General features: G+C 42.4%; 64 protein-coding genes, 1 tRNA gene and 1 other annotated feature. Of the genes, 16 read left to right on the plus strand and 49 right to left on the minus strand.

Translation table 11 applies throughout. The features are described from left to right. Positions 1-265: 265 nt before the first annotated feature. From BHE18_RS08405 to cspD, 4 genes are all read right to left on the minus strand, one after another. Positions 266-1,426 carry a thiolase family protein gene (locus BHE18_RS08405; protein ID WP_071618114.1) on the minus strand — a complete coding sequence of 387 codons (1,161 nt, stop codon included), beginning with the start codon at positions 1,424-1,426 and terminating at the stop codon, positions 266-268. Positions 1,427-1,438: 12 nt separating this feature from the next. Next, positions 1,439-2,584 carry an acyl-CoA dehydrogenase family protein gene (locus BHE18_RS08410; protein ID WP_071618115.1) on the minus strand — a complete coding sequence of 382 codons (1,146 nt, stop codon included), beginning with the start codon at positions 2,582-2,584 and terminating at the stop codon, positions 1,439-1,441. Between the two features lie 72 nt (positions 2,585-2,656). Beyond that, the gene (locus BHE18_RS08415; protein WP_071618116.1) at positions 2,657-3,424 is read right to left on the minus strand and encodes a 3-hydroxyacyl-CoA dehydrogenase; all 768 of its coding nucleotides are present in this window, start codon (positions 3,422-3,424) and stop codon (positions 2,657-2,659) included. Between the two features lie 147 nt (positions 3,425-3,571). Further along, a complete protein-coding gene (gene cspD / locus BHE18_RS08420) occupies positions 3,572-3,772 on the minus strand; it encodes a cold-shock protein CspD (RefSeq protein WP_032089110.1) in 201 nt (66 codons plus the stop codon). 294 nt (positions 3,773-4,066) lie between these two features. On the opposite strand from cspD, the gene BHE18_RS23200 reads away from it, so the two are divergent. Beyond that, positions 4,067-4,243, plus strand: coding sequence for a hypothetical protein (locus BHE18_RS23200; protein WP_171910675.1), 177 nt, complete (start codon positions 4,067-4,069; stop codon positions 4,241-4,243). A 113-nt stretch (positions 4,244-4,356) separates the two neighbouring features. Here BHE18_RS23200 and BHE18_RS08425 read toward each other — a convergent pair. Next, a tRNA-Val gene (locus tag BHE18_RS08425) sits at positions 4,357-4,429 on the minus strand. Positions 4,430-4,578: 149 nt separating this feature from the next. On the opposite strand from BHE18_RS08425, the gene BHE18_RS08430 reads away from it, so the two are divergent. Then, positions 4,579-4,815, plus strand: a complete 237-nt coding sequence (locus BHE18_RS08430; RefSeq protein ID WP_071618117.1) for a hypothetical protein — start codon at positions 4,579-4,581, stop codon at positions 4,813-4,815. Positions 4,816-4,841: 26 nt separating this feature from the next. On the opposite strand, the gene BHE18_RS08435 is transcribed toward BHE18_RS08430, so the two are convergent. The 4 genes from BHE18_RS08435 to BHE18_RS08450 all read right to left on the minus strand — a co-directional run bounded on the left by BHE18_RS08435 (position 4,842) and on the right by BHE18_RS08450 (position 9,275). Continuing rightward, positions 4,842-6,827 (minus strand): TRAP transporter permease, encoded by a 1,986-nt coding sequence (locus BHE18_RS08435; protein WP_071618118.1) that lies wholly within the window; start codon positions 6,825-6,827, stop codon positions 4,842-4,844. Next, on the minus strand, positions 6,814-7,335 hold the full coding sequence (locus BHE18_RS08440; protein WP_071618119.1) for a DUF1850 domain-containing protein: 522 nt from the start codon (positions 7,333-7,335) through the stop codon (positions 6,814-6,816). The genes BHE18_RS08435 and BHE18_RS08440 overlap by 14 nt, the downstream gene beginning before the upstream one ends. Before the next feature lie 85 nt (positions 7,336-7,420). After that, positions 7,421-8,407 (minus strand): TAXI family TRAP transporter solute-binding subunit, encoded by a 987-nt coding sequence (locus tag BHE18_RS08445; RefSeq protein WP_071618120.1) that lies wholly within the window; start codon positions 8,405-8,407, stop codon positions 7,421-7,423. Between the two features lie 313 nt (positions 8,408-8,720). Then, entirely contained in the window at positions 8,721-9,275 is a 555-nt protein-coding gene (locus BHE18_RS08450; protein WP_071618121.1) for a phosphatidylglycerophosphatase A family protein, read from the minus strand. A gap of 149 nt (positions 9,276-9,424) precedes the next feature. Between BHE18_RS08450 and BHE18_RS08455 the strand changes: the two genes are divergently transcribed. The 4 genes from BHE18_RS08455 to BHE18_RS08470 all read left to right on the plus strand — a co-directional run bounded on the left by BHE18_RS08455 (position 9,425) and on the right by BHE18_RS08470 (position 12,060). Then, the gene (locus BHE18_RS08455; protein ID WP_071618122.1) at positions 9,425-10,150 is read left to right on the plus strand and encodes an alpha/beta hydrolase; all 726 of its coding nucleotides are present in this window, start codon (positions 9,425-9,427) and stop codon (positions 10,148-10,150) included. A 154-nt stretch (positions 10,151-10,304) separates the two neighbouring features. Beyond that, complete coding sequence (locus BHE18_RS08460; RefSeq protein WP_071618123.1) at positions 10,305-10,820, plus strand: YjcG family protein; 516 nt, start codon at positions 10,305-10,307, stop codon at positions 10,818-10,820. A gap of 5 nt (positions 10,821-10,825) precedes the next feature. Further along, positions 10,826-11,251 (plus strand): GNAT family N-acetyltransferase, encoded by a 426-nt coding sequence (locus tag BHE18_RS08465; protein WP_071618288.1) that lies wholly within the window; start codon positions 10,826-10,828, stop codon positions 11,249-11,251. Between the two features lie 134 nt (positions 11,252-11,385). Next, positions 11,386-12,060 (plus strand): DUF421 domain-containing protein, encoded by a 675-nt coding sequence (locus tag BHE18_RS08470; RefSeq protein WP_071618124.1) that lies wholly within the window; start codon positions 11,386-11,388, stop codon positions 12,058-12,060. Here the strand turns inward: BHE18_RS08470 and BHE18_RS08475 are convergent, their stop codons facing one another. The 10 genes from BHE18_RS08475 to BHE18_RS08520 all read right to left on the minus strand — a co-directional run bounded on the left by BHE18_RS08475 (position 12,061) and on the right by BHE18_RS08520 (position 17,695). Then, positions 12,061-12,957, minus strand: coding sequence for an MBL fold metallo-hydrolase (locus tag BHE18_RS08475; protein ID WP_071618125.1), 897 nt, complete (start codon positions 12,955-12,957; stop codon positions 12,061-12,063). Between the two features lie 67 nt (positions 12,958-13,024). Continuing rightward, positions 13,025-13,249: a hypothetical protein gene (locus BHE18_RS08480; RefSeq protein WP_141771829.1), complete on the minus strand. Its 225-nt coding sequence runs from the start codon at positions 13,247-13,249 to the stop codon at positions 13,025-13,027. Positions 13,250-13,430: 181 nt separating this feature from the next. Further along, positions 13,431-13,691 (minus strand): stage VI sporulation protein F, encoded by a 261-nt coding sequence (locus tag BHE18_RS08485; RefSeq protein ID WP_032089120.1) that lies wholly within the window; start codon positions 13,689-13,691, stop codon positions 13,431-13,433. A 122-nt stretch (positions 13,692-13,813) separates the two neighbouring features. Continuing rightward, positions 13,814-13,936: a YjcZ family sporulation protein gene (locus tag BHE18_RS08490; RefSeq protein ID WP_071618127.1), complete on the minus strand. Its 123-nt coding sequence runs from the start codon at positions 13,934-13,936 to the stop codon at positions 13,814-13,816. A gap of 72 nt (positions 13,937-14,008) precedes the next feature. Next, positions 14,009-14,707, minus strand: a complete 699-nt coding sequence (locus tag BHE18_RS08495; protein WP_071618128.1) for a DUF421 domain-containing protein — start codon at positions 14,705-14,707, stop codon at positions 14,009-14,011. A 15-nt stretch (positions 14,708-14,722) separates the two neighbouring features. Next, the gene (spoVAE, locus tag BHE18_RS08500; RefSeq protein WP_071618129.1) at positions 14,723-15,079 is read right to left on the minus strand and encodes a stage V sporulation protein AE; all 357 of its coding nucleotides are present in this window, start codon (positions 15,077-15,079) and stop codon (positions 14,723-14,725) included. Between the two features lie 18 nt (positions 15,080-15,097). Beyond that, the gene (spoVAD, locus tag BHE18_RS08505) at positions 15,098-16,114 is read right to left on the minus strand and encodes a stage V sporulation protein AD (RefSeq protein WP_071618130.1); all 1,017 of its coding nucleotides are present in this window, start codon (positions 16,112-16,114) and stop codon (positions 15,098-15,100) included. Continuing rightward, complete coding sequence (gene spoVAC, locus BHE18_RS08510) at positions 16,114-16,584, minus strand: stage V sporulation protein AC (RefSeq protein WP_071618131.1); 471 nt, start codon at positions 16,582-16,584, stop codon at positions 16,114-16,116. The genes spoVAD and spoVAC overlap by 1 nt, the downstream gene beginning before the upstream one ends. Before the next feature lie 12 nt (positions 16,585-16,596). After that, positions 16,597-17,064, minus strand: coding sequence for a sporulation protein (locus BHE18_RS08515; protein ID WP_071618132.1), 468 nt, complete (start codon positions 17,062-17,064; stop codon positions 16,597-16,599). A 271-nt stretch (positions 17,065-17,335) separates the two neighbouring features. After that, positions 17,336-17,695 carry a DUF1360 domain-containing protein gene (locus BHE18_RS08520; protein WP_071618133.1) on the minus strand — a complete coding sequence of 120 codons (360 nt, stop codon included), beginning with the start codon at positions 17,693-17,695 and terminating at the stop codon, positions 17,336-17,338. A gap of 136 nt (positions 17,696-17,831) precedes the next feature. Here BHE18_RS08520 and BHE18_RS08525 point away from each other — a divergent pair, with 136 nt between their 5' ends. Next, positions 17,832-18,314, plus strand: coding sequence for a CotY/CotZ family spore coat protein (locus BHE18_RS08525; protein ID WP_064565108.1), 483 nt, complete (start codon positions 17,832-17,834; stop codon positions 18,312-18,314). 54 nt (positions 18,315-18,368) lie between these two features. Here BHE18_RS08525 and BHE18_RS08530 read toward each other — a convergent pair whose 3' ends face one another. From BHE18_RS08530 to mgtE, 5 genes are all read right to left on the minus strand, one after another. Further along, positions 18,369-18,887, minus strand: a complete 519-nt coding sequence (locus BHE18_RS08530; protein WP_071618134.1) for a CotO family spore coat protein — start codon at positions 18,885-18,887, stop codon at positions 18,369-18,371. 428 nt (positions 18,888-19,315) lie between these two features. Then, positions 19,316-20,092: an enoyl-ACP reductase FabI gene (fabI, locus tag BHE18_RS08535; protein WP_071618135.1), complete on the minus strand. Its 777-nt coding sequence runs from the start codon at positions 20,090-20,092 to the stop codon at positions 19,316-19,318. A gap of 74 nt (positions 20,093-20,166) precedes the next feature. Next, positions 20,167-20,658: a DinB family protein gene (locus BHE18_RS08540; RefSeq protein WP_071618136.1), complete on the minus strand. Its 492-nt coding sequence runs from the start codon at positions 20,656-20,658 to the stop codon at positions 20,167-20,169. Between the two features lie 118 nt (positions 20,659-20,776). Next, a complete protein-coding gene (locus tag BHE18_RS08545; protein WP_071618137.1) occupies positions 20,777-22,639 on the minus strand; it encodes a monovalent cation:proton antiporter family protein in 1,863 nt (620 codons plus the stop codon). A gap of 21 nt (positions 22,640-22,660) precedes the next feature. After that, complete coding sequence (gene mgtE, locus BHE18_RS08550; RefSeq protein ID WP_071618138.1) at positions 22,661-24,058, minus strand: magnesium transporter; 1,398 nt, start codon at positions 24,056-24,058, stop codon at positions 22,661-22,663. Positions 24,059-24,284: 226 nt separating this feature from the next. On the opposite strand from mgtE, the gene prpE reads away from it, so the two are divergent. Further along, positions 24,285-25,025: a bis(5'-nucleosyl)-tetraphosphatase PrpE gene (gene prpE, locus BHE18_RS08555; protein WP_071618139.1), complete on the plus strand. Its 741-nt coding sequence runs from the start codon at positions 24,285-24,287 to the stop codon at positions 25,023-25,025. Between the two features lie 23 nt (positions 25,026-25,048). Here prpE and BHE18_RS08560 read toward each other — a convergent pair whose 3' ends face one another. The 4 genes from BHE18_RS08560 to BHE18_RS08575 are packed head-to-tail and all read right to left on the minus strand — an operon-like array spanning position 25,049 to position 27,866. Continuing rightward, on the minus strand, positions 25,049-25,993 hold the full coding sequence (locus BHE18_RS08560) for an RluA family pseudouridine synthase (protein WP_235860265.1): 945 nt from the start codon (positions 25,991-25,993) through the stop codon (positions 25,049-25,051). After that, positions 25,968-26,795, minus strand: a complete 828-nt coding sequence (locus tag BHE18_RS08565; protein WP_268876303.1) for an NAD kinase — start codon at positions 26,793-26,795, stop codon at positions 25,968-25,970. The genes BHE18_RS08560 and BHE18_RS08565 overlap by 26 nt, the downstream gene beginning before the upstream one ends. Continuing rightward, positions 26,785-27,450 (minus strand): GTP pyrophosphokinase, encoded by a 666-nt coding sequence (locus tag BHE18_RS08570; protein WP_071618140.1) that lies wholly within the window; start codon positions 27,448-27,450, stop codon positions 26,785-26,787. Before BHE18_RS08570 ends, BHE18_RS08565 begins: the two co-directional genes overlap by 11 nt. A gap of 44 nt (positions 27,451-27,494) precedes the next feature. Next, positions 27,495-27,866, minus strand: coding sequence for a hypothetical protein (locus BHE18_RS08575; protein WP_071618290.1), 372 nt, complete (start codon positions 27,864-27,866; stop codon positions 27,495-27,497). A 127-nt stretch (positions 27,867-27,993) separates the two neighbouring features. Here BHE18_RS08575 and BHE18_RS08580 point away from each other — a divergent pair, with 127 nt between their 5' ends. The 5 genes from BHE18_RS08580 to BHE18_RS08605 all read left to right on the plus strand — a co-directional run bounded on the left by BHE18_RS08580 (position 27,994) and on the right by BHE18_RS08605 (position 31,195). Beyond that, positions 27,994-28,578, plus strand: a complete 585-nt coding sequence (locus BHE18_RS08580) for a CYTH domain-containing protein (protein ID WP_171910676.1) — start codon at positions 27,994-27,996, stop codon at positions 28,576-28,578. A gap of 63 nt (positions 28,579-28,641) precedes the next feature. Continuing rightward, positions 28,642-29,280 carry a lytic transglycosylase domain-containing protein gene (locus BHE18_RS08585; RefSeq protein WP_071618142.1) on the plus strand — a complete coding sequence of 213 codons (639 nt, stop codon included), beginning with the start codon at positions 28,642-28,644 and terminating at the stop codon, positions 29,278-29,280. Positions 29,281-29,486: 206 nt separating this feature from the next. After that, positions 29,487-29,888, plus strand: a complete 402-nt coding sequence (locus BHE18_RS08590; protein ID WP_071618143.1) for a globin domain-containing protein — start codon at positions 29,487-29,489, stop codon at positions 29,886-29,888. Continuing rightward, the gene (locus tag BHE18_RS08595) at positions 29,881-30,747 is read left to right on the plus strand and encodes a ClpXP adapter SpxH family protein (RefSeq protein WP_071618144.1); all 867 of its coding nucleotides are present in this window, start codon (positions 29,881-29,883) and stop codon (positions 30,745-30,747) included. Before BHE18_RS08590 ends, BHE18_RS08595 begins: the two co-directional genes overlap by 8 nt. Before the next feature lie 265 nt (positions 30,748-31,012). Further along, on the plus strand, positions 31,013-31,195 hold the full coding sequence (locus BHE18_RS08605; protein ID WP_071618146.1) for a hypothetical protein: 183 nt from the start codon (positions 31,013-31,015) through the stop codon (positions 31,193-31,195). Between the two features lie 40 nt (positions 31,196-31,235). On the opposite strand, the gene pepF is transcribed toward BHE18_RS08605, so the two are convergent. From pepF to BHE18_RS08665, 12 genes are all read right to left on the minus strand, one after another. Then, positions 31,236-33,059 carry an oligoendopeptidase F gene (gene pepF, locus BHE18_RS08610; protein ID WP_071618147.1) on the minus strand — a complete coding sequence of 608 codons (1,824 nt, stop codon included), beginning with the start codon at positions 33,057-33,059 and terminating at the stop codon, positions 31,236-31,238. Positions 33,060-33,146: 87 nt separating this feature from the next. Next, complete coding sequence (locus BHE18_RS08615) at positions 33,147-34,334, minus strand: competence protein CoiA (protein ID WP_071618148.1); 1,188 nt, start codon at positions 34,332-34,334, stop codon at positions 33,147-33,149. Positions 34,335-34,421: 87 nt separating this feature from the next. After that, on the minus strand, positions 34,422-35,927 hold the full coding sequence (gene cls, locus BHE18_RS08620) for a cardiolipin synthase (protein ID WP_071618149.1): 1,506 nt from the start codon (positions 35,925-35,927) through the stop codon (positions 34,422-34,424). 152 nt (positions 35,928-36,079) lie between these two features. After that, positions 36,080-36,751, minus strand: coding sequence for an adaptor protein MecA (gene mecA / locus BHE18_RS08625; protein ID WP_071618150.1), 672 nt, complete (start codon positions 36,749-36,751; stop codon positions 36,080-36,082). Positions 36,752-37,175: 424 nt separating this feature from the next. Then, positions 37,176-37,571: a transcriptional regulator SpxA gene (spxA, locus tag BHE18_RS08630; RefSeq protein WP_032089161.1), complete on the minus strand. Its 396-nt coding sequence runs from the start codon at positions 37,569-37,571 to the stop codon at positions 37,176-37,178. 346 nt (positions 37,572-37,917) lie between these two features. Continuing rightward, positions 37,918-38,490: a GNAT family N-acetyltransferase gene (locus BHE18_RS08635; RefSeq protein ID WP_071618151.1), complete on the minus strand. Its 573-nt coding sequence runs from the start codon at positions 38,488-38,490 to the stop codon at positions 37,918-37,920. Between the two features lie 293 nt (positions 38,491-38,783). Beyond that, positions 38,784-39,989, minus strand: coding sequence for a putative glycoside hydrolase (locus BHE18_RS08640; RefSeq protein WP_071618152.1), 1,206 nt, complete (start codon positions 39,987-39,989; stop codon positions 38,784-38,786). Positions 39,990-40,281: 292 nt separating this feature from the next. Next, on the minus strand, positions 40,282-41,217 hold the full coding sequence (locus BHE18_RS08645; protein WP_071618153.1) for an ABC transporter ATP-binding protein: 936 nt from the start codon (positions 41,215-41,217) through the stop codon (positions 40,282-40,284). Beyond that, the gene (locus BHE18_RS08650) at positions 41,217-42,290 is read right to left on the minus strand and encodes an ABC transporter ATP-binding protein (RefSeq protein ID WP_071618154.1); all 1,074 of its coding nucleotides are present in this window, start codon (positions 42,288-42,290) and stop codon (positions 41,217-41,219) included. The genes BHE18_RS08645 and BHE18_RS08650 overlap by 1 nt, the downstream gene beginning before the upstream one ends. 18 nt (positions 42,291-42,308) lie before the next feature. Beyond that, positions 42,309-43,334 carry an oligopeptide ABC transporter permease gene (gene opp3C / locus BHE18_RS08655; protein WP_071618155.1) on the minus strand — a complete coding sequence of 342 codons (1,026 nt, stop codon included), beginning with the start codon at positions 43,332-43,334 and terminating at the stop codon, positions 42,309-42,311. Further along, entirely contained in the window at positions 43,334-44,263 is a 930-nt protein-coding gene (gene opp3b, locus BHE18_RS08660; RefSeq protein ID WP_071618156.1) for an oligopeptide ABC transporter permease, read from the minus strand. The genes opp3C and opp3b overlap by 1 nt, the downstream gene beginning before the upstream one ends. Before the next feature lie 171 nt (positions 44,264-44,434). Next, positions 44,435-46,087, minus strand: coding sequence for a peptide ABC transporter substrate-binding protein (locus tag BHE18_RS08665; RefSeq protein WP_071618157.1), 1,653 nt, complete (start codon positions 46,085-46,087; stop codon positions 44,435-44,437). Between the two features lie 509 nt (positions 46,088-46,596). Here BHE18_RS08665 and BHE18_RS08670 point away from each other — a divergent pair. After that, positions 46,597-46,980, plus strand: a complete 384-nt coding sequence (locus tag BHE18_RS08670; protein WP_083573668.1) for a DUF3899 domain-containing protein — start codon at positions 46,597-46,599, stop codon at positions 46,978-46,980. 39 nt (positions 46,981-47,019) lie between these two features. Beyond that, positions 47,020-47,265 (plus strand) — a binding site (T-box leader). 51 nt (positions 47,266-47,316) lie between these two features. Beyond that, on the plus strand, positions 47,317-48,315 hold the full coding sequence (gene trpS, locus BHE18_RS08675; RefSeq protein ID WP_071618159.1) for a tryptophan--tRNA ligase: 999 nt from the start codon (positions 47,317-47,319) through the stop codon (positions 48,313-48,315). A 268-nt stretch (positions 48,316-48,583) separates the two neighbouring features. Here trpS and BHE18_RS08685 read toward each other — a convergent pair whose 3' ends face one another. The 9 genes from BHE18_RS08685 to BHE18_RS08725 form a co-directional block, all read right to left on the minus strand. Then, positions 48,584-49,333 carry a YjbA family protein gene (locus BHE18_RS08685; RefSeq protein WP_071618161.1) on the minus strand — a complete coding sequence of 250 codons (750 nt, stop codon included), beginning with the start codon at positions 49,331-49,333 and terminating at the stop codon, positions 48,584-48,586. Positions 49,334-49,416: 83 nt separating this feature from the next. Beyond that, positions 49,417-49,638, minus strand: coding sequence for a hypothetical protein (locus BHE18_RS08690; RefSeq protein ID WP_071618162.1), 222 nt, complete (start codon positions 49,636-49,638; stop codon positions 49,417-49,419). Between the two features lie 101 nt (positions 49,639-49,739). After that, positions 49,740-50,522 (minus strand): DUF2268 domain-containing protein, encoded by a 783-nt coding sequence (locus BHE18_RS08695; protein WP_171910677.1) that lies wholly within the window; start codon positions 50,520-50,522, stop codon positions 49,740-49,742. A gap of 120 nt (positions 50,523-50,642) precedes the next feature. After that, a complete protein-coding gene (fabF, locus tag BHE18_RS08700) occupies positions 50,643-51,884 on the minus strand; it encodes a beta-ketoacyl-ACP synthase II (RefSeq protein ID WP_071618163.1) in 1,242 nt (413 codons plus the stop codon). 47 nt (positions 51,885-51,931) lie between these two features. Beyond that, positions 51,932-52,864 (minus strand): beta-ketoacyl-ACP synthase III, encoded by a 933-nt coding sequence (locus BHE18_RS08705; protein ID WP_071618164.1) that lies wholly within the window; start codon positions 52,862-52,864, stop codon positions 51,932-51,934. Between the two features lie 391 nt (positions 52,865-53,255). After that, the gene (locus BHE18_RS08710) at positions 53,256-53,444 is read right to left on the minus strand and encodes a ComZ family protein (RefSeq protein ID WP_071618165.1); all 189 of its coding nucleotides are present in this window, start codon (positions 53,442-53,444) and stop codon (positions 53,256-53,258) included. After that, positions 53,441-54,412, minus strand: coding sequence for a BMP family ABC transporter substrate-binding protein (locus tag BHE18_RS08715; RefSeq protein ID WP_071618166.1), 972 nt, complete (start codon positions 54,410-54,412; stop codon positions 53,441-53,443). The genes BHE18_RS08710 and BHE18_RS08715 overlap by 4 nt, the downstream gene beginning before the upstream one ends. Before the next feature lie 127 nt (positions 54,413-54,539). Beyond that, complete coding sequence (locus tag BHE18_RS08720) at positions 54,540-55,265, minus strand: hypothetical protein (RefSeq protein ID WP_071618167.1); 726 nt, start codon at positions 55,263-55,265, stop codon at positions 54,540-54,542. A gap of 21 nt (positions 55,266-55,286) precedes the next feature. After that, positions 55,287-56,030 (minus strand): hypothetical protein, encoded by a 744-nt coding sequence (locus tag BHE18_RS08725; RefSeq protein WP_071618168.1) that lies wholly within the window; start codon positions 56,028-56,030, stop codon positions 55,287-55,289. A gap of 246 nt (positions 56,031-56,276) precedes the next feature. Here BHE18_RS08725 and BHE18_RS08730 point away from each other — a divergent pair, with 246 nt between their 5' ends. Beyond that, positions 56,277-56,462 (plus strand): YjzD family protein, encoded by a 186-nt coding sequence (locus BHE18_RS08730; RefSeq protein WP_071618169.1) that lies wholly within the window; start codon positions 56,277-56,279, stop codon positions 56,460-56,462. The last annotated feature ends 65 nt before the right edge of the window (positions 56,463-56,527 follow it).

A 56,527-nucleotide genomic window follows, 5' to 3' on the forward strand; every position in this document is an offset into this window, starting at 1 on the left:
CCTTTCCTTGCTAAAAAAACTTTTTTCAACGTAACTATTATAATACGAAATAAATTTTCATGCTAAAATTTAATGAAAAAACTTTTCATAACGCTGATTTTTTTTAGATAATCTCATTCTTTCCATGTGAATAATTCTCCATTCAAATAAGAAGGCCAGCTTTCCGCAAAATAGGAAAAGCTGCGGCGGTTCGCTCCTAGCCGCCGCAGCTGGACAATAAAAAAAGCGGACCAAAGGATCAGTCCACTTTTGATTAGAAAGTTATTTAATTGGGCTGGTCAATTCGTTCAATAATGGTGGCATTGGCCATTCCGTGCCCTTCGCACATTGTCTGCAGGCCAAAGCGCCCACCTGTCCTTTCGAGCTCATGCATCAGTGTGACCATGATGCGCGCACCACTTGCGCCAAGTGGATGACCCAGGGCAATCGCACCGCCATTCGGGTTCAGTTTCGATGGGTCGGCTTTCAACTCTTTCAACCAGGCAAGGGCGACAGGTGCGAAAGCTTCATTCACTTCAAATACATCAATATCGCTTAAAGATAATCCTGATTTATCCAATGCTTTCTTTGTAGCCGGTATGGGTCCGGTCAACATTAAAGTGGGATCAGAGCCCGTGACAACACGGGTGTGGAGTTTGAATCTGGCACTCAACCCAAGTTCAGCTGCTTTTTCTTTACTCATAAGCAGGAGTGCTGCCGCTCCATCGCTTATTTGACTCGAGTTGCCTGCATGGATGATCCCGTCTCCTTTAAATGCAGGTTTCAATGTTGAGAGGATATCAACAGTAGTCCCCTGCCTCGGCCCTTCATCTTTATGAAAATAGAACATGTCTCCTTCGTCGCTTAGCACTTCAATGGGCATGATTTCATCATTAAAACGATTTTCCATCTGGGCTTTTATCGCTTTTTGATGACTTTCAAATGCAAACTCGTCCAGGTCCTTGCGGTTGAATCCATATTTTTCTGCTATTCGTTCTGCGGATAATCCCTGGTGGATGATTTCATGCTGTTGTTTTAATTTTTCACTGAAACCCGCTTTTCCATAGTTGGATGCAATGGGCACCCTCGACATATTTTCCACACCTCCTGCAATGACGATATCCATATCCCCGGAGAGGATCGCCTGTGCAGCAAAGTGTACAGCCTGCTGTCCCGACCCGCATTGACGGTCGATGGTTGTCCCCGGCACTTCGATGGGAAACCCGGCTATCAAGGCGGCAACTCTTGCGATATCACCAGCCTGCTCTCCTGATTGGGTGACACATCCGAGAATGACATCATCTACATATTTTGGTTCAATGCCGGATTTTTTCATTAACCCTTTAAGGATTTCACCTGCAAGATCATCTGGCCTCATATTCTTTAGTGCACCGTTTCTCCTTCCGACAGCCGACCTGATCCCCTCAACAATAACTGCTTCCCTCATAAACATCCTCCTTTAAAGGCCTAAATTCTTCGCAATGATCACCTTCATGATTTCATTTGTTCCTGCATAAATACTTGCAACCGGAACATCCCTGTACCTTCTTGCAATTTCATACTCTTCCATATATCCGTATCCCCCGTGAAGCTGCATACATTCCGCTGCAACCCTCCTGGACATTTCGGTAAGTTTTAATTTAGCCATGGAAACTTTAGTGTCCACGTTATTCCCTCTCATATGTTCTGCAATCAGCCCGTCCAGAAAAGCCCTTCCCATTTCGATATCGGCAGCCATATCCGCCATTTTGAATTGGATATGCTGGAATTGACTGATTGACTTGCCAAATGCCTGCCTGCTTTTTATATAGTCCATGGTAAGGGCAAACATATGCTCAGACGAAACCTGAGCAGCAATGGCCACTACAAGACGCTCCTGCTGCAGCTTCTTCATAAGATAACGGAACCCTTTCCCTTCTTCACCGATAAGATTATGTTTTGGCACCCGGCAGTCTTCAAAAATCAATTCAGCAGTATCCTGACAGTGAAGCCCGACTTTCCCAAGTTTCCTCCCCCTTGAAAACCCTTCCGTACCACTCTCCACTGCCAGAAGGCTGATTCCTTTATAAGGAGGGACTGCCTCGGTATCTGTTTTACATGCAACGATAACCAGGTCTGATTGAATCCCGTTTGTAATAAATGTTTTTTGACCGTTTACAATATAATGATCACCTTTCAGACGGGCTGTCGTCTTGATTCCTGCCAAATCAGATCCCGTACCAGGTTCAGTCATCGCGATAGCAGTTATCATATCACCATTTGTACATCGGGGAAGCCAGCGCTTCTTTTGTGCTGAAGTTCCATACTCGCTTATATACGGGACAACTATATCATTGTGCAGTCCAATCCCGATCAAACCGGAGCCGACCCGCTCCAATTCTTCGTTGATGATGACAGAGAAGCCCCAATCCACACCGCTTCCTCCGTATTCTTCTCCTGCGTCAGGACATAAAAACCCGTAATTCCCCATCTTCTTCCAAAAAGATTTCGGGACAATTCCGTCCTTTTCCCATTGTTCGTAATGAGGATAAGCTTCTTTTTGCAAAAATTTACGGAGGGATGTTCTGAATATCTCGTGATCTTCTGTCAAATATGGGTGATTCACATTTATCTCCCCTTTTAACTGCGTTTGAATATATAAAATGAATGACTAACCATTCATTTAAAGAAAGGATGGTTATTTCGGCTGCATGCGAATCGCCCCGTCCAGTCTGATTGTCTCCCCATTCAGCATCGGATTCTCCACGATTGCTTCAACAAGTTGTGCGTATTCTGAAGGGTATCCGAGCCTTGCAGGAAACGGGACCGATGTTCCCAATGTATTACGTGCCTGTTCAGGCAGGGAGTCGAACATCGGTGTGTGGAATAGGCCCGGGGCGATCGTCATCACCCTTATCCCATCACTTGCCAGCTCTCTTGCAATCGGAAGCGTCATTCCTGCTACACCTGCCTTGGATGCACTGTAAGCTGCCTGGCCGATTTGTCCATCAAATGCCGCAACCGAGGCCGTATTTATAATGACTCCCCTCTCTCCAAACTCATTCCCTTTATTTCCCTTCATCTTTAGAGCAGTCAAACGAAGGACATTGAATGTGCCGATTAAATTCACTTCAATCACTTTGGAGAACTGCCCAAGTGAATGAACACCCTTACTTCCGACTACTTTTGAAGGCGGGGCGATCCCCGCACAGTTTACAACCAAATTGATGCTTCCAAAAGAATCGACTGCATGTTGAAGGGCCCAGGCAACTTCTTCTTCACTGGTCACATCCGTTTTTTGAAAAACCACGCTCCCGGCCAATTCCTCTTGCAGTTTCATCCCCTTCCCTTCATCCAGGTCAAGAATAAAAGCTTTTCCCCCTTTTTTAACGATACTCCTTACAGTCGCTTCCCCCAACCCGGAAGCACCCCCTGATATCACCGCTAAGCAATCTTTTGTCTTCATTAAACCATCTCCCGTTATTTGTTTTCCATTTCTATTTTATCTTTGAATGAATTAAAAAGAAATAATTTTAAGAAGATTCAGTTTATTATTTCCGATAAAAAAACAGACCCATCAAAAGATGAGTCTGTTTTAGAAGTTTAAAATCAATTATTTCTTAACAACGTTAGCTGCTTGTGGTCCACGAGCACCTTGTTCGATGTCGAAAGAAACTTCTTGACCTTCGTCAAGTGATTTGAAACCTTCACCTTGGATCGCTGAGAAGTGTACGAATACATCGTCTCCACCTTCTACTTCGATGAATCCAAAACCTTTTTCTGCGTTAAACCATTTTACTTTACCATTTTCCATGAAAAATGCCTCCTAATGTGCTTAGCACACAATGTATTACTATTCTTGCGATATCAGGTGAAAAATCAAATCTTGTTCTTCCCTCGTATACCGGACAAAAATAATTCTTCTATAGAATAACAGGATTCTAAGAAATAAGCAAGTAAACATGAGCCCAGTTTATAAAGTCAGACGACTTACTATTGAAGAATACCCTGACTGTTTTGAACTTTCAATGTTTAAATATCATTACTGCTTTCAGCAATACTTGAAATTTTATATGGTATAATAAAGATAGTTGAAAGGAAGTGTCATATGAAATCCACTAAAAGTTTGTTTCCTAATGGATCTCTGGCTACGATTAAAGAAACCGGGGAAACGGTCACCATCTTGAAATCACAATATGTTAAAAATATGAAACGTTATTCGTATATTGTCAAAGAACATCCAGGCACCTTCTTCTTTGAAGAGGAATTGACCAGGGGAGAATAACAGTCTGAAGCTGCAGATCCATTTGTACTGCAGCTTTTTTATTTACGCATAATATGTTCTGAGCAGCAAAAAAGCCGCCGTCCAGTTAAATGGGACGGCGGCTTTTATTGTGATGACCTGTGAGGGACTTGAACCCCCGACCCCCACCCTGTCAAGGTGATGCTCTCCCAGCTGAGCTAACAGATCGATTTAAACTACATTTATTATTATAGCGCGAATTAAAGGAATGTCAATATATTCTTATGGATATTTTGTCGAAAAATTTATAGACTATATGTATATAAGAACGAACGTTCGCATATACTGTTTATACACCGACAGAAAGGAAGGTCAGGATGAACAAACTTCTTATCCGTTCTCTCACCGAACAGTCACCGGTTGAAATCATCTATATGGCTGACCCTGATAAAACCACAAAAAGAAAAGTCATTATTAAAAAAGTGAATGTGGATTCTGTGACTGCTTATTGCTTCCTTCGAAAACAGCTTCGTACTTTCCGGATCGATTGCATTCTTGCTGCTTATCCGCTAATGAAACACAACGATCGTTTTTTTTCGTCAAAAAGAGGATGACCGATATGGTCACCCTCTTTTTACATTTATACAGTTGCTTGTTTAGGGCGTTTGTCTTCCCTTTTAATGAAGAATTGTACAGCCAGTAATAAACCGAATGAAACCAATCCGATGATATCCGACATTCCTTCCGGGTAAATCAGCATAAGTCCCGATGCAACCAGGAGGAATCGTTCAATTACATACAACCTGCGGTACCAATAACCGATCATCCCGGCACCGATTGCAATCATTCCTGTCACTGCGGTAAATACAACCCATAATAATTGAGGTATGGTCGTATCGATCATAAGCAGTTCAGGTGAGAGCACGAACATATACGGTATGATGAATGCCGCTATGGCCAGTTTTGCGGAATTGACACCCGTCCGTATCGGTTCGCCGCCTGAAACCCCGGCTGCCGCGAATGCAGCAAGTGCAACCGGAGGAGTGATATCCGCTATGATACCGAAATAGAAAACAAATAAATGAGCCGAAAGCTCCGGTGCACCCAGTAAGATAATGGCGGGTGCGGCAATGGTGGATGTAATGACATAGTTAGCAGTGGTCGGTGATCCCATTCCCAGTACAATCGATGCAATCATCGTAAAGAACAAGGTCAACAGGAGTTTTCCCTGGGCAGAACTCGTTAAGTCAGCAGCGAGGTCAACCAGCCCGTTGGCAAGTGTCAATCCCAGTCCTGTCTTAGTTACCACTCCGACAATGATACCCGCAGCCGCCGTAGCCACAGCAACAGAAAGAGCGGTGCGTGCACCATCGACCAGCGCATCGACTGCATCCATGAATCCGATTCTTGTTTCTTTACGGATCGCACTGATTGCGACAGTCGCCACGATTGACCAGAGTGCGGCCCTCATTACGCTCATTCCGCTAACAAGAAGGATGATGACTGTCAATATAGGAAGAAGCAGATAAATCTTCTTCAAGACTTCTTTTTTATCCGGCATTTCTTCATCCGATAGTCCGCGCAAGCCAAGTCGTTTGGCTTCAAAATGCGTCATGATCCAAATACCGGTAAAATACAATACAGCTGGAATGGCAGCCGCTTTGGCTATATCCCAATAGGAGATCCCTCCGATGAATTCGACCATCAGAAAGGCAGCGGCACCCATGATAGGCGGCATGAGCTGCCCGCCTGTCGAAGCGGCTGCTTCCACTCCTCCGGCAAACTCTTTTCGGTATCCAAGTTTTTTCATCATTGGAATTGTAAAAGAACCTGAAGTGACAACATTCGCTACAGAACTTCCGCTGATCGTACCTTGCAGGGCACTCGAGAAGATGGCAACCTTTGCCGGCCCCCCCGTGCGCTTACCTGCAATGGCAACAGCCAGATCATTGAAATATTGGCCAACACCTGTCTTCACAAGAAACGCCCCGAATAACAGGAACAGGAATATGAATGTAGCCGAAACGTATAACGGCGTACCAAGTATCCCTTCTGAAGTGAAGAACATCGTTTTAACGATGTCATCCCAATCATAGCCCCGATGAGCAAGGAAGCCCGGCATCTGTCTTCCGTAATACATATAAAGCAGGAAGACTGAAGAGATAATCGTGATCGGCAGTCCTACTGCACGTCTTGTTGCTTCCAACACCAACAGGATGGCTGCAAGTCCAACGTAAAAATCCAGACTGGTCATAAGCCCTACACGGCTTACGATATCATCCTGCATGATCGGCCAATAAGCACCGATACAAATGGAAATGGCAGCCAATACGACGTCATACCATGCCAGCTTATTTAATTTCAAGTTCTTTTTCCTTGCAGGGAAAAGAAGGAATACAAGAGATAAGGCAAAACCTAAATGAATCGACAGCAATAACTGTCTCGGGATGAATTGGAATATGGATGCTGTCAATTGAAATAATGAGAATGCTAAGAGACCAAAAAATATGATCCATTTAAACAGGCCGGATTCCAATTTCCTTGTAGAAGATTCCGGATCGTATTTTTCTAATAATTCTTGTTGTTGTTCTGCAGTAAGAGACTCAAATTTTTTATCTTTTTCCAACAACAATCACTCCTTTCCATTGGCTGAACAGCGATACTTTTTTAAAATGCATCCTAACGATGGATCCCTCTTTGAAGTACTCTTTCAATGGATATACTTCACCGTCATAGACAAGCCGGTGATTAGCCACCACTTGTCCGATCTGTATGTCGATGAACGGGAATTCTCTGTCCATATTCGAAATGGCATACCTGCCATCTTCCGTTCTGGTGAATACTTCCCGGCCTTCTGCGTCAGAAGGCATTCCGATCGCTGTGTCTTCGTATAACAGTTTTGTTTGACGTATTTTATTTGCAGGTGTTTGGCGATAGATTTCCTCTACCTCTGACAGGTGGATGGAATGGGTATAGAGGATTGAAAATGATTTATCTTTACTGATCGAGAAATAAGCGGGTTTGTCTTCGTACTCCCTCGGTTCTATCACCAGGAATGTTTGTAAAGGAAGAAAAATGAATGATGTGAGAATAAGAAAAAGGAGAGCGGCCACTGACAGGTATTTCTTTTTCATCGCTTATCCCCCTTTCCATTTCTTCAAAACAAAAGAATAGACCGTGATAAGCGGCCTATCCTTTGTTCATCCCGGGGTGAAACTATTATTCTTCTGAAATACCTTTTTCATCAAAATATTTCTTTGCACCCGGATGCAATTCGATACCCATACCCTTTAATCCATTCTCAGCTTTGATCAGCTTACCTTTTGCATGGGTGATCTGGTCTGTATTTTCAAAGATTGCTTTTGTTACATCATAAATGACATCTTCAGAGATATCCGCATTAGTTACAAGCATCGCGCTTACAGCAACGGTCGTGATTGCTTCATCCACTTTACTATACGTACCGGCAGGGATTTCATCCTCGGCATAGTATGGATATTTCTCGATAAGTTCTGCAATCTTGGCTGACTCAACAGGAACGATGGAAATATCTTCAGTCGCTGCAAGTCCTTCCACCGCTCCGGTCGGAGTACCTGAAGTAATGAATGCCGCGTCGATTGTTCCATCCTGGATCCCCGTAGTAGAATCATCGAAAGACAGGTTGCGGGCTTCAAGGTCTTCAAGTTTCATACCGTGGATTTCAAGGATCTGTTCTGCGTTCAAAAGTGTACCTGAACCTGCTTCACCTACTGAAACGACTTTCCCTTTAAGGTCTTCCACTGATTTGATGCCGGATTTCTTAGTTGTTACGATTTGGATCGTTTCAGGATATAAAGTGGCGATACCGCGTGCATTCTCTACTTTATTATCAGAGAACATTTGCGTACCTTCTGAAGCATATGAAGCTATATCTGTCTGTGTAAAAGCGATTTCAGTTTTACCATCTTTAATTGAAGCCATGTTCTCGGCAGATGCACCAGAAGTGGATGCCGAAGCTTTAATTCCGGTTTCATCTTCAATGATCTTTGCGAAGGTACCTCCAAGCGGATAGTATGTACCTCCAGTTCCACCTGTAGCGATTCCGATGAAATCTACTTTTTCATCACCATCGGAACTTCCGCCGCCAGCTCCGCCTCCGCATGCCGCAAGTACGGCAGACAGAATAAGAAGCAAGGCAGTGCTTAAGAATAAACTGCGTTTTTTCATAATCTGTACCCCCTATTAAATTTTCTACTTTCCCGTAATCAATTGTATCACAAACTGTAACATTCTTGTCAAACAGGATACATAAACTTATAATTTTTTTCATAAAAAAACTATCCATCACCCATCAACCCTCCGCAACATCAGATTTACCGCTATATTTCATCGTGTTGCAGAGTTGTAAAATGCATGAGAAATGTATAAAGCGTTTCCAAAATACCTGCTGGATATTCACCGGAAACAGATAATTGTCCACGTAAAAAAGACTGAAGGACGTCAATGACCCTTCAGTCAAACTGTTATACATCAGTTTTTCTTATCCGATTAATTCTTCATCCTCAAATTGCTTTTTATCTTCGCTTGAAATGTTTTCTTCCTTGTCCCGAAGACTGTGCGCGATCCGTGAAGAAGCGTTCGCTGCGATGCTCGCGATGATATCATCAAGGAAGGTATGAACACCCTTCCCGTTTTTCGTATCCAGCTTGCGAATGATCCCGATCTTATTCTTATCTAAATGGCCGAAGGTCGTCACGGCAATGCTTCCATAGCCCAGTGCGGCACCGAGCGCTATTGTCTCATCCACCCCGAACAGCCCTTCGTCGGTTTCGACGATTGATTGGAGGGGCTCTGAGAGCATCTTCTTTTCTGCAAGCTGATCCAATTCCACGCCAACTAAGATGGCATGCTGAATTTCCCTTTTTAAAAGTACTTTTTTCACGCTGTCTATACAATCTTCCATTTCCAATTCAGAATGGTATGGGAACTGCATTTCAAAAACGATTTCAGCAATATCCTCTATTAACACTCCCCTGTCTTGAAGTTTCTGGAGTGCTGCCTGGGTGACTTCTTTTGAATGTATCGGTTTTTGCATTTTATGTACCCCTTTCTAACTTTTCTTCCATAGTGGAATTATAACACTTTTTAGAATTTTCTCTCCCTGATCTGCTTGAAGGATTTACATGTAAGATTGTGATACAATCTTTTTGTAAACGTTATCGAAGAGAATCAGGAGGGTTATGTATGACTGTAAACAGAGGTACCGTGAACGAATTGAACCTCTTCAGTAAAGAGCTGAATGAGGAGATAAAGATGCTGGTGTATCTCCCTGCGACTTTTTCTCCCCTTTATAAATATTCTATATTGATTGCGCAGGACGGCAAGGACTATTTCCAGCTCGGCAGGATCCCCCGTCTGGCAGATGATTTTTTGAATAATAAAGAGATAGAAAACATGATCATCGTAGGCGTACCATATAAAGATGTAGAAGACAGAAGAAGAAAGTATCACCCTCACGGAGAAGAAAACGATGCTTATATCCGTTTCCTGGCCCATGAACTTGTCCCTTATCTTGATGAGCATTATCCGACTTATCATATGGGAATGGGACGTGCCCTTATCGGTGATTCATTAGGGGCAACCGTCTCACTGATGACAGCCTTAAAATATCCCAATACCTTTGGAAAGGTTATTCTTCAATCACCGCTCGTAAATGAAAAAGTACTGAATGAAGTTGAAAACTTTGCCCACCCCCATCTTTTAAATATCTACCATGTAATAGGAACCAAAGAAACTGAAGTAAAAACAACCGATGGTAAAGTAAAAGACTTCCTTACGCCAAACCGCCAGCTCCATGAACTGTTCAACGAAAAGAAATTCACCACTTTCTATGAAGAATTCGAAGGTGACCATACGTGGAAACACTGGCAGCCGGACCTGAAAAGGGCCCTTCCCATGATGTTTGGGTGAAATGCTGTTACAGACACCATGAAAGTGAATTCTCCCACACAGTGGGAGAAGTTCCCTTTCGTTCGCCCTATATTAAATTTTTGAAAAATTTGCTATACTATATTTATACTAATTGTTTTTACAAGTAACAGTATATAGAGGAGGTTTGAAGACAATGAACTATGGTGTTGTCATTTTCCCATCAAAAAAGCTTCAGGATTTAGCAAATTCTTATCGTAAACGATACGATCCTCATTACGCTTTGATTCCACCGCATTTGACCCTGAAAAATGTGTTCTCTGCTGATGATGATCAAATAAAAGAAATCGCCGATAAATTAAGGAACGTCGCAAAGAAATATGACCCCTTTAACTTAAAGGTTTATAAGGTCAGCTCATTCCAGCCTGTGAACAATGTCATTTATTTCAAAGTGGACCCTACCCCAGAATTAGAAGGGCTTCACCATGATATGCATAAACAGGACGTATTGGACGATGAGCCTGAATTCGCTTTTGTTCCGCATATCACGATTGCACAGAAACTTTCAAACGATGAACATTCCGATATTTATGGTTCACTGAGCATGCTGGGTGTGGATCACGAAGAAACGGTAGACCGTTTTCATCTCCTCTATCAGCTTGAGAACGGTTCATGGACAGTTTATGAAACATTCCGCCTTGGAAAGGACTAATGCAGTTGAACGTAGAAATCGCTCAATCGGAATCACAGCTTGAAGATGTTTTCAGTGTAAGAAAAACCGTGTTTGTGCAGGAACAGAATGTTCCTTTGGAAGAAGAAATCGATGAACATGAAAATCAATCGACCCACTTCATTTTGTATGACGGGGGCAGTCCGGCGGGGGCAGGAAGATTCCGTCTGCTGGACGGAATCGGAAAGGTTGAACGTATCTGTGTGTTGAAAAGCCTGCGCGGTAAAGGGGCAGGCAGGGATATCATGCAGGCCATTGAACATTACGCTTCTGGGTGCTCCATTTCCAAACTTAAACTCAATGCGCAGACCTATGCGATCCCTTTTTATGAAGGCCTGGGTTATAAGGTTGTCTCTGAGGAATTCATGGATGCAGGGATCCCTCACAGGACGATGGTTAAAACCATATCTTAATCAGTCAGTACAAACCAAAAGATCAATCACCCATCACCAAGGGAGATTGATCTTTTTTTGTCGAAATACATATAACAGGCGTATAAACGTATATGTACTGGCCGATAATGTAGAAATATATGGGGAGGGATACTATGGAGTACATGTCAATAGTCGTAGAGCTCGTCGTCGGCTATTTCGCCCTTTTGTTTTTAACGAAAATATTAGGGAAAACTCAAATCACCCAAATTTCTGCCTTTGACTTTATCTCTGCATTGATATTGGGCGAATTGGTAGGGAATTCCCTTTATGATAACGAAGTGAGTGTCTGGCAGATCCTTGCGGCGATTTTCATCTGGGGATTTTTAATTTTCGCCACGGAATTCATTACGCAAAAATCCAGAAGGTTCCGTCATGTTCTGGAAGGTACGCCCGCGATTGTCATAAATAAAGGAAAAATAGATTTCAACGTATTAAAGAAGAATCACCTCGATTTGAATCAGCTGCAGCATTTACTGAGGGCAAAAGATATTTTTTCTGTCAGGGAATGTGAGTATGCGCTATTGGAAACAAATGGAACATTAAGCGTCCTTAAAAAACCTTTGTTCGAAAATGTACAGCGGTCAGACTTGAATATCCAGCCCACTCAAGTAAGTCTCCCGCTCTCATTGATCATTGACGGGGAGATTGTCTATGATAATTTAAAAATAGTGCACCAGCAGGAAGATTGGCTGATGCACGAAATAAATAAAAAAGGTTTCCAATCACACAAGGAGGTCCTCTATGCAGAATGGAAAGAAGGAGAGGATTTACTGGTCCAGGGATATTAGTCAAGAAACTGAAACCCTCGGTTCATTATCCCTGATATAGAACCTTATTGCCCCTATACGTTCCAGGTGTGTTAAATAAGCGGTCACAGAGGTACGGAACAAAAGCCACTGACCCAGATTCTTCGCGTCAATCGTATGTAAGGTCAGAAATTCTTTGGTCAGGCTCTCCAAGGACTCACCGTCCTCTTTATTTTCAATCAATTGAAAAAGAGCATGAATCCTTTCTTCATGGACTTTTTGATTCTGTCGGATGGTTTCGCTGAAGTCTTCTTCATATCGTCCATGCCCCGGTATCGCTCCTTTACACTTTATGTGAAGGAGTTTTTCCAATGTGGAAAGAGTCTGGTCTGCATCGATAATAAACGGAATCACATGTTTTTCGAGGGCTTCAGTACCAAAATAACCGTCCGCTGCGTATAGTATATCCTCAATCAGCAAGCCTTTCTGGGCATAGGAGTGGCCGGGCATATCCAGGGCCTCGATGACAAAAGGTCCGATTTCATTCTCCCCGGTTTCAATGTGGAAATCTACTTTGACTGGAGGGCCTTCGAGAAATTTATTCCTTAATTCATTAATGGGATTGGCGCCATTGAATAGATAGATCGGTTCAAGAAGCGGGTTTTCAATGATGGCTGATTCCATGGGAGGGCTGTATAGAGGTATCCCGGTTTCTTTCTTTAAATATGCTGCACCTCCGAAATGATCTGTATGGGCGTGCGTGACGATACAGTAATCCAGCGGAAGTTCTTGTAGTTTCAGCAATCTCAAGACCTTCTTTGCTGCAGACTCATCCAGCCCTGCATCAATAAGAAGACCCTTCCCATCCTTCTGACAATACCCTATGTTCACTGCTCCTGTAAATGCGTAGCAATACTCGTTAAACTGTTGAAGCTTCAATTCCTTCATTCCTTTCAGTACAATGCTGCAAGGCTCGTACTGTTCGTGACTGCAGCGGTCCTTTACTCTATACGTATTCGTTAAAGTAAGTGCCTTTTCCTGTTGCTTTTGCCAATAACTCTTGAGGGATAATTTTTTTATGAGGTTGTCTTATGAGGGATGGTACGCCTTTTCCCTGGTCACCACTCAGCCCGGTGTGAATTTCATCACGTCCGGTTTCTTCGGGATTATTTTTTAATGCCTTTGCAGGCTGAACGGGAAAGAATCGAAAAGGATGTTTATTCACTTTCATTTCCCTTTCCTGATATTGTTTATATTGATAATGTGGAATTGGGGCGATATAGCCCATTTTCATGACCTCCTTATTATGGTTTTACCCGGTTACAGCTTTTTTAATCCGGCTCAAAAATAAAAGAGAATTAACATAAAGTACGTGTCTTCACGTTCTTTTATGTCCATTCTCTTTTAAAAATTTACTTCTTCCCTTTGTTGAGCATATTGGATATAGTCCCAAAATCGAGCTGCTTTCCGTCATTAACGATTGACTTGACAATCTTATCTTCCATTTCTTTATTAACTGGTTTGTTGGCAATTTTCGAAACCCTTTTGATTACTTTCCTGACTGTCGCTTCATCCTTGAAATTTGCATTTTGCAGTGAGTTTGCAAGCTCCAGGACTTCGTTCATATTCACGCCTGTCTTCTGCTCGAGATTTTTAAAGAAATTGTTGTTCATGAGTAAACCGCCTCCTTTTTAACTATAAGCATCATATGTATAAAAATGGAGAGCGTGAGTATTCCAAGAAAAAAAGACAGGATCCCTCTCAAAGAGGATTCTGCCTTTATTCTGCTTCATGATTAGCAGAAGCTAGCTCCGACGATGATCAACAAGATAAATAAGACGACGATCAATACAAAAGTAGAACCATAGCCTCCGCCATATCCGCAGCCACCATAACCATATCCATATCCGTAAGGCATTCAGCTTCACCTCACTTTACCTTTAGTCACTTATAACATATGTAAGTGAGGGATATTCCGTATGGGCTTTTTTCAATTTTGTTGTGTGTTTGTCCAATTAAACAGATCCAGGGTCAAATTCCCTTCACTGTCCGCCTGGGCGAGGAATACTGCCTCAAAATCAAGCTTCCTTTTCAAAAGTTCCTTTAACAGCCATGGCTTATCAAATCCAACCGCCTTCAGTGCCGCTTCATCAATTTTCCCATCAATAATGACGGCCTGCGGAGGTGTAGCCCTCTGAAAAACAGCCAGCATATCTTCTTTTACCAGAGGCTGTTTTTCTTTTTTAAGCATCACGCTTAGATCTCCATTTGTATCCAGCGTGGCAAATTCGACATCAGCAGCCCTGAAGACATCTTTTTTCCGCAATTGTTCAAGCAGTTCATCTACGGAGTATTTTTCTTTTCGCAGTGCTTTTTCATCGATTTGTCCATCTTTAATGAAAACAGAGGGCTTACCTTCTGCAAATCTCCTGAATCTGCTGCTCTTAAGAGAGATAAAAGAAAACAAAAGCGGGAATGAAAACCATAGCAGGATACTCATTAGGCCTTCACTGAGCGGGAGGCCAAGATCCATTGAAAGGGTTCCTGCAATGCTTCCGACGGTGATACCTGTTATATACTCGAAAAATGACAATTTGGACAGTTGCTTTTTCCCAAGAAGCTTTGTAATAAAGAACAGCGAAAGAAGGATAAATGAACTTCTTGCTGCAACTTCTAAATATTCCGGCATCTCATACACCCCCTGCTATCCCTTCGGTTTAAAAAGGAGAGCCCCAATGAAACCAAATACAATCGCTGCGGAAATGCCTGAGCTTGTCACTTCAAACATCCCGGTCAATACGCCTACCAGTCCATGCTCCTGTGATTCTTGCATGGCACCGTTCACTAGTGCATTTCCGAAACTCGTTATCGGGATTGTTGCACCTGCACCAGCAAAATCAATCAGCGGTTCATATAATCCAAAACCCGAAAGAATGGCCCCTGCTACCACGAGCAGGCTCAATGTATGAGCCGGCGTCAATTTTGCCACATCAAACAACAGCTGTCCGATGACGCAGATGATTCCTCCAATAACAAACGACCAAAAGAACATGGCTATCATGATTACTACCTCCCTATCCTATAAAAATTCAATGGAAACGGCATGTGCAATACAAGGGATCGTTTCTCCCTGCTGGAAGGTGAGGGGCGACAGCAGAGCGCCTGTTGCTACTACCAAGATCTTCTTATACGTACCTTTTCTCATTTCGTTCAACAGATGCCCGTAAAGGACAGTGGCTGAACACCCAGGTCCGCTTGCCCCCGATTGAACCGGCTGGTCTTCTCCATAAATGAGGAGTCCGCAATCCTTATACTGCTGATCTGTCAAAGTATATCCGTTTTCCTTCATCAGCTCCATCGCCGTCTGTCTTCCAATGGCTGCAAGATCTCCGGTTACGATCAGATCGTAATAAGAAGGGTCTCTTCCCAGATCCTGAAAATGACCGGTCATTGTATCTGCTGCTGCAGGTGCCATTGCTCCTCCCATGTTGAAGGGATCCGATAACCCAAGGTCGATGACTTTCCCGATTGTAGCGGCAGTCACACGCGGCGCTGGAGATGTGACAGCAGCACCATTGCCGACTACTGCATATCCAGCTCCTGTTACCGTCCATTGTGCAGTCGGGGGCTTTTGCCCTCCGTACTCAGTCGGATAGCGGAATTGCTTTTCAGTTGCAGAATTATGACTTGAGGCACCGGTCACTACTTTTTCAGCCCCTTGATGATTGACCAGAAATGCAGCAAGTGCCAGCCCTTCCATTGAAGTCGAACATGCTCCGAACAGTCCGAAATAAGGAAATGAAAATGTACGTGCCGCAAAGCTTGATGGAGTGATCTGGTTGATCAGGTCACCGGTCAGGAAAAATTGAATCTCATCCTTTTGCAGTTTTTGTTTGTCCAGCGCAATTTGCACTGCATCCTCGATAAGCGTTCGATTTGCTTTTTCGTATGAGTCTTGCCCCATCCATGTATCATCAAAAAAACGGTCAAAGTCATCAGACAGTTTACCCTTTTTTTCAAATGGTCCTCCCACGACGCCTGTTGATAAAATGGCAGGCTGCTTCTCGAAGACCCACGACCTTCCTCCTTTAAGCATCAAATCAACCCCCACAGGATTAATATTGTCTTGATCAGCGCCACAACGAATGCGGCAAAAACACCGAAGACTATGACGGAACCTGCCAGCTTAAAGATGTTCCCGCCCACACCAAGGACATAGCCTTCTGTTTTATGTTCAATTGCGGCTGATATGACTGCATTGCCAAATCCCGTTACAGGCACTGCGCTCCCTGCACCTCCGAATTGTCCAAGGTGGTCGTAGATGCCGAATCCAGTCAGGAGCATGGCGAAAAAGACCATAGTAGCGACTGTCGGATTCCCGGCAGTCTGCTCAGTGAAATTAAAGAAATATATATAGAAATAACTTACTGCCTGCCCGACCAGGCAAATGGCTCCGCCTACAAAAAATGCTTTTATCACATTTTTCAACAGCGGCCTTTTTGTTTCATATTGTTTTTCAATTTTTTCATATTTCTGCTGTTCGGGGGTTTTGGGTGTCTTTCCCACAGAGAATCCCTCCTACGTCTTTTCCTTCTGAAGCTGGATGATGTCTTTGAATTCTTTTTCAGCTTCTTTCTTGGAAATCGTTTTCTGCTGTATTTTTTCTTTTAAGCGGACCGTTTCCAGAAAGATTTTGTAATCGCTCGATAAAATGAAGTCTTCACCGGGATGCTTATCTTCAAGTAATTTTTCCATATCCTTTTCTATTTTTTTCATCTTAAAGCGCTGCAGATGCTTTACCTTATATACAACCAGTGTTTGTTCCTTACTTTGAATTACGGCTACATCATAGAGTTCCTTCTTCTCAGCCAATTCCTTTTTAATCGCATGGCCGAAGCTTTCCGTTTCGGGATGATCAACCAGTTCAACAGGCTCAGGGTCGGTTGTCTTTAAGAGAGCGATTTTACTTTCCTCTCCATCCTCTTTGTTGGAGCAGCCTGCAATCATTAAGAGGCTGATGATTCCTGCCAGTAAATAATTTTTCATACACGATCCCTCTTTTTTGTTTATCATCATTCTTTATTTTTTTCTTAAAGTCTGATTTTATGTCAAAAAAAAAAGACTGCTCTTAATGAGCAATCTATTTTTTCTTTGATTTCGAACCACAGCCGCAGCCGCCTTTTTTCTTTTTATTTGTTGCAGTATTTGTTGATTTAATCACATTATCTATAGAGGTTTTTTTCAATTTCATTGCCTCCTTTTGCATATGGATGATTCATTATATGTAAAAGAAAGCGTGCTTGTTTCCACTAATTACCTACACTGATTCTCTATTCCAGTACTGTACGGCAGCTTCAATGATCGCTGCCACACCGGCAACAGCGAGAAAAGTGGTGAGTGGACCGAATATGACTGGAAACAGCAGGTATCCGCCGTATAAGAACAGGCTTACCCAGATTCCTGTGCACCAATAACAGGATAGCAGTTGACCAATAAAGCCTTTAAAACCAGTCGTCTTGGGTATGAGATAGATTTCTTCCACTCCGTCCTCCACTTCTTTTACTTCATCAAAAAAGGGAGCTCTCATCCGTTCTGTTATTTTATCGAAGACAATCAGATGCGTCATCCGAAAGATGGCAAAACCAAGGGCCAACAGCTGTACCAATGTTAAATCCATTTAAGACCGCCCTTTCTATGATTGTAAATATATACAAGCCCAAATTTTTAAAAGAGGGCAGATGTCCGTTACCTAATTGCCTACGCGACAATATGTTAGTAATGTAAATGAAATTTATTTTAAGGAGGAACTTTATATGGGTTGCGGAAGAGATAGAGATTTTGGTAAAAAAGATCTCGGCTGTGTATGTCAAGCTGTGCGCGCTATCAAGGACATTCAAGATGCTGGTGACGAATGCAACGAATGCCGTAATGACTGTTTCCTTGAGCCACTGGGAACAATGGTCAGCCCTGCTAACCGTGTAAATACACGTATCTTCAAGCTGTATCTGAAGAACGGAGACACATTCAAAGCACACATCAAAGGAAAGCCTTGGAAGTCACCATTTTTCCGGGTGAAGGACATCTTCGATAATTGCTGTGCTACATTGCAAGTAGTGAAGCCAGAGCACCATCACCACGGTGGATCAGGCGGAGGCGGCAGAGGCGACGATCTTGAAGATGCAGATACAATGATGAGCGAATGGGAATTAACAGGCGACTGTATCACAGTTGACCTTGATTGCTTCTGTGCGATTCAATGCATCAAAGACGTATATGTCGACTTATGCGAAGACTGATAAGACAGAGTGACGCAAGTAAAAGCCAGCCGGGGAATTCCCGCCTGGCTTCTTTTAATGCAAGCCGATCATCTTGATGGATTTCAGCGAGTCCCTTGCTACAGATACTTCATCACCTTGGAACGTTTTTAGTCTGATCTCGGACTCAGTCTTAGTGATGAGCACCCCTTTATAGGTATCGTTACCTGTACTGAATTCACATGGAAATGGTACTTTACCGTTGATGCTCGCAGTAATGTATTCAAGTTTTTCATCCAGGTTCAACTCCTTGAATGGCGGCAGCCTCCTGAAAGCTTGCATCGGAGGCTTGGAGTCCTCCCTGGCAGCCTCATGGGCGAGACTGGTTTCTATTTCAATTTCAGATACTTCGGATACAGGGGGTGAAGTTGATACACCAGAATCAATTTTGTGACTGTCGGTTTTGTTTTCGATCGGTCTTGCAGGATTGGCTTCTTTTTTCTCTTTCCGTTTAGACGAACGATAGACCACTTGCATGTTCCCTTTGACTTCCTGCAGCTTTGGCTGCTGAATGTATAACAGTGGTTCTTTATTCGATGACTTATCTTTTTTCATGAAGTACACCTCCAATTCTTCTCCACTTTTATATGTATGCAAATGGTGCATGTCAGTTTCATTTTAAGGATAAAAAACCGGCGGGAACCACTTGGAAGAGGAGTTAAATAGGTGGTGATGGGGGTTGGATGGATTAATCCCGGATTATCCCGGCTGGCCTAAGCAGCTTTTCATACGGGATTGAAGGAATCTTTCGTTTCGGAACATTAATCTTCGAATTAATGCCGGTAATCCTTGAATTTCCGCCATTAATCTTTCAATTTCCCCCTTTAATCTTTCGATCCTAAGGATAATTCAGTCATACGGGAAAATATGGTGACACCCCGCACTTCATCAATATACTCAAAATCCAGGTAACAATAAGACACTTTTCTAGATAAAAAATCCCGCCGGCACTAATGCCGGCGGGATTAATTGTTGAATAAAGATTACCCAAGGATATGGTAGCCGGAATCGACATGGAGGTTTTCTCCGGTGATTCCCCTTGAAAGGTCGCTGAACAGGAATACAGCTGTATCTCCTACTTCTTCCTGTGTTGTATTGCGTCGCAGCGGTGCACGCTCTTCGATTTCTTTAAGGATCGAGTTGAAATCCCCCACTCCTTTAGCGGAAAGGGTGCGGATAGGGCCTGCAGAAATGGCATTTACACGGATGCCGTGCTTGCCCAGGTCACTGGCAAGGTATTTAACACTTGCTTCAAGTGACGCCTTTGCTACACCCATGACATTATAGTTCTGCATTACGCGTTCTCCGCCCAGATACGTCATGGACACAATGCTTCCGCCTTCAGTCATTAAATCCTTCGCTGCCTTTGCCACGGCAGTGAGTGAGTAAGAACTGATATTATGTGCGAGAAGGAAACCGTCTCTTGTCGTATTCATATAGTCCCCGGCAAGCTCTTCTTTATTTGCAAATGCGATGCAGTGCGCAAGGCCGTGAATCACTCCCACTTCTTCCTTTATCGAAGAGAAGCATTTGTCGATGTCTTCATCACTCGTTACATCACATGGGAAGAAAAGAGACTCTTCTCCGCCTTCCAATGTTCCTGCAAGATCTTTTACCCCTTTTTCAAAACGTTCTCCAGCATATGTAAATACCAATCGTGCACCTGATTGATGAAGTGAACGCGCAATCCCCCAGGCGATACTTCTTTTATTGGCAACCCCCATAACAACATATGTTTTGCCTGCTAATGAAAGAGTCATATTAATCCTCCTATTATTACAAGTTATTAGTACCTGATACTAATTCTACATGAAACAACAAAAAAAGAAAAGGTTCATTTCAATGATATCTTTCTTTTGGTCTCTTCAATTTGATGGATATGACGCTCTTCGTGCCTTCCGAGAAGCTCAAGCACCTGCCATACCGGCATGATGCCAAATCGATGATGAACCATTGTCTTCCCGGAAAGAGTGTCTTCTGTATGCCCCTCCATGAATTGGTCAGTCAACCTTCTTGATGTTTGCAGGGCTGTCAATAACTGTTCCCTTGTTTGAGGTTCTTCCGGCGGATCGATCGGTGCCTTGAGTTTTTTATTTTTATCATCAAATACACTTAAATCCACCTCTTCCCCTCCCGTTACCTTCCCGCTTTCTGCAGCTTCGAGCGCGAGTTTTAAAAAGCGTGCCTCAGCACCCGCCAAATGAAGGATAATTTGGGCAACGCTCCACTCATCCTGTGCCGGTTTTTCGTTCAGCTCTTCGAATGTCAAAGCCTCGAAACTTCCTTCAAGCTTCTCTCTAATGTCTTTTACGTTCGTTTCCCACATTTCTGACCATCTCCTTCTCATTCTGCATATGTAACTTATTAGGTATTCACTATCGAAAATCCTTTTTTCAAGAAAAAGTAAAGGCCCTCCGGTGTCACCGGAGAGCCTTTTTTATAGACTAACAATACTCACAGAATTCTAGTTCGCGTTTTAGTTCATCTACATATTCTTTAGAGCCGGTAACGATCAACCGGTCATTCATATGAAGTTCTGTATCACCGTGAGGGACAATCGAATCTTTGCCCCTGAAAATACGTACAAAAATGACATCCCCCGTAAACGGGAATTTCCTTAATGTCATCCCTTCAAACTGGCTGTTGAGCATCTTGATTTCATAAAGTGACATTTCCTGGTTCGTAAGGATATTCATCACCGATGGAGATTCAATCATTGCTCTTAACAACGCTTTTGTTGAAAGGAATACGGAGTAAACCTCAATTCCCTGTTCCTTGAGTGATTCATGCAGATCAGGGCTTTCGACACGAACGATGACCCGCTCCACACCTCTTTCTTTTGCTGCGACGGAAAGAGTGGCATTCGCTTCTTCATCTCCTGTTGATATCACAAGGATATCAGCTTCAAATATGCCAAGATCATCCAGGGTATCAAGTTCATAATCTTTAATTTCATTGATAGTGAATAATGAATCTGCAATATTCTTATCCGATTTATCCTGAACTGTGTGGTAAAGCGTCGAATCGTAAAGGGACGATTGAAGCTCCCTTGAAGCAGGCAATGTCATTTGATTCGCTCCAAGGAACACGACGCTCAATTTCTTTTCAGCTGCACTTTCCCGCGGGAAGAGCTTCTTAAAGACAATCGGAGTAATGATACAGGCAATGACGGCCACAAGGATCAATGTCCCGCTCATTTGAGGTGTAATGATTTCCATCCTCTCAGCAATCTTAGCTGCGGCAATCACCAGTGAAAGGGTAGACGTCAGCAGAAAGGCAGATGCAAGAGTCGTCTTTGTATCGTACCATCTTTTCAGGAGGTACACCGGAAGAAGCTTTGAGATTAAGAAAGCCAGCAGGAGCAGCGGAATCAGCAGCAGCATTTTTTTATCGCTGAGCATTGATTGAAGATCGAGTTCCACACCAACCATAACGAAAAAGATCGGTATGAGAAAACCATAACCGAAGGAATCCAGTTTCTGGACCATTTCCTGGTTTGGAGCCAATAGTGATACCAATACCCCGGCAAGGAACGCTCCCAGGATATTTTCTGCACCGACGGTTTCAGACACCGCGACAAGCAGAATGATCAGTGTGAAAACTGCCCGTGTCCCGATCTGAACCGTACCGGTGGACAGGCTTTTGATGAAATTGTTGTTTTTCATGCGCTTGCCCAGCAGGTATAGAACGACCCCTACACCGAATAGTACAAGCAGCAGCCACATGCTGCCGTGTCCTTCACCGTATAGGGAAACAAATACTGCAAGAAGGATCATGGTAACAAGGTCAGCAATGACGGCGATCAATAAGATGATCTGACCGATGGCCGTCTTCGAAATCTGTGCTTCCTTGAGAGTCGGGACAACCACTCCCAAAGAAATGGTCGATATGATCAATGTCATAAGGAAAGCATTTTCTATCAGTCCAAAAAGGACGAATAAATAGGACAATCCCAGAGACACAAAGAATATTCCAATGAATATAATGGTTGCCACCATCAGCCGGTTCGGCTCTTCCTTACCGCTCGGAAGGATTTCTTTCTTGGCTTTACTATTCGAGAATGCCTTAAAATCAATTTCCAATCCGCTTAAGAACATCAAAAAGATGAAGCCGAACGTGGATAAGGTTTCAAGCCACATATCCTGATGAACCAGGTCGAATCCGCTTTTCCCGATCACTAGTCCCATGATGATCTCGGCAATGACCACAGGGATAAAATTCAGTTTAAAACGATGCAGCAGTATCGGCGTCAAAAAGGCGACAATGATCACAATCACCAGTGACGTTACAGAAGCATGCTGTTCCATGATACTCTCCCCCTTTTCTTTCTATATAAGATAATTTAAAAATAGCGTAGCAAGCCCCAAATAGATCAGGGTGCTGATGATATCGTTGATTGTCGTGATGAATGGGCCCGAGGCTACGGCGGGGTCGACTTTCAATTTATGCATGAATAGTGGTACAAGCGTGCCTGCCAATGTAGCAACAAATAAAGAAATGAAGACTGAAACCCCGACAAGCATACCGAGGAATAAAGTACCTTTCCACACATAAACAATGAGACTGGCAACGATTCCGCATGTCGTTCCGGTTATGAGACCTGTGCCTGCTTCGCGAATGACAAGGGAAACCTTGCTTTCTTTCTCCAAATCACCTGTTGCAATCCCGCGTACTGCAACCGCCAGTGCCTGAGTCCCTGTATTTCCTGCCATCCCTGCTATAAGCGGGATGAAAACGGCCAGAATGGCAACTTTATCGAGCGTTGCTTCGAATCGGCCGATGAGGTTTGCTGTGATCATGCCGAGAAATAATAACGCGATCAGCCAGGGCAGACGTTTCTTAGCCGCATTGAAAGGATTTCTGTCAATGGAATCCAAGTCGGCGATACCAGCAAGTTTTGAATAGTCATCAGATGCCTCTTCTTCCATGACATCCATGATATCATCGACTGTTATGATCCCGAGGAGATGATGCTGGAAGTCCACGACCGGCAAGGCAAGGAAGTCATAGTCCTTCATTTGTCTTGCAACGGCCTCCTGGTCCTCGCTCACCCCCACTGCCATGACCCTTTCACTCATGATTTCAGAGATCATGACGTCATCATGACTGATGATAAGATCCCTCAGTGAGATGACCCCAACGAGCTTCTTATCATCGTCAACCACATAAATATAATAAATGGTTTCTGCATTCGGGGCTTCGTTCTTAAGGATATACATGGCAGATCTGACCGTCTGATTTTGTGATATGGCCACAAACTCGGTCGTCATGATACTCCCTGCAGTGTATTCTTCATAATGAAGGAGTTCTTTGATTTCTTTGGCAGATTCGTCGTCCATGATGGTAAGATAGCTTACCACCTGTTCTTTATCAAGTTCATTCAATACGTCGACTGCGTCATCGGCATACATGTTAGATAACATTTCTGCTGCATATGACGGGTTCATTTCTGCAAGTAACTCCTGATAATCTTCTTCATCTATATCCAGGCTTTCGAATAGTTCAGCCATTTCTTCCGGAGAGAGATAATGGTAAAGCCTGGTCCTCAGTTCGTCTTCTACTTTAGAAAAGAATTTTGCCTGATCATAGGAGTGTAACTGTGTAAATTCAGACCTGAACAAATCTAAATCTTCCTGCCTGAGGGCTCTAATGAGAAGCTCTTCATCATACATTTCTTTATCCTGCTTTTCTTTTTCGTTGTTATGTTCTTTGACCGCTTCTTCCATTAAGGCTCACCCTCCTCTTTATGTTAATCTCATATAGTCGTAATAATACTAGCAAATCTTCTTGAAATTGTCTTGCATGAACAGGAGTATTGGCTTTGGTAAAATTGCCAAATGTCCTCTTAATGAATAATTACACCCGATTTTTCAAACACTGAACCATTAATATGTCATAAAACGAATGAAATGAAAAGAAAAAAGTTTCCCGTTAACAGAAGGAAGTGACAATATGAAAATTGATGTCATCGGTGATGTGCACGGATGTTTTGACGAATTTTACAGGCTGACTGAAAAACTCGGCTATGATTGGGACTCCGGTCTCCCCCGCCACCCGGAAGGACGAAAACTTGCCTTTGCCGGGGATTTGACCGACCGCGGCCCCCACTCTCTGAAAATGATCACGGTCGCGGCTTCCCTTCACCGTGAAAAAGAAGCATACTATGTCCCGGGGAATCATTGCAATAAACTTTACAGATATTTTCAGGGTAACAATGTGAAGATCCTCCACGGTCTTGAAACGACAACGGCAGAATTAAGCGCCCTCACAGAACAAGAAAGAATGGAGTACAGGAACTCATTCATAGAGTTATACGAATCTTCCCCCTTGTATGAGGTCCTGGATGAAGGAAAATTGATCATAGCTCATGCCGGGATAAAGGAAGAATATATAGGAAGGAACGACAAACGTGTAAAAACATTCGTCTTATACGGTGACATAACCGGCGAAGTGAACGAGGACGGTACTCCGGTAAGAAGGGATTGGGCAATGGAATACAAAGGCAGGGCATGGATCATCTATGGACATACCCCAGTTATGAAACCAAGAAAGATAAATAATACGGTGAATATCGATACAGGGGCTGTATTCGGAGGGGAATTGACGGCATTCAGATACCCTGAAATGGAAATAGCAAGCGTGCCGTCAATGATGCCATTTGTAAAAGATAAATTCAGGACCTTTCCAGGATAAACTGCAACAATCCCCTGTGCCGGTTAACACAGGGGATTGTTCATTTCTTCAGTGGCCAAAACTGACAAAGCTTCTCTGAAATCATTTGCAAGCGGGCTGACAAATTCCATCTCTTCCTCTTTCATAGGATGAAAAAACGAAAGGGATTTACAATGAAGCGCCTGGCGCTTTATGCGTTTTACATCTCCTCCATACAAATCGTCCCCAAGGAGAGGGTGGCCGATGGATGCCATATGCACGCGTATCTGATGCGTTCTTCCAGTGAAGGGCTTCACGGACAGATGGACAGCTCCGGGATATTGTTTAAGAACCTGATAACCGGTCTTGGCATATTGACCGTCATGCCGGACTTCCCTTTCGATAATACTCGTTTCTTTCCGTCCGATCGGCTTATCGATGACTCCTTGTGTACTGGTCATCACCCCTTCAGCAAGTGCTTCATAGGTCCTCTTCACTTTTCTTTCCTGATGATGCAGGGAGAACAGATGATGTACATGCCGATGTTTGGCCACAAGTACCAGGCCGGATGTATCACGGTCCAGCCGGGTTACGATATGAACCGCAGATGCCAGGTTAAGTTTTTTGTAATAACCGGAAATCCCGTTCGCAAGACTTCCCGTTGGATGATCTTTTGCAGGAATTGAGTACATCCCCCATGGTTTATCCACCACGAGGATATCACGGTCTTCATAAATGATTTCGAGCGGTATGGACTGGGGAATTAATTTCCGGCTCCCTGTTTCAGGAGGAAAATCAAGTTTGATCTTGTCGCCCTCAATTAATGGATGACGGACATTTACTTCCCTTTCATTCACTGAAATCGACCCGCCTTCGAATTTGACCGATGTAAGGGTCCGTTTGGAAATGTTTTGATCCACAAGAAATTCCCGAAGTAGTTTCCCTTCATAAAGAGATGGGACGCTCCATTCGATAGAGTACACTTTACTCATCTGCCACGAATGAATCATGCACCCTCTTCCAGAATGGGAATGGCCGGAAGCGGGCAAATCGGATTTTCTCATCTGCAACACGGTATTGGATCGATTTAACATCTTTATGAAGAAGGGATAGATGGTCGATCGTCACCAGAAAGTCAGGACCGTTGACAGGCTTCAGCATACACGTATGATGGGCCGGAAGGATAAGCGGCGAACCGATCGTACGGAAAACCCGGTTATTGATCGATGCCATTTCTGCAAACTGGATCGCAGGCAGGGAAGGATGGATGATGGCGCCCCCCAGTGCTTTATTGTAAGCAGTGCTTCCTGATGGCGTGGATAAACATAATCCATCCCCTCTGAAGCGTTCAAAATGCTGTCCCCTGATTTCAACATCCATGACGAGAGTGCCTTCCACACTTTTTACTGTAGATTCATTCAAAGCCAAATAACGTGTCTCTTTACCCCCGTGCTGATAACGGATGATCGTTTCCAGAAGGGGATATTCGATCACTTGATAAGGAGTTTTAGCAATAGCTATGACCAGTTTTTCGATTTCTTCAGGCACCCAGTCTGCATAAAATCCAAGATGACCTGTATGTACCCCTACGAAGGCGGTTTTATCAAGCCTTGAACGATAGCGGTGAAAGGCATAAAGCAATGTCCCGTCCCCGCCTACCGAAATGACGATATCCGGCTGATCCTCGTCATATGTCAAATTGAAATCCTGTAAATAGGTTCTCATTTTATGCATCAGCGTATTGGACTTGGAATCTCCCTTTGATGTAATGGCAAACTTCATTTTATTGCCCCCCTTCGTCTCATTGTTTATGAATTCTTTTATCAGTCGAGCCGCTTCCCCTTTTATCTTTTTCCATCTTGTTGGTGAATATGGCCTGTGCCTCCTGGATTTCTTCGCGGATCAAGCTCATTTCTTCGTCAAGTCGAAAAGCTGCTTCTGCCGCACGCTGAAGGCGCATCTGGATCCTTTCCGGAAACTGGCCGCTGTACTTATAATTCAAAGAATGCTCAATCGTCGCCCAAAAATTCATGGAAAGTGTCCGGATTTGAATTTCGACAAGGATGTTTTTTTCTCCCCGGATCGTCTGCACCGGATAATCCACGACGACATGATAAGACCTGTAGCCGCTGGGCTTTTTATTCGTCACATAATCCCTTTCTTCAATCACTTTGAAATCCCTGCGTGCGCGGAGGCGCTCCACCACCGTATGAATATCTTCAACAAACTGACACATCATCCGGAGACCGGCGATATCCTGCATCTCTGTTTCGATATCGGATAATGCAATTCTTTTTTGATTGGCCTTATCCAATATACTGGCGATCGGCTTGACCCTGCCAGTAACAAATTCAATCGGAGAATGGGTCTGCTGAAATTCATATTCGCCCCGCATCCCCTTAAGTTTCACTTTAAGTTCTTCCACTGCTTGCTTGTAGGGAGCTAAAAATTCTTCCCAATGATTCATTGCCTCACCTCACCTGAAACATTCCATGATTTTTCTGAACGGAATCAATCGATGAAAGCAGTTTCGACCTTCTTAACCATTTCGTCACCGTAATTCCCGTTTCCTTCTATATTACTGATTAAATAGTCAAGCTCTTCGTGAAAACCTTCCAATTCAAACGATTCTTCCTTGCTTTTTACAATGACGCGGGACTTTTCTTCCAATGCTTTTTTCAGTTGTCCCCAAATTGACTCATCCAGGTATAAATAAACAAACTCTTCTTCATTTTCTGCAAGATAAACGAAAGCGAATCTTTCAGAATCAGCAATGATCTGACCGGCCGGTTTGATCCCTTTGATCAAATCATCCTGTTCGGTATGTAAGTGTAAAACACCATCTTCAAATTTTGATTCATTAAATTCAATGATTTTTCTCATGGTTATTTCATCCTTCCTTAAAACAATCAGTTTTATTTTATCATAAGAGAGGATATTCATCTAAACATTGAAGTTCCTTCCCCGAAAAGGGATAATAAAAATACTAAGTAATGAAAGGATGCTCCATTTGGCACAAGAGATTGAGATCGAATTTAAGAACCTCCTGACAAAAGAAGAATACATGCAGTTGATACAGCAGTTCTCAATAAAAGACACAGCGTTCAGCGTGCAGGAAAATCACTACTTTGATACACCCGGCTTTCATCTGAAGGAAAAGCAGTCTGCCTTGAGGGTCCGTCAAAAGGATGGCAGCTTCACCCTGACGCTAAAGACTCCTATTACCGATGGTTTGCTGGAAACGAATCAAAGACTTTCTTCCGGACAAGCTGAAGAGCTTTTAAAACACGATATTTTCCCGGACGGAGAAGTGAAAGATTTTCTCTTGAACCTGGGGGCGTCTGTATCTTCGCTCCATCACTTCGGTTCATTAACGACAAAAAGGGCTGAATTGGAATATCGGGGCGGTCTGCTCGTCTTTGATGAAAGTTCGTATTTTGACAAAGTCGACTACGAACTCGAGTATGAAGTAAAGGATTTCAAAGAGGGAGAAAAAATCTTCTTTGATTTCTTAAAGGAACAAGGGATACCAATAAGGGAAACGGAAAATAAAATCAAACGTTTTTACAGGGAAAAAGTAAGGCAGGAATCTTAAAACAACTCGATTTACTTCCGATATTAAAGAAAACACCTCTAAATGAGACAGGAGCAGTTAGAAATGAATGTTCAACAAATCAAAACGATGATCGAACTGCAGGCAATGAATAAATTGGGGTCGGTTTCCTCGTTAGGCACTGCAGGACAGAGTAATCAATTATTTCAACAGCTATTCACCCGGGCTTTAAACAGCCAGGGAAATATGCAGGCGTCCGGAGATACACTCGGTGCTGTAAAAAGCCTGTTTGAAACACATCCCGCATTTACAGTTTCCCGACCGCCAGTTTCGCTTTCCGGACTTAATAAAAACGATTACAAGACGAACCCATCAATAGATGATATTATCACGAAAGCCGCCGATAAGTTCCAGCTTCCGAAAAAGCTGATTCAAGCCGTCATTCAGCAGGAGTCAGGTTTCAATCCGGATGCTGTGAGTCCTGCCGGGGCTTCAGGTTTGATGCAGCTGATGCCTTCTACCGCCCGCGGCCTTGGTGTGACAAATATTTTTGATCCCGGGGAGAATGTTTTTGCAGGTACAAAATATTTAAGACAGATGCTTGATAAATATAACGGAGACATCAATTTAGCGCTTGCAGCATATAACGCCGGTCCGGGGAACGTCGATAAATACAATGGTATCCCTCCTTTCAGGGAAACGAACGCTTATGTGAAGAAAGTGACCGCTGCTTATTATGCCTGAATAAATTAGATGGAAGACCTGCTGAAGACAGCAGGCTTTTTTATTTGCCTGTCATTCTGTCGTGCCTGCTTTCAAGCCAGGATAGCCTGAAACATTCTGGCAACACTAACTTTACAGATTCTAGCGCCATCAAGCCGATTTGTTTGAGATATACATGAATGCTTGCTAGAATAAACTTACATTCTAAGTAAAAAGGAGTCCTTCTTATGGTCGAGAAACCGAAAATGCCTTATAACTTAATCGGCGAAAAGAAACTCTCCATGCTCGTTGATGCATTTTATAGTAGAGTGTCCAGGCATGATTTGCTTGCACCTATTTTCCCGGAAGATCTAACAGAGACGGCCCGTAAGCAAAAACAATTCCTGACCCAATATTTAGGCGGCCCCCCTCTTTATACTGAAGAACATGGACATCCAATGCTGCGTGCAAGGCATCTCCCTTTTCCGATTACGGAAGAGAGAGCGAAAGCATGGCTTGGCTGTATGAATGACGCAATGGATGAAGTGGAACTAGAGGGCCCGGTGCGTGAGGACTTTTTCCATAGACTTGTCCTGACTGCACATCATATGGTCAATACGGAAAAACCGGAGAGAACCAGCATTGACTAGTTTACATCATTCAAGTCCTCTCAATTCTTGTGGAGCAGAAAAGAAACCACTGGAAATATATATGTTTGTTGATCCTTTGTGTCCGGAATGCTGGGCATTAGAGCCCATTTTGAAGAAGCTCAGGATTGAATACGGCCAATACTTTCGTATCCGTTATATATTAAGCGGTCAGCTTTCATCGTTAAATATCGCGACAAAGCGGAAGCAGGAAGACCTTGCCCAGCAATGGGAGAAAACGGCCAGTCGTTCAGGGATGTCATGCGATGGAAGTTTATGGCTTGATAATCCGATCGATTCACCATATATCGCTTCTTTCGCAATAAAGGCAGCGGAATTGCAGGGAAAACATTCTGGTATACGTTTTTTACGCTTCCTGCAGGAGCGGCTGTTTCTGCAGAAACAGGATATTTCAAATTTCAATGTACTTAAGGAATGTGCTGAGGAAGCAAAGCTCGATCTCAATGAATTCATGAATGATATTCACTCTTACTCGGCCTCAAAGGCGTTTAAGTGCGACGTGAAGATCACGACTGAAATGGAAGTGGATGAAATCCCTACCCTTGTCTTTTTTAATGAAAATATTGAGGATGAAGGGTTGAAAGTTACAGGATTATATTCGTATGAAGTTTACGTTCATATCATTGAAGAGATGCTCACAATCAAACCAGAGAAAAAACCTTTGCCGACTCTGGATGAATTCATGAAACACTACCGTTTTGTAGCATCCAAAGAAATTGCCGTTGTATATGATTTGTCCATTGAAGAAGTGGAAAAACAAATGAAGAAGTGGATCTTGCAGCAGAAAGTGAAAAGGATCCCCGCCAAGTACGGGACATTTTGGAGATATATTGCTGATTAATTATTTTAGTATAGTAAAACAGGAAAAACCGATGTTGTTTCCAACATCGGTTTTTCTATACGAACAAAGGGGATGGGAGAAATTTTTCACGGTCAAACAAAGGGGGTATATGTTTGCTTGTGATCAACTTCACACTGATAATATATCATGTATGAACTTGTATTGGCAAGTTGTTTGTATGGTATTTCACAATATTGTCAAAATCCATGAATGAACTTCTTCAGCCTGTCATATAGTGGTATAAACCCTCGAAGGAGGCACAATCATGAAGCCCAGCCTGAAATTTGTGATTTTGATCGTACTGATCATTTTCAGCTTTATCATTCATATTCTCGGGTTGATGAACCTGATCCCGCTTCTTATAACAGCCCCCATACTTTTCCTGTCACTGTTGATATTTTTTTATTCCCTTGGGAACAGGAAGCGATTCAGGGGATTCAAGTCATAAAAAGGGGAGGAGCCAAAACAGGCATCCTCCCTATTCTTATTTATTGAAGCTTCTCCAGTAATTCTTCCATTTCATTCAGTTTTTCTTCAAAAACTTTACATGCTTCCTCGACCGGTTTGGAGGTCGTCATATCGACTCCCGCCTTTTTCAATACTTCAATCGGATAATCAGAGCTTCCCGCTTTAAGGAATTCGATATACCTTTCAACGGCTGTGTCACCCTCTTCAAGGATCTGCTTGCTTAATGCCGTGGCTGCTGAGAATCCAGTAGCATATTGATATACATAATAGTTGTAATAGAAATGAGGGATGCGCGCCCACTCAAGACCGATTTCCTCATCGATGGAGATCTCTTCTCCAAAGTATTTCTTATTGAGTGCGTAATATTCTTTTGTAAGGAAATCAGAAGTCAAAGCTTCCCCTTCCTGTGCTTTCTTATGGATCAAGTGCTCGAATTCTGCAAACATCGTTTGACGGAACACAGTGCCCCTGAACCCTTCCAAATAATGATTTAGTAAATATAAGCGTTTCTTTTCATCATCTATCGTGTTTAATAGATAGTCATTCAGTAATGCTTCATTGCATGTTGATGCAACTTCAGCCACGAAGATTGAATAATGTCCGTACGTATATGGCTGTGAAGATCTTGTGTAATAACTATGCACGCTGTGTCCGAATTCATGTGCCAAAGTGAATAAATTGTTAACATTGTCCTGCCAGTTCATAAGGATATAAGGGTTGGTCCCATATGCTCCCGAAGAGTATGCCCCGCTTCTTTTTCCTTTGTTTTCTACAACATCCACCCAGCGGTTATCAAATCCGTCTTTCAGGACGGCAGCATAATCTTCACCCAGCGGTTCGAGTCCTTTAAGAATCATATCTTTCGCTTCTTCATATCCGATTTCCATTTTCACTTCTTTTACCAGCGGAGTATAGAGATCATACATATGCACTTCATCAAGTCCGAGCACTTTCTTACGCAGTTTCACATAACGCTGCAGCAGATGAAGGTTCTTGTTCACTGTATCTACCAGGTTATCGTACACCTGCTCCGGGATATTGTTGTTCGATAACGCAGCGTGCCGTGCAGAGTCATAGTTTCTGACACTTGCCACAAAGTTATCCTTCTTTACAGCACCGCTGAGTGTCGAAGCAAACGTATTTTCAAATTTACCGTACGTTTCATATACCTTTTTGAATGCTTCTTCACGCACTCGTCTGTCACTGCTTTCCAGGAAACGAATAAAGCGACCGTGGGTGATATCCACTTCTTCTCCATCTTCATCCTTTATGCTCGGGAATTCCAAGTCTGCATTATTCAGCATCCCGAACGTGTTGCTTGCTGCACTGAAAACTTCCGAGGCTTGGGCCATCAGGGCTTCCTCTTCAGCTGATAATACATGCGGACGCTGAAGATTAATTTCTTCCAGTGCGTGCTTATATTTTTTTAGTTCTTCCTTTTCATCAAGGAATCCTTTAAGCTTTTTTTCATCAATTGAAAGGATTTCAGGCACAAGATATGCAAACTTGCTTCCCAATTGGGTATATAAGCTTTTTGCTCGGTCATCAAGCCCCTGATAATGTGAATTCGTGGTATCCTGGTCATAGCGCATGTGAGAATATGTATAGACCCTTCCCATTCTTTCCATGATTTCATCTTGGAAACTCAAAGCATTATAGAGTTGTTCAGCATTTTTGCTCAACATTCCTTTGTATTCCTCGGCTTTACCCATCATTCCTTTGATTTCTTTATATTCATTCTCCCAGGCTTCATCACTTTCAAATATATCCTCAAGCCTCCATGTCAAGGATTCCTCAACTTGATCTCTGGCTGGCAGACTTTTTGTTACTGTGTCATTTGACATATTCATCCTCCATTCTGAATCTACAGACTATTCCTTATAGTAACATTCTCTCTTAAGCACGATATTCCTGCAAGAAAACAAGCTTGTTTAGTCCTTTTTTAATATATGCTTCAGTTTAGGAAAAAAATCACGGCTGTGCTGTTGAAATTCGTTGAAGGTTTTTGGACAGGTCCATTTAGCTGTCAATATATAGCCTCTTCCCTTCCTTTTTTGTATGATATCTAATTTTTCTAATAAGCTCATATAATCATCGATTAATATTTTTATGCTGCTCCCCGTCGGATTAATCGGGAAATTCCTTGTTTCAATACTCCCTTTTCCCAGCCTTCTCATGAAGGCCGCATAGATCATCTCCTTAGTGAAAAAGGGTGATTTTTTGATTACATCATTCCAGATGAAGTATTGCCACTGAATTGAGTTGGATTTGATCAGGGTCATTTGAGGAAGAACCGGCAAGCCGATATACAGGGGTAAATAAAGAAATATATCTCCTTCTCCATACACTTCTGACAAAAACGGATCACGTCTGGCAGAACTGAAGCGTATCTTGTTATTCATCCATTTCCCCCTGTAATGATTCCAGTTCTTTAGAATGCGTGACTCCGCCGGATCCGGCGGCAAAATGGTTAGCGGGATAGTGAATTTTTCAAGAGGGATTTTGATTTCTTTCGAGAAGTAAAATGAATTTGTGCTTACAGGTGTGAGATGTGGAAAGAGCGTGAAAGATTTCTTTGAAGGATCAAAATGGAGCAGGAAAAAATGGAATTCCTCTGAAAAGCGGATAAATCCCTGCTGGAAACTTGTTAATTTAAGAGGGATGCCTGAAGGAAGGGGCTGGGTCAAAATCCATAAGGGATGTATATTCTCTCTTCTATAACCTTCTGTCCTTTCCTTTATTTCCGAAAGCGGGATCGTACTGCATTGTATCTCGATTGCGACCCGCTTTCCCTGCACAGTAATGAGTAGATCTGGAATCTGCTGCAGCTCTTTTATATAATATTCAAGCTTTACATCCCGAAATACTTCTGACAGTCTGTCATATAAAAGGGCTTTGCTCCATATATGGGCAGGGGTTTCCTTCTTTGCTGCGATTAAGCATGAAAGTTTGGACGTGTGAGCAAAATGCGGGATTTTTATATTGCCGATCTTGAGGATCAAGGGGGATGAGCAGTGAGGGCAGGTAAAGCTTTTTGAACCTTTCTTTAAAGCAAGCAGTTCTTCTTTTGTATGAAGTATTGTCGTAAAATGACGATGATCCATTAAAGCTGTTAACATAAAACACCTCCTCTTATGTAATTCGACACGACCCTGGAAATTCCTTCTAAAAAAAAGCCCAAGGATATAATTTCCCTTGGGCTTTCATTATAATAATGGTGACATCAAACGGGATGTGGATTCTAAGATACGATATCCCATATGCCTTTTCTGAAATTCGTCGTGTGAAAGCTCGAAGGAATGATCAAGATCATTCAAGTATTCGTCCACAAGCGACTGGGTACTCTTCGTTTTATACAGGAAGGCATTTACCTCGAAATTCAAATGAAAACTCCTCATATCCATATTCGAAGTGCCGATAGAAGCCAACTCATTGTCGACAATGACTATTTTGCTGTGCATGAATCCCTTTTGATATTCATATATCCTCACGCCTGCCTCCAATAGTTCAGGGAAATATGACCGGGAGGCATGAAATACAATCCGCTTATCAGGTTTATGCGGTACAAGCAGCCTGACATCCACCCCGCTCAACGCGGCAATTTTTAAAGCTGAGAAGATATCTTCATCCGGGATGAAATAAGGAGATGCAACCCATACACTTTCCTGTGCGGAAGTGATCATTGAAAAAAAGATGTTTTTCAGCACACTCAGTTCATTATCCGGACCTCCTGCTATCATCTGCACCCCGCCATCATTGATTTCACTGACGGGATCGGGACTAAGATAACCCGGCGTAAGGAAGTCATCATTCGTCATATAATACCAATCCTGAAGGAAAATAAGCTGAAGTGTGCGGACTGCCTCTCCCCTGACAAACAGGTGGGTATCCCTCCAGAATCCAAAGCTTGGGTTTTTACCCAGGTATTCATCTCCTATATTCAGACCCCCGACAAATCCGATGCTTCCATCAATAACAATGATTTTACGATGATTACGGAAATTGAATTTATTATTTAGGAATGGAATCTTCACTGGGCCGAAAGGGACAACTTCAATCCCGGCATTTTTTAATTCCCTGATATACTGATTTGATAATTGCCATGCCCCGACAGCATCGTAAAGAAACCTGACTTTCACCCCGTCCCGGGCACGTTCGATCAACACATCTTTTATCTGGTTTCCAATGTCATCATGGCGGACGATATAATACTCCATATGAATATGATGCTTTGCTGTTTTAAGCCAGCGCAATATTTCACCGAAGGTTTCCTGCCCATTTGTCAATACTTTCGTTTCACTCGAAAAGGAGATGGCACTGTTGCCGATTCGCTGGGCGAGCTGAACATGCTTCTCCTGATAGAACCCGAACATCTCCGGGTTCATATCCTTTGGCCCCGGTTCGTACTTGTTGTAGGTTTCTTTATCTAATATGTGCTTTTTTTTGTACATTTTCTCTTTCCGGTAATTCCTTCCGAATAAAAGGTAGAAGATAAAACCCAGAAAAGGAAAAGCACCAAGGACTACAAGCCAAGTAAGTGTCTGGGTAGGATGACGATTTTCAATAAATATCAGAAAGCCTATGATGATTACTGAAAAAGTAAACACCAAGCTTACGTATTTAATCATCCCTTCAAAGTATTGATCTAAAAAGTAAAAATAACTGAGAATGACCGCTGCGATAAATATGAGTACCTTCACCGTATTCTTCATTTGTTACACCTTCCCGTGAACTCGAAATAAACAATTAAAGCCTATGTAGTTTATCAATGTTCTCTTGTTTTAATAAATACTCAATAATCTTGGTGAGTTCTCTGACTCGTAATAAAAAAATACCGATTTCAGGATGAAACCGGTATTTGAGCTTATGAAAAGTATGCACTTAATTTTTCGAATACATTTTGGTCGACGACAATTTTTCCATATTCCTCAAGCCGGTGAACGGTCATTCTTGACTCATCTGCGTACTCAAGCAAGATGCTCAACATATCATCGATCTCTTCTTCTGAGAAGTGCTCCTCTGAAAACTTAACATAAAGATAGTAGTTATTCTCAAAAGCCAGCAACTTCGTATCCAGATGGTCTACCGGCATTTCCTTTAATCTCTGGGATAATGAAATGGCATCTTCAAAGTCGCTGAATTTCAGGGTGAAATCCAGTGCAACTTCAGTATCCTCATCCTGGTCCTGTTTGATTTGGAAATGCTGATCAAGCAGTTCCTCGATCCGTTCATCGACAGGAAGCTCCTTTAATTTATCTTCAGGGATCGGCAATTCAAACCGCTGGCCATCCTTGGAAACCTGCGCCCTTGTCACGAGGACTTCAAGTCCTTTGTCCAGTGCCTGGACTTGAATCCATAGTGGACCCTCGATACCGAAATCTTCTTCTTGATGGACTTCATCCATCATTTCCCAGAATAACTCTTCACTTCTTTCGCGGTTATACCAGATTTCTTCGCGATCAAAGCCTCTATCCTCTATATCCCCGTATGAAATATAGAATTTAACTGTATTTTCATTAATGCGTTCGATTTCCATTTAACACCTCTCCCTTCTTGCATATAATTAGTGAAGGGACTACACCCCATGGGCTGTTATAGCCCGACTGTCTGACTGGCACGCCAGACTGTTGGTGAAGACAGAAGATACATTTAAGTTAGTTTGTACCTTGTACTTCTATTTTATGTTATCTGTACGTAAAATGGAATTAAAATAGCACCCATTTTTCACATTGACAGATTGAACTAAATCATGTGTTTTTGACATTTTAGCTAATGTTTGCAGAAAATTCAAGTGATAATACTTATTACTAAGGTATGTCACCGCTAAGCATTTCCGTGCAAAAATTATGGGAAAAATAAAGAGACTAACCCGCAAGGAAACAAAACGTCCTTTAAGGGTCAGCCCCTTTTAATTGTATATTCCCGCAGTCTGGAAAAGATGCGGGAATGTGAATGATTGATTAGTTAACCATTCTTTGAGCTTCAAGAAGTTGAAATGTGCGAACCTTTCTGGGAAGGAAGCGTCTGATTTCATCTTCATTGTATCCAACCTGCAAACGCTTTTCATCCAGGATGATCGGACGTCTAAGTAATCCAGGATTCTTTTGGATGAGCTCAAACAATTCTTGCAGCGGTAATGTTTCTAAATCAACGTTAAGCTTCTGAAAAGTCTTGGAACGTGTAGAAATAATTTCATCTGTACCATCCTCGGTCATGCGGAGGATTTCCTTGATTTCATCGATGCTTAGAGGCTCAGAGAAAACATTGCGCTCTGTATATGGTATCTCGTGCTCTTCTAACCAAGCTTTTGCCTTGCGACAAGATGTACAACTAGGTGAAGTGAATAATGTAACCACGTCATTCACACTCCCTTAAATAGTTTATAGTAGTGTATGATATAGAGTATTTTATTTAAACAACAGCGTTATTTAAAATTAGTTTAAATAAGAAATCTCTATTATGTATTATACATGAATTGCAGGTGGTTGAACATACTTTTAATAAATTTGTCAAACTTCTTACACATTCGTTTAACATAAGCTATATATTCTGTTTCTGCTTAATATTTACCCGCTTTTTTATGGGTATAAACATCCTTTTTACAGCTTACTATTTTCATTTAGAAAACCTTATTGCGAATCGCAATAAGGTTTTCTAAATGATATTTTGTTTCCGAAATCACCGCTTTTGATTTCCGGGGTTTTATAAATCTTTCAATAAGTCTTCTTCTCGGTCTTCGTCGCGCTTAAGGACTTCATCAACCGGCTGATAGGAAGCGCCGTAAAATTTTTCATCCTTGTACGTATGAATCAGTTCGTACGTTTTTTTCATGGAATCAAAAATTAATTCCTCTGACTCTTCATTGGGTGCCCAATATAAAATTTCCATTGCGTTGACTTCGTTTGTAGCGAGTGATTTCCTGGCATAGCCGATGCTGACTGCATGCTCGAACCCTTCCCGCTTGTAAAATTTTAACCGTTTTTCTGTATCTGTGTCTTCGTAGTCTACAGGCTCTACCTCAAGGATGATCGGTTTATTCTTTTTCTTCAGCTTTTCAAGAAGCTTATGGCCAAGCCCCTGACCGCGGGCATCCTTAGAAACAAAGAGATAATCGATAAAGATGAATTCTTCCAGTTCAGCATACATCAATACGTGATGCTTTCCCTCATCTTTATGATAGATATCGCTTCGTTCCTTCAGCAATGTTTCAAGATGTTCTTTTGATTTCATTTCCTCGACAGGGAAATATTGATTTAGCTTTTCATACCAGTGCATGGACCTACTCCTTTAAATGAATTTTTCCGACTAACGGGATAAAACTATTTTTCTCATAATTGAATGGATTATGTCAGTTGTTAGCCTTTTCTGTGGATTTAATTTAATTACGGTTTTGCAGGATAGTATTCCTGCCATGGGGGAGATGTGGTGTAAAGCGGTTAATGTTACCATTTTAATCATAACAATCTCAGCAGGATTGTCAAATGAAAGCCATTCATCATTAAAAGATGACGCTTAAATATTACTCATCAAAAAAGGCTTACTCACAACTTTAGTGAGTAAGCCTTTTCTTAAGGAGTATAATCGACACCTTCTGTATATGAGTTCCCTGCATCCCATAGGAGGAATTCGTTAATTCCCTGGTCGTTCAGTGCTTTGATTTGATCCTCTATTTCAGCTTTGCCGTAAGGTTTATAATTTCCGCTGCCCAACCATGAAGCTGTGAAATCTTGAAGCCATGGTCTTGAGATCGGAGGATTTTTGAGTTCACCCAATTTTTTATTTTCTAGTTTCGCATACTCAGTAACAAGCTCATAAGGCTGCAGATCCGGCTTTGCAATTCCGAAGTACGGAGTCCAGTGACTCGGATAGATCATAGAAGAAATAACATCTACATTTTCCGAGATTTTAGAGAAGTTCTGCCCGATACCCGGTGCCTCCGGGAGAGTGGCTGTATAACCGAAGATATCGACGGATACTTTTACTCCATACGGTTTTAACTTTTCCTTGGCATATGCCACAAAATCCGTAACGGCCTGCACACGTTTCTGGACATTGTCCTTTTCTTTATCCGTATATTCTCCGGTACTATACTGTAGTTCCTTATCCCTCTTCTCAAATCCTTCCGGGAAACGAACATAGTCAAACTGGATTTCCTGGAATCCCATTTTCGCCGCTTCGATTGCGATACCTACGTTATAATCCCACACTTCTTTAAGGAATGGATTGACGAACGATTCCCCGCGTCCATTCTTCCACACACTGCCACCATCTTTATAGGACAGCTCCGGTTTTTTATTGGCAAGAACTGAATCTTTAAATACAACAACTCGGGCAATCGGATAAATTTGTTTTTCTTCCATATTATCAAGCAGCGATATAGGATCCTTGATATACGGCTGGCCAATATCAGCAAATGCGGAAGACGCTTCCGGTTCATATGTAAGGTTTCCATTGTCATCCTTTATATCGATTACCATCGCATTTAAATCCGTTGAATCGACCAGGTCAGTCAACTTATTGAACCGCTCCCCTCCGGCGGAATGTCCCGTGACATATACTCCCCTGATGGCGTCAGGATATTTAAATGAATAACCGGAATCATACACAAATCTTGGAGCTGCAGCAGGAATTTCCTTTTTGCTCAGCGTCATAGTTCTTTTTTCATGGCTGCTTTTAACCGGACTATCTTTAGATTCGGCACTTACTGATTGAATTGGCAATACACACATTGTGAATAAACAAAAAGATGCCGCCAGCTTACTCCATTTCAACATTAACCTCTCCTCTTTAAAAATAACTATCTACTAAAAATTGTAATACCTGTTACTATTTTAACAAGGAAATTACTTCAAGGAAACGGGAATATACACCTAAAACGTTTGAATTTCCGAGGAAATCAGTGTGACTGAGTTCATTAACAATATATTCGCCTGATAAGGGCTTCTCAGAAAAAAATTTCTTATTAAAAGAATATATGTATTTTCATTTTAAAAAGAAGAAGTTTATCCTTCCGCGTATGTGGAATAAAAGAAAAAAGCCCCCTTGTTCAAGGGAGCTTCAAAGGTATCACGCTTTATACTGAGCTTTATATTGCGCAAATTCTTTTTCAGAGCAGTATACAAAGTGCCCAGGCGCAACCTCGCGCATTTCAAGCTGATCTTCTTCCGTATAGTTATGAACTGCAGGATCGTATTCTTTCCTTCTGCGAGTGCGCTCATATTCTGGATCAGGAAGTGGAATCGCAGATAGTAAAGATTGTGTATAAGGGTGAAGCGGGTTCTTATACAAGGCATCGCTTGGTGCCAGCTCTACTAATTTACCAAAATACATTACCCCGATACGGTCACTGATGTATTTTACCATGGAAAGGTCATGGGCGATGAATAGATATGTCAACCCTTTTTCTTTTTGCAGCTGCTGCATCAAGTTTACGACCTGTGCCTGGATCGATACGTCAAGCGCAGAAATCGGCTCATCGGCGATGATGAAATCAGGATCTACTGCAAGGGCACGTGCAATACCGATACGCTGTCTTTGTCCGCCTGAGAACTCGTGCGGATAACGGCCTGCGTGCTCCTTATTCAAACCGACTGTCTCAAGGAGTTCATGGACTTTTCTAAGGCGTTCTTCTTTAGAGGAAGCAAGTCCGTGAATATCGATTCCTTCTGCGATGATGTCGGCAACCTTCATACGAGGATTTAATGATGCATAAGGATCCTGGAATATCATCTGCATTTTTCGGTTGAATTTTTTTAATTGTGAACGATTCTTCTTACCATGTACATCGTCGCCTTCAAACAAAACCTGACCGTCAGTTGCATCGTAAAGACGGATAATCGTACGCCCGGTTGTCGATTTACCACATCCAGACTCCCCAACGAGACCAAGTGTTTCACCTTTATAAATGTCGAAAGAAATATCATCAACCGCTTTTACCATATTCGGTTTCCCAGGGTTGAAATATTGTTTAAGGTTTTTGATTTCTAGTAATTTTTCTGCCATTATGAACGGACCTCCTCAACTAGTACCGGCTTAGCGTAGTTAGACGGCATTTTTCGATGTCTTAGTTTTACGACTTCAGGAGGCTCAACGTTCGGAGCACTTGGATGCATTAACCATGATTTAACCATATGTGTATCGGACACTTTGTAATATGGCGGTTCCTGTTCGAAATCGATTTTCATTGCGTATTCGCTTCTCAAAGCGAAGGCATCCCCTTTTGGAGGATTCAGCAGATCAGGAGGCGTACCTGGTATCGCCACCAACTCCTGTTCTCCTTCTGTGTCAGTCGTAGGCATGGAGCCAATCAGTCCCCAAGTGTACGGATGACGCGGATCATAGAAAATTTCATCTACTGTACCCGATTCTACGATTTGCCCACCGTACATGACGGCAACACGGTCGGCGACATTTGCAACAACGCCGAGGTCATGGGTGATGAAAATGATTGATGTCTCGATTTTAGTCTGCAGATCTTTCATCAGCTCAAGGATTTGAGCCTGGATAGTAACATCCAGTGCAGTTGTCGGTTCATCAGCAATCAGGATTTTAGGGTTACAGGCGAGTGCGATGGCGATTACGACACGCTGGCGCTGCCCACCCGAGAATTGATGCGGGTATTGTTTAATACGTGTTTCCGGATTAGGAAGCCCTACCAGCTTCAACAATTCGACTGCACGTTTTTTCGCATCATTCTTACTCATATTCTGGTGCTTCACAAGCGGCTCCATGATTTGCTTACCGATTGTCATCGTAGGATTGAGTGAAGTCATCGGATCTTGGAAAATCATTGAAATATCCTTGCCGCGAATTTTTTCCATTTGCGTTTCAGGAAGCTTTGCAAGATCCTTCCCTTCAAACGTGATGCTTCCATCTTTAATAAACCCTGGCGGATTTGGAATCAATCTCATAAGGGCCTTTGTGGTTACGGACTTACCGGAACCCGATTCCCCCACTATTGCAAGTGTTTCACCTTTATCTAAATGAAAATCAACACCGCGGACGGCTTTGACTTCTCCTCCATGCGTATTGAAGGAGACATGTAAGTTGTTTACTTCCAGTATTCTTTTTGACATTGTTCTATCTCCCTTCCATTACTTACGCATTTTCGGATCAAGTGCATCTCGAAGTCCGTCTGCCATCAAGTTAAAACTCAAGATGATCAATGAAATGACTACCGACGGGACAAACATCATATAAGGAAACGATTGAATGGATCTGTAACCATCATTTACCAGAGATCCAAGAGAAGCTCTAGGCGGTGAGATACCCAATCCGATAAAGCTTAAGAATGCTTCTGTATAAATTGCAGCGGGTACAGTAAACATCGTCGTTATGATTACTGGACCCATAACGTTAGGCAGTAAATGTTTAAAGATCAGTCGGTTGCTGCTCGCCCCAAGGGTACGGGAAGCAAGAACGAACTCCTGATTCTTCAATTGCAGTACCTGACCACGTACGATACGTGCCATACCGGTCCATCCGGTTATGACCATCGCCATCGTAATCGAGAATATCCCCGGTTCAAAAATCAGTATGAAGAGGATTACTACAATCAAGTTCGGTATACCTACCAGTACCTCAATGATACGCTGCATGATGTCGTCGACTTTTCCGCCATAATAAGCAGAAATACCCCCATATGAAATCCCGATGAGGAAATCAATGATCGCTGCTAAAATACCGATGTAAAGGGAAATCCTCGTTCCGCTCCAAGTCCTGGTCCAAAGGTCCCGTCCCAAGTCATCTGTACCGAACCAGTAATTTTCTTTAACTTGTCTTGACTCATATACATCAAACCCGTCAGCATCCTTACCGTCAAACGGAAGCCAACCGATACCTGAAAGCGCTTCAATTTTAGGGGGAAGCTTTGCATGTCGGATATTTTGATCGCTGAATTTATGATCATTCATACCTGGGCCAAATATTGCGAAGAAGATAATCACGGCCGTGATAAAGATACCGATAAGTGCACCCTTACTCTTACGCAGTCTAATCCATGAATCCTGCCAGAAATTCAGACTTGGTCTTTCTATTTTTTCGGCTTCATCTCCGCTAGCTTTTTTTTGCTGGAAGAGATCTGGACTAAGTTGTTCTAATTCTTTTTTGTTTGGTAACATTATTTCTTCCCTCCAGCCAAGCGAATACGCGGATCAATGATTCCATACAGGATATCGACCAGGAAAATTACCGCAATGAATAATACACTAAAGAATAGGGTAATCCCCATGATAACCGTGTAATCGTTAGTATTGATAGATAGTACGAACTGTTCACCCAATCCAGGGACAGCAAAAATACGTTCTACAACAAGAGAACCTGTCATGACGGCAACTGTCATTGGTCCTAAGATCGTAACGATAGGGATCATCGCATTTCGAACAGCATGCTTAACTACTGTTCCGACTTTTGAAATCCCTTTTGCTTTTGCAAGTAAGATATAATCAGAGTTTAATATCTCAAGCATTTCAGTACGCATAAAACGTGCAATCGTTGCCACAACACCCACAGTCAATGCCAAAGTCGGCAATATAGTATGCTTGTATTCTCCCCAAAGTGCTACTGGAAGCCACTCAAGCTTTACTCCAATGTAATACTGTAATAATGCAGCAAATACGAAGGATGGGATGGATATCCCTAAAACAGCGAGAATCGTAGAACCATAGTCCAGCCATGTGTTATGCCTGATGGCTGCAATAATTCCTACTAAAATACCTAAAAATGTTCCCAATACCATAGCTTGGAATCCTAGAAGTGCGGAAGGTCCAATACGGTCTCCAATAATCTGTGTAACCGGGCGGTTGTCGTATTGGAATGATAATCCTAAATCACCTTGAGCGAGTCCAGTCATATAGTTTACGTACTGGACAGGCAGCGGGTCATTCAGACCGTATTTATCCAAAATGATTTGTTGTTGTTCCGGAGACAGCCTTTCTTGATTTTGCAGTGGAGATCCAGGCAGGAGCTTCATCAGAAAGAAAGTAGCGGTAGCAATGATAAGCAAAGTGATGATCATATAAACGAGTCGTTGAATTGTATATCTGACCATTCTTTAGCCCCCCTTTTTGTCTATTTTTTCAATACATAATATATTATATAGTTATTCGACAAATTTTCAATCTATTTTTACTTTTTAGATTTTTTTCGACAATCAGTGGAAAAGGAGAGCGTATGCCCATGCATACACTCTCCCTTTTAAGGTTTGTCATTGAGCTATTGATTACTCAACTGAAGCCCACTTGTAAGAGTTATCAGCACCAAATGAATGGCGAAGGATACCTTTAACATATGGACGCTCTAGGTAAGAAGTACCGTTTTGGTACATCGGGCTGATCGCTTGCTCTTCGAAAAGAATCTTTTCTGCGTCGATCATAGCCTGCCAGCGAGCTTCAAGGTCACTTGCAAGTTCACCCTTAGCTTTTTCAACTAGCTCATCATATTTTTCGTTAGAGAAAGCCATTTGGTTATGAGCTCCATCTGTAACGAACATGTCGATGAATGTCATCGGATCTGGATAGTCAGGACCCCATCCAGCGAATGAGAAGTCATAGTTACCTTTTGATTCCAAATCAAGCTTCTGCTTGAATGGCTGTGCTTTGATTTTAACTGTCATACCTTCAAGGTTTGTTTCAAGTTGTTCTTTAATGAACTCACCGATTTTCTTAGAGCTTTCAGAATCATAGTTTAATAGTTCCAGCTCAACTGAATCTTTACCAAGCTCTTCTTTTGCCTTAGCCCAGTATTCTTTTGCTTTCTCAACATCATAACCGCCGAAATCACCGACAGTTTCACGGTACTCAGCACCATCAGGACCAGAAACGAAGTCTTTTGGTACTAGGTAGTAAGCAGGGATTGAACCGTTGTTCATAAGAACATCAACCATACCTTGCTTGTCATATGCAGCATCGATTGCTTTACGGGCATTTACGTTAGCCAACACTTCGTTCTTCTGGTTCAGACGAAGGAAGTATACAGCAGTATCCGCGCGTGTTTTGAAGTTTTTGTCATCTTTGTACTTATCAACGAATTCAGCTGAAAGACCAGTTACGTCAGCTTTTTCAGTTTCATAAAGGTTAACTGCAGTTGCAGTATCTTTAACGATGTTGAAGTTAACTTCTTTCAACTTCACAGTATCTTTATCCCAGTAGTTATCATTCTTGGATAATTTGAAGCTTTGTTCGTGCTTCCACTCAGAAAGTGTGAAAGGACCATTGTATAATGCTTTATCCGCTTCAAGACCATATTGATCGCCTTGTTCTTCAACGAATTTTTGGTTTTGAGGATAGAAAGTTGCGAATGAAAGTAATGCTTCGAAGTAAGGTACAGGACCTTCTAGCTGTACTTCCAACGTTTTATCATCAACAGCTTTAACACCTAATTCTTCAACCGGCACATCACCAGCGTTCACTTTAGCAGCGTTTTTGATATCGTACATGATGTACGCATACTCTGCACCAGTGTCAGGGTTTAAAGCTTTTTGCCAAGCGTAAACGAAGTCGTTAGCCGTAACAGGCTCTCCGTTTGACCATTTAGCATCACGGAGCTTGAATGTGTAAGTTAACCCGTCTTCACTCTTCTCCATGTTTTCAGCCATACCAGGCTTTGCTTCGTCGTTCTCACCTAAACGGTAAAGACCTTCGAATACGTTGTTCATTACGTTGAATGAAACAGAGTCAGTTGCCAGTGTAGAGTCCATTGATGGGATCTCAGAACTCTCGATTAGGTTAAGAACTTGTTCCTTACCTTCAGCAGGCTTGTCGCCGCCTTTGTCGCCTGATCCTTCGCCTTCAGCACCTTCATTGCCGCCACAAGCAGCTAAGAAAGTACTTAGAGCCAGAAGAAGAACCAGCAAGAATGAAAACTTTTTCTTCATCTTGAAATTGACCTCCTCGTAAATCTCATATTTATTTATCTTCTAATTTTCAGAAGATTTGTTACTTATTATACATGATAGAGATATTTTTGCAATATTAATTTAACAGTTTTTTTGCAAAATTATCATATTAGTAGGTCATATGTTAGTTAAACGTTGATATATATAGGTTTACCTCGTCATTTTTAGGGTGTTTGTCCTATTACAATTGTTACAATAAACCGTTTTCATGTATCTTCCAAATATTTCTTCAGATGTACGTACTGAATAGATTAAAAGTTTCAACTATTATATTTATAAGTTAAACTGTTTCTTTATTACATAAGTGTAATCTGAATGATTAATAGTAGTTATTGAATTCATTCTAAGAATTTTTTGAGTATACACTGTCGTGAGATGATTGTTTATTAACGGAATACATAAACCGGGAGAATGCATATATATGAATCCAATTGAAATCATATCTGTGCTTCATGTATACTTTCTATAAAAAAGAATAAAGGAGTATTATGAAACGTATAGTTAGTATTTATTTGTGTGCAGGGATTATCTTGCTGGCTTCCCTTATGATTTCACTCGCTAATGGAGATCCGTATATGCTCTCCATATTAAACAGCCTGTTTATTACGGGAATGATTTATTTGATATTCGGGGGCTTCTTATATATATTCCAGAAAGGTTTTTTCAACGGGATTGTATATTCACTTAAAAGATTCCGGAGAAGCACCGCCCAGGGCAAGTACGTCTCTCAATTTGATGATCTGGATGATACCAAGGAAGCGCATGAAGAACTTTCAGTGATCAGGTCCTATCGGGTAACACGATCCCTTCTGGTCATCGGGGGTCTTCTCCTTATTATTTCCCTGGCGTTATCCTATCTCCTGTATACTTGAATTGAAAGAACGGTTTCACTATAATAGTGGTATCAATATATTTCGGCGTTGATGAAGAAGAGTACCTATCAAATGATTCAAAGAGAGCTTGTGGCCGGTGTGAACAAGTAATCATTTTTTAGCGAATGGACTTTTGAGCCTTATTTGTGAAATGCATTTGCAGATTAGCGAATAACGGGCTTGCCCCACGTTACAGGGGTTTCATGCAAGCTGCATGGACTAAGCTGACTCATCATGATGAGTACTTAGGGTGGCACCGCGGATATAATCCCATTCGTCCCTATATTAAAAGGACGAGTGGGTTTTTATTTTGTTTAAATATAGGAGGAAAAAGAAATGCAGACAATTTTCAGCGGAATTCAGCCGAGCGGAACGATTACGCTTGGTAACTATATCGGGGCGATGAAGCAGTTCACCGAATTACAGAATGAATATAACTGCTACTTCTGCGTCGTCGATCAGCATGCCATTACAGTACAGCAGGACAAAGCGGAGCTTCGCAAAAATATCAAAAGCCTTGCCGCCCTTTATATCGCATGCGGAATCGATCCGGAGAAATCCACATTATTCATTCAATCGGAAGTACCTGCCCACGCGCAGGCGGGATGGATCCTTCAGTGTGTGACGTATATTGGTGAACTTGAGCGAATGACACAGTTCAAGGATAAATCTCATGGAAAGGAAGCCGTCTCTGCCGGCCTCTTGACCTACCCGCCTTTAATGGCGGCAGATATCCTGCTGTATGGAACGGACCTGGTGCCGGTCGGTGAAGATCAAAAACAACATCTTGAACTGACGCGTAATCTGGCAGAGCGCTTCAATAACAAATACAATGACATTTTCACTATCCCTGAGGTGCGGATCCCGAAAGTCGGTGCCCGCGTCATGTCGCTTCAGGACCCGTTAAAGAAAATGAGTAAATCTGACCCAAATCAAAAATCCTTCATCACGCTGCTTGATGATCCAAAGCAAATCGAGAAAAAAATCAAAAGTGCGGTGACGGATTCAGACGGTATCGTTAAGTACGACAAAGAGAACAAACCAGGTGTTTCAAACCTGCTGTCCATTTATTCCATCCTGGAGGGCACTTCTATAGAAGAACTGGAGCACAAATATGACGGTAAAGGGTACGGTGAGTTCAAAAGCGACTTGGCCCAAGTTGTCGTTAACACCATTAAACCGATCCAGGACCGGTATAATGAATTGATCGACTCTGATGAATTGGATGACATTCTTGACCGCGGAGCTGAAAAAGCAAACCGTGCTGCGGGCAAGATGCTGAAGAAAATGGAACGAGCCATGGGACTCGGCCGAAAAGAGCGAAAAAGGAAATGACGGATGACGTGCCGGGGCTTGATATCAAGCCCCGGCTTTTTTTGCATAAGGTTCTTTTCGCATACTTTGTTGCTTTGCACACAATAAAACATCGGAATTTGGGTATTTTCGGTTTGTCGGTCCGGCTTTTGATTAAGCTTGAGTGCGAAAAGAGCAAGTTCTCAAGCAATGTTCATGCACAGGCCTTTTTACGAAAAGCAACTTCCTTTTAGAAAACAGCTTTGAATAAAAAAACCTTAAGCCTGCTGAAGACTTAAGGTTCATACATTCAATTCACTTTTGGCCTGTTTTCAACTTCCCATAGCTTTTCGAAAAACGGCTGCCCTTTAATCATATTTTCACATAGTGTCAGATGCTTGTCCGACCAGCCGTATTTTGTTTCCTCATATAACATATTCCATACGTCTTCAAACTCCATATGCTGAATGACCCGGTATTGTTCCGGGGCCCATTCCGTATACCAGTATCGTATTTCAGCCGTATTATTCGAACTGTGGAGCTGATCAAGCGCCATGAACAAAAGCTGTTTCAACTGTCTTTCCTTCCTTGTCAGCCCGTTCATCATTAGTGGACTCGGGGAAAGGATATGATAGTGGTTATCCTGTTTAGGTTCCTGTTCCAATGAGTATGAAACGGAATCATGGCCTTCCACCATTTCATAAACAAGCTGCTCCTGCCTTGGTATAAGCCTGCTCTTGCGGATCGGTACGGTATATCCGATCGTATCGACTGCCAGTATGCCTGTCCCATCTGTGACGATAAAGCAATAATCAAGCTGAATCCGCTCATGGTTTTTTCTTAAATATGCTTTTTGGTACACATCATTCAGCAGTTGTTGAGGTAATTCTGATAAATCATTCTCGATGTAGTGAAAAAGTGCAGTATCCACTTTCATTAAAGGGACTTGATCTAACAACTCAATGACATCTTCTTTTCTCCATTCGTGAAAATGACAAACATTGTAGCCATTTTCTTCGCCTTCGAACCAATTTACCCATACATCATGAAGATATAACATGATTGACCCCTCACTTTGCTTCAATCTTATTTGTCAATCAGTATAGGCAGAAAAGAGTAAAAATATTCCTGATTCGGCACCTTTTATAAATAGTCGTTATTTTTCCTGCGAGGCAGGTAGATCGTTACGGTAATGATGAGAATGCCGACAAGGAAGAGATAACATTCTACCCGTGTGCTTATAAACAATAAATAATCGGTTATGGTCATGCCTGTCGTAAGCAGGTTCAGATAAATAATCAGGCTGACCCCGCCGGAAACGGCAAGTCCAAATCCAATGAACAATATGAACATACGAAACACCATACCTTCCGCCTCTACCCTTTTTTTTGCTTGTCCTTATATACTATAGTTTATGTCCTTCAGGGTGAGATATGACGAAAAGGGTGTATGCCTGAATCAGGGCGTCACCCCTTTTTATCCGGCAGGAAGTAGGAAGACGGTTTTCCGAAGAAGAGCTTTGTCACAGATTTATTATTTTTTCGTGCTTTTTCCGCCAGATAATAACCTGCGGCATATCCCAGCATCTTCGGATAACCTTTCTGTCCAAGCAGCAATTGATCGTGCAGCGGGTTTGACCTTGTGATTTCAAGATTCGGCTCTATCCACTTTTCATAATAATTAGAGAGTTCTTTATCATCGTAAGCTTTCGTCCAGGAAGCGACATATTCGTATCCGCAGTACTCACGAACGGCCTGCTCCGCAAGTCCTTCAAACATGATGGAATCCAACAGGGTATATTCTTCATCTTTTTTCTTCATTCTGTCCATCCGTACACAATGATGGTATTCATGGACAAATAGTGCTTCATATTCTTTAAGGTCTTCCTGTTCAGTAACAAATAAATAAATTTCGTCCTTGAAACAGACACCGGACTTTTTCATAGATGATTGAAATAGGCCTCTTTTTTCCTGGACAGGCAAGAGATACACAGGTACATCGGGACCATCCCATCTTTTTTTGTAGACCTTTTCAATTTTCACAAACAAATCCCATAGTTTATTTTTCTTCATCGCTTTATAAATCATTTTGGCTCCGGCTGACGGCCGGTACATTCCATGCTTCATAAGATAGCGGTACAAAGATTCACTGTCGTCTGAGTTCCCCTGTTTCGTCTTTTTCAAGTAATTCAACGGATGATCGAGCGAATCTTCAAGCCATTCATCTGTGGGGGCGATGGTCACATTCATCCCTCTTTCTCTTTTTTTAAATATATATGTTGAAAAAGAGATTTTAGAAACAATCCGAAGTTGGACGATTGCCATATAAAAAAGCGCACGGATTTATCCGCACGCTTTTTGAATCATCAATTATTTTGTATATTTCTTGAAAACGAGTGTCGCATTGTGTCCGCCGAATCCCAGCGAGTTGCTCATCGCCACATTCACTTCACGTTTTCTGGCTTCATTTGCTACATAATCAAGATCGCAATCCGGGTCAGGCGTGTCCAGGTTAATTGTCGGAGGAAGCATGCTGTCTTTCATTGCCAATACGGTAAAGATGGCTTCCACTCCCCCGGCTGCTCCCAATAAGTGCCCTGTCATTGATTTAGTAGAACTCATGGCAAGCTTATATGCATGTTCACCAAACACTTCTTTGACTGCCATTGTTTCATATTTATCATTATAAGGAGTACTCGTTCCGTGAGCATTGATATAATCAAGTTCTTCCGGACGAACTCCTCCATCCTCAAGAGCCATTTTCATTGCTCTCGCTCCGCCTTCCCCTGCTGGTGCAGGCGCTGTGATATGATAGGCATCACCCGTGCTTCCATAGCCCGTCACTTCAGCATAAATGGTAGCGCCGCGTTTCAAGGCATGTTCGAGCTCCTCCAATACGACGATCCCTGCTCCTTCACCCATCACGAAACCGTCACGATTCGCATCGAAAGGACGTGAAGCCTTTTCGGGATCTGTATTTGTAGATAGTGCTGTATTGGCACAGAATCCTGCAACAGACATTTTGGTGATCGGTGCTTCCGCTCCGCCGGAGATCATGACGTCTGCATCTCCGCGCTGAATGACCTTGAATGCATCACCGATAGAATTCGTACCCGTTGCACAAGCGGTAACCGTACATGAGTTGACGCCTTTTGCACCGAGCATAATAGACACTTGGCCGGTTGCCATGTCAGGGATGATCATTGGAACGAAGAACGGGCTTACTCTGCGGTACCCCCGCTTTTGAAAAGTTTCGTACTGGTTTTCAAATGTTTCCATGCCTCCGATTCCGGAACCGATCCAAACCCCTGTCCGGTGTGCATTTTCATCATTTATTTCCAAATTTGCGTCTTTGACTGCCATCACGGAAGCGGCAACCGCATAGTGGGTAAAGCGATCCATTTTGCGCGCTTCTTTCCGCTCAACGTATTGTTCGATATCAAAATCTTTTAATTCCGCCGCGACTTTTGCAGGGTAATCATCTGCATTCAGCCTGGTTAACGGTCCGATTCCCGTCTTTCCTTCAAGAATACCGTTCCAAGTCGATTCTATATCATTCCCCAATGGTGTAACCGCACCTAAACCAGTAATGACAACACGTTTTTTGCTCATAAGACCCATCTCCTTTAAAACTATTTATAGACGAATTAAATTACAATTTATTTACCCCAGCGCATGACGATCGCGCCCCAAGTGAGGCCGCCGCCGAATCCGACCATGACCACTACATCATCTTCCTTCACTCTTCCATCCTGAAGATCTTCTACTAAAGATACAGGAATGGAGGCCGCAGATGTATTGCCGTACTTATTGACCGTTTTAGACATTTTTTCAATTGGAAGGTCTAATCGCTGTCTGGCTGCTTCCATGATCCGGATGTTAGCCTGGTGTGGAATCAAGAAGTCTACATCCTCTTTTTTCAATCCGGCTTTTTCTATGACATTCACACTGGATTCACCCATTTGTCGAACGGCGAATTTGAACACTTCCCTGCCGTTCATTACAATATTATCTTCCTGATACAAATGTTTCGCTCCTGAACCATCAGCTCCGAGTTCGAAGGCAAGTATCCCTTTCCCGTCTGGAACCGGTCCAAGCACCGCAGCTCCTGCCGCATCTCCGAACAGTACAGCTGTATTTCTATCCTCCCAATCCGTAACCTTCGAGAGCTTTTCCACTCCGACTACCAGGACGTTCTTGTAAGCACCATTATCAATGAATTGCTTTGCCGTGATCATCCCATACATGAAACCTGCACATGCCGCACTGATGTCCATCGCCGCGGCTTTCTTCGCTCCCAATCGGTCCTGAAGCAGGCAGGCAACAGAAGGAAACGGCTGATCCGGAGTAACAGTGGCAACAAGTATCAAATCCAGATCTTCAGATGAGATTTCAGCATCATCAATCGCCTTCATCGCTGCTTCGTATGCCATATCTGAAGTATCTGTATCTTTACCCGCCACACGCCGTTCTTCAATACCGGTCCTTGTGCGAATCCATTCATCAGATGTATCAACCATTTTTTCCAAGTCTGCATTTGTTAAAACTTTCTCAGGAAGGTAACGCCCAATTCCGATTATCCCTGTGTTCATACTGGCATCCCCTGCTTTCTTTTATTTTCTTGCTCCCTATACTATAAGTTTATTATCAATTATTATGACTTGGTACTAATTTTAACGAAAATTGATTATTTGTGCAATATATTTTGTTTTTCTACTCACTTTCGTATTTAGTACAGATTCAAAACAACGCTAATGATTCCCGTGCAAGACTTCGCTTTCCGCGGGTAGCCCGTGAGCCTCCTCGAAGCTGCGCTCCTGCGGGGTCTCACATTTGCTACTCTTCCCGCAGGAGTCTTCGTCTTGCACTCCAATCAACCGCTGGATCCAGCAAAAACTAAAAAACCCGAATTAATCTGAAACATGGTTCAAATTAATTCGGGTTTTTTAGAGTAAATTGCCTTGTACTACCATCTTTTCAACGTTAATCTTTATGTAATGCGTCTCTTTTCCCTAGTTCGTATGCTTCTCCCATTACTTGTGTGAACAGGGTCATGAAGGGCTGGATCATTTCCGGGGATAATTCGATCCCTGCCTCATCAAGTGTCTGTTTTGCTTCCGGTAAGTACTTCATTGCGATCTGCATAAATTCCATTGATTTGTCCTTGTTCATTGGTTTGCTTCCTTTCCGTTTGGTAATTTACCTGTTTCGATATAGTTTTTGACATGCTGATTGATGGTCTTTTGAAAGTCCTTTGAGATCAGGGGACTGAATTTCCCTAATGAAACGACTCCGTCTTCAAAGTCAAATTCTAGGACCCCTGAAGATAAGTCACTCCCGGCAACCTTATCGGCTACTAGTTCATACAGCTTATCCGCATGCTGAACGGTACTTGTGAGAACCGTGGATTCACCAAGGTCAGATTGATCGGATACATACCCGATTGCGAATAATCCTTCCTCTTTCAGTACTTCGATAACAGCTACATTATAGCCGTCCCCGGCAGGATATACAACATCGGCATCCTTCTTCACGAGCGAATCCAACCGTTCGAGTGCCTTTTCTTTGTCATCCCAATGGTTTGTGTATTCAACAATCACGTCAATGTCTTTATTCTGGTATTTTGCGCCGTCAACAAACCCTTGCACTTCAGGCTGCCAGTCAAACGCAGCGATCACACCGATTTTATTCGTCTTGGAATGGTGGGCAGCTGTCATCCCCCCGAAAAATCCCATTGAATATCCTTTGAACGTTAAACTGGTTGTATTCTTTTCAGTTGCCTCTCCATTAAAACTTACGAAATGAATTTGGGGATATTCACCGGATTTCCGGTTAAAGACCTCTGCATATTCACTTCCATGTCCAAAAACAAGGTTTACGCCGTCTTGATCATATTGCTTGATCGCCTGTTCGATTGATGTATCATTGTTCATGCTCTCTTTATAAAATACGTCTACATCGTGTTTTGATTGTATTTTTAATAATCCTTTGTAGCCTTTTGTTCCCCAGACACCGTCGTTTACGGTTTCCGGGACTAAGAGACCTACATTTTCCAACTCATCGGATACATTCTCTTTCATGCACCCGCTCAGGCCAAGTACTAATATAGCCAGAATAAAAAAGGTTCGTTTCTTTCTCATGTGCAGCAACTCCTTTAAAGCCCATGCAGCGCCGATAAAAAGTATCATTAGAAAAATATTACACCAATATGTCCATTTTACCTCCATCCGTATCCATATAAAAGAGAAATTTTTCTCATTCCTTCTTTCAGAAAGAGTTCATCACTAATTTCTGTTCTTTCAATATGGATTCATGTGATTTAGTGGGATGCACAATGATGGGTTCCCCTATCATGGAACGTTCTTTCTTAAAAGAGGAAAAGGAATCTTCAGTTATATAGGAAAGCGCTTCTTCCCAGCTGTTTTCGGAAAGGGGTCTTAAAGAAAAAGTTCCATGACTTCCTGAATGTTTCAGGATGGAAACCGCTGCATCTTTCACATAAATTGCACCGCTTCGATCATCCTCGTACCTGCTTTCATTTTCTCTCTCCCCCTCCAGGAGCTGTGCAAATAAGAAATGAGATGGCTGATGCCCCCCGTAAAGTGTAGGCAGATAAAAAGTTGCGGATGCTTCATTACTGGATTTGGTGCTGTTACTCCTTTCTGTTTGATTCGGGAAAACCCGCACGATTTCAGGAAGACCGTCTTCACCACTCTTGATCTTACCGATTACAGATGGTGAAAGGCATTGCAGACTCCTGCCTCCGATTTGGTCGTAATAAGGGAGAAACAATCTGCATTCAACCGGCAGTTCCCGATCCCACTCTTCTGCAGGGATATATTGAATGTTAGCGTTTCTCCCGATTTCCAACCATTTATCCGTGGTTTCCGCTTCATCATCGACAGCCGTTACAGTCCATCCTCTTTCCAACAGTGCACGACAGAGTTCAAATCCCAAATATTGCTGCGCAGCAAAAACAACAGCATGATTCAAATCACTCACTCCTAATCAAGACTATAATACTTTCTCATGTAAAGAGAAGTATGAGGCTAATTTCATTCCAAGTGAATCTCTCTTTTCCGGAACCACATAAAAGAGATCAGTTGACAACCCTTTCTCTAAACGATGTTTATATATATCTTTTATGAGTGAGAATTGATTTTTATAACGATTAACATTATAGGACTGAACAATATAAAGCGGGATGGGGCTGTCCTTAAAAACTTCATAATCATACCTGGATTGTGAGAGCAGCTGTTCATAATCCTCTTCTTTCATCCCCCTGGAACCTGTTAATTCATTGACCAGCTTTTTATAGAAAAATTTTTGTTCTCTCTCGTGCCTGATCAGTTCGTAAATAGAGAGACACGGTGTAAACATGACCACTCCTCTTATTTCGTTTTCCAGTCTGGGATAGAGTCCCTTGAAGACGAGGGCGCCCATCCCTTCTGCAAGAATATGAATCTTGCTGTTGATGATTTCACGCCTTTTGACATATTCGTACAGCCTGCCCGCTAATTCCACTGCCTGTTCGCTTCCCCAATTTGCTCCATAAAGATTGCTGTAATATACGATGTACCCTTTTGCCGTTAAATCTCTTATCCATTTTTTCCTGGCTTCGTGCTGATCCCAAAAGCTCGTTTTATGATCGACATAGTGATGGTGATCACCGAGAATCATTACTGCAAATCCGTTTGGCCTCTCAGGATAATGAATCATGCACCACTCTTGATCTAGTTGAAACAATCGCTGATTCATCGGAATTCTCCTTTTACATAGTGAGTCATTACATGTTATGTAAAGAGGAGGAATATGAAAGGAAATCCGCCTATCTAAAAGGAAAAAAGATGACCAAGTTACAGCTGCAGTGGAGCGGATGACAGGGGTTACATTTTCACATATTCGTCATTTATTATTCTAAATAGGTGTGGTATGATAAAAAAGATTGAAGATGGTGGCAGCCCATATACATATGGATGAATATAGAGGAATGAGGTGACTGGCGTGAGATTTTTCTGGACATTTTTCTGGGCGTTTCTGTTGACTCAGATGTTAAATTACGTTGTAAGTTCAATGAATGGATTATCATTTCATTTTATGACAGGTTTGGTTCTATCGGTTGTAATCACAGTTTTACTATTTGTTATGACTTTGATCATCCCGAACGATCCTGTTGAAGATCATCATTAAAAAGCAGCCTTTTTGGGGCTGCTTTTTATTTTTGCATTTTTATTTGGTTGGATTCGGTGCAGACA

The organism is Rossellomorea aquimaris (genome assembly GCF_001877785.1).
GTDB lineage: Bacteria > Bacillota > Bacilli > Bacillales > Bacillaceae_B > Rossellomorea > Rossellomorea aquimaris_A.

What these genes read in the sequence shown, in the direction of transcription:
- BHE18_RS08405 (WP_071618114.1), bottom strand. Translation starts at nt 1,426, where the DNA reads ATGAGGGAAGCAGTTATTGTTGAGGGGATCAGGTCGGCTGTCGGAAGG.
- BHE18_RS08415 (WP_071618116.1), bottom strand. Translation starts at nt 3,424, where the DNA reads ATGAAGACAAAAGATTGCTTAGCGGTGATATCAGGGGGTGCTTCCGGG.
- cspD (WP_032089110.1), bottom strand. Translation starts at nt 3,772, where the DNA reads ATGGAAAATGGTAAAGTAAAATGGTTTAACGCAGAAAAAGGTTTTGGA.
- BHE18_RS23200 (WP_171910675.1), top strand. Translation starts at nt 4,067, where the DNA reads ATGAAATCCACTAAAAGTTTGTTTCCTAATGGATCTCTGGCTACGATT.
- BHE18_RS08430 (WP_071618117.1), top strand. Translation starts at nt 4,579, where the DNA reads ATGAACAAACTTCTTATCCGTTCTCTCACCGAACAGTCACCGGTTGAA.
- BHE18_RS08440 (WP_071618119.1), bottom strand. Translation starts at nt 7,335, where the DNA reads ATGAAAAAGAAATACCTGTCAGTGGCCGCTCTCCTTTTTCTTATTCTC.
- BHE18_RS08445 (WP_071618120.1), bottom strand. Translation starts at nt 8,407, where the DNA reads ATGAAAAAACGCAGTTTATTCTTAAGCACTGCCTTGCTTCTTATTCTG.
- BHE18_RS08450 (WP_071618121.1), bottom strand. Translation starts at nt 9,275, where the DNA reads ATGCAAAAACCGATACATTCAAAAGAAGTCACCCAGGCAGCACTCCAG.
- BHE18_RS08455 (WP_071618122.1), top strand. Translation starts at nt 9,425, where the DNA reads ATGACTGTAAACAGAGGTACCGTGAACGAATTGAACCTCTTCAGTAAA.
- BHE18_RS08460 (WP_071618123.1), top strand. Translation starts at nt 10,305, where the DNA reads ATGAACTATGGTGTTGTCATTTTCCCATCAAAAAAGCTTCAGGATTTA.
- BHE18_RS08470 (WP_071618124.1), top strand. Translation starts at nt 11,386, where the DNA reads ATGGAGTACATGTCAATAGTCGTAGAGCTCGTCGTCGGCTATTTCGCC.
- BHE18_RS08480 (WP_141771829.1), bottom strand. Translation starts at nt 13,249, where the DNA reads ATGAAAGTGAATAAACATCCTTTTCGATTCTTTCCCGTTCAGCCTGCA.
- BHE18_RS08485 (WP_032089120.1), bottom strand. Translation starts at nt 13,691, where the DNA reads ATGAACAACAATTTCTTTAAAAATCTCGAGCAGAAGACAGGCGTGAAT.
- BHE18_RS08490 (WP_071618127.1), bottom strand. Translation starts at nt 13,936, where the DNA reads ATGCCTTACGGATATGGATATGGTTATGGTGGCTGCGGATATGGCGGA.
- BHE18_RS08495 (WP_071618128.1), bottom strand. Translation starts at nt 14,707, where the DNA reads ATGCCGGAATATTTAGAAGTTGCAGCAAGAAGTTCATTTATCCTTCTT.
- spoVAE (WP_071618129.1), bottom strand. Translation starts at nt 15,079, where the DNA reads ATGATAGCCATGTTCTTTTGGTCGTTTGTTATTGGAGGAATCATCTGC.
- spoVAD (WP_071618130.1), bottom strand. Translation starts at nt 16,114, where the DNA reads ATGCTTAAAGGAGGAAGGTCGTGGGTCTTCGAGAAGCAGCCTGCCATT.
- BHE18_RS08515 (WP_071618132.1), bottom strand. Translation starts at nt 17,064, where the DNA reads ATGAAAAATTATTTACTGGCAGGAATCATCAGCCTCTTAATGATTGCA.
- BHE18_RS08520 (WP_071618133.1), bottom strand. Translation starts at nt 17,695, where the DNA reads ATGGATTTAACATTGGTACAGCTGTTGGCCCTTGGTTTTGCCATCTTT.
- BHE18_RS08525 (WP_064565108.1), top strand. Translation starts at nt 17,832, where the DNA reads ATGGGTTGCGGAAGAGATAGAGATTTTGGTAAAAAAGATCTCGGCTGT.
- BHE18_RS08530 (WP_071618134.1), bottom strand. Translation starts at nt 18,887, where the DNA reads ATGAAAAAAGATAAGTCATCGAATAAAGAACCACTGTTATACATTCAG.
- fabI (WP_071618135.1), bottom strand. Translation starts at nt 20,092, where the DNA reads ATGACTCTTTCATTAGCAGGCAAAACATATGTTGTTATGGGGGTTGCC.
- BHE18_RS08540 (WP_071618136.1), bottom strand. Translation starts at nt 20,658, where the DNA reads ATGTGGGAAACGAACGTAAAAGACATTAGAGAGAAGCTTGAAGGAAGT.
- BHE18_RS08545 (WP_071618137.1), bottom strand. Translation starts at nt 22,639, where the DNA reads ATGGAACAGCATGCTTCTGTAACGTCACTGGTGATTGTGATCATTGTC.
- mgtE (WP_071618138.1), bottom strand. Translation starts at nt 24,058, where the DNA reads ATGGAAGAAGCGGTCAAAGAACATAACAACGAAAAAGAAAAGCAGGAT.
- prpE (WP_071618139.1), top strand. Translation starts at nt 24,285, where the DNA reads ATGAAAATTGATGTCATCGGTGATGTGCACGGATGTTTTGACGAATTT.
- BHE18_RS08560 (WP_235860265.1), bottom strand. Translation starts at nt 25,993, where the DNA reads ATGATTCATTCGTGGCAGATGAGTAAAGTGTACTCTATCGAATGGAGC.
- BHE18_RS08570 (WP_071618140.1), bottom strand. Translation starts at nt 27,450, where the DNA reads ATGAATCATTGGGAAGAATTTTTAGCTCCCTACAAGCAAGCAGTGGAA.
- BHE18_RS08575 (WP_071618290.1), bottom strand. Translation starts at nt 27,866, where the DNA reads ATGAGAAAAATCATTGAATTTAATGAATCAAAATTTGAAGATGGTGTT.
- BHE18_RS08585 (WP_071618142.1), top strand. Translation starts at nt 28,642, where the DNA reads ATGAATGTTCAACAAATCAAAACGATGATCGAACTGCAGGCAATGAAT.
- BHE18_RS08590 (WP_071618143.1), top strand. Translation starts at nt 29,487, where the DNA reads ATGGTCGAGAAACCGAAAATGCCTTATAACTTAATCGGCGAAAAGAAA.
- BHE18_RS08605 (WP_071618146.1), top strand. Translation starts at nt 31,013, where the DNA reads ATGAAGCCCAGCCTGAAATTTGTGATTTTGATCGTACTGATCATTTTC.
- pepF (WP_071618147.1), bottom strand. Translation starts at nt 33,059, where the DNA reads ATGTCAAATGACACAGTAACAAAAAGTCTGCCAGCCAGAGATCAAGTT.
- BHE18_RS08615 (WP_071618148.1), bottom strand. Translation starts at nt 34,334, where the DNA reads ATGTTAACAGCTTTAATGGATCATCGTCATTTTACGACAATACTTCAT.
- cls (WP_071618149.1), bottom strand. Translation starts at nt 35,927, where the DNA reads ATGAAGAATACGGTGAAGGTACTCATATTTATCGCAGCGGTCATTCTC.
- mecA (WP_071618150.1), bottom strand. Translation starts at nt 36,751, where the DNA reads ATGGAAATCGAACGCATTAATGAAAATACAGTTAAATTCTATATTTCA.
- BHE18_RS08635 (WP_071618151.1), bottom strand. Translation starts at nt 38,490, where the DNA reads ATGCACTGGTATGAAAAGCTAAATCAATATTTCCCTGTCGAGGAAATG.
- BHE18_RS08640 (WP_071618152.1), bottom strand. Translation starts at nt 39,989, where the DNA reads ATGTTGAAATGGAGTAAGCTGGCGGCATCTTTTTGTTTATTCACAATG.
- BHE18_RS08645 (WP_071618153.1), bottom strand. Translation starts at nt 41,217, where the DNA reads ATGGCAGAAAAATTACTAGAAATCAAAAACCTTAAACAATATTTCAAC.
- BHE18_RS08650 (WP_071618154.1), bottom strand. Translation starts at nt 42,290, where the DNA reads ATGTCAAAAAGAATACTGGAAGTAAACAACTTACATGTCTCCTTCAAT.
- opp3C (WP_071618155.1), bottom strand. Translation starts at nt 43,334, where the DNA reads ATGTTACCAAACAAAAAAGAATTAGAACAACTTAGTCCAGATCTCTTC.
- opp3b (WP_071618156.1), bottom strand. Translation starts at nt 44,263, where the DNA reads ATGGTCAGATATACAATTCAACGACTCGTTTATATGATCATCACTTTG.
- BHE18_RS08665 (WP_071618157.1), bottom strand. Translation starts at nt 46,087, where the DNA reads ATGAAGAAAAAGTTTTCATTCTTGCTGGTTCTTCTTCTGGCTCTAAGT.
- BHE18_RS08670 (WP_083573668.1), top strand. Translation starts at nt 46,597, where the DNA reads ATGAAACGTATAGTTAGTATTTATTTGTGTGCAGGGATTATCTTGCTG.
- trpS (WP_071618159.1), top strand. Translation starts at nt 47,317, where the DNA reads ATGCAGACAATTTTCAGCGGAATTCAGCCGAGCGGAACGATTACGCTT.
- BHE18_RS08685 (WP_071618161.1), bottom strand. Translation starts at nt 49,333, where the DNA reads ATGTTATATCTTCATGATGTATGGGTAAATTGGTTCGAAGGCGAAGAA.
- BHE18_RS08690 (WP_071618162.1), bottom strand. Translation starts at nt 49,638, where the DNA reads ATGGTGTTTCGTATGTTCATATTGTTCATTGGATTTGGACTTGCCGTT.
- BHE18_RS08695 (WP_171910677.1), bottom strand. Translation starts at nt 50,522, where the DNA reads ATGAATGTGACCATCGCCCCCACAGATGAATGGCTTGAAGATTCGCTC.
- fabF (WP_071618163.1), bottom strand. Translation starts at nt 51,884, where the DNA reads ATGAGCAAAAAACGTGTTGTCATTACTGGTTTAGGTGCGGTTACACCA.
- BHE18_RS08705 (WP_071618164.1), bottom strand. Translation starts at nt 52,864, where the DNA reads ATGAACACAGGGATAATCGGAATTGGGCGTTACCTTCCTGAGAAAGTT.
- BHE18_RS08710 (WP_071618165.1), bottom strand. Translation starts at nt 53,444, where the DNA reads ATGAACAAGGACAAATCAATGGAATTTATGCAGATCGCAATGAAGTAC.
- BHE18_RS08715 (WP_071618166.1), bottom strand. Translation starts at nt 54,412, where the DNA reads ATGAGAAAGAAACGAACCTTTTTTATTCTGGCTATATTAGTACTTGGC.
- BHE18_RS08725 (WP_071618168.1), bottom strand. Translation starts at nt 56,030, where the DNA reads ATGAATCAGCGATTGTTTCAACTAGATCAAGAGTGGTGCATGATTCAT.